Here is a 57,671-nt window from a genome sequence, read left to right on the forward strand (position 1 = left end):
TGTCAATGACGCTGGAAGCCTACACTGTACCCTCAGGTCAGTGTAGGTAGTTCACGATTATTCTCTAGCTAAGTCAAGTCAAGAAGATAACTTTAAAATTTTTCTTTTTTAATTTTTAATTTGTATAAGGCTCATCCCAGTCGCTGGAATACGTTTTATTCATGACAGAAACTCTGTTTCATGCCTATGCGCCCCTGATTCTCTGGACGAGTCTGGGGCTATTCATATTTAAATTCCTACCTCAGTGGTTTCCACGAATTTTAGGTCGTGGTCTTTACTGGTTCGGAGTGCCACTAGAGCTTTTGGCGTTAGCAAGACAAGGTCAATTAGAGGAATTTGGGGGCGGAGCCAGTTTACCTTTACTAGCACCAATAATCACTTTGGGAGCGCTGATAGTTGGTTTGGTAATGGCGTCACTCATTTTGTGGGGATGGAAACTGTTACTATCCCACAAGTTAAAGCCATACTGGGCTAAATTACTTCCCCCTAATTTGGTTGATTCTTCGTTTGGTGGTAGTTTTGTGCTTTCTGCTGTTTTGGGTAACACAGGTTTCGTCGGGTTGGCGATCGCCCCTGCTTTAATTCACTCAGATGCTCTCAACTGGGCTGTCCTTTACAGTATTACCCACAATGTTATCGGCACCTATGGCTTTGGAGTTGTGATTGCCAGCTACTTCAATCATTCGCAATCCGAAAATCGCTGGTGGATACAAGTGCGCGATGTTCTGAGTGTACCTCCTCTGTGGGCATTTCTCTTCGGCTATCTCACTCGTTCTGTACAACTACCATCCATGATTGAATCAGGACTCCAAGGTTCTGTAAACATCGTCATCGCTTGCGCCTTTTTACTGACTGGTATTCGCTTAGCACAGCTTCAAGGCTGGAAGAGTTTGAAACTTGCCTTCGTCCCCGCTTTCCTGAGGGTTTTTATTACACCCCTACTCGTTGGGATAGCAACAACTTTATTTTTTGGATTATCAGGTTCACCACGTTTAGCAATGGTCTTAATGTCTGGTGTACCCACGGCTTTTGCTGGTCTGATTTTGGCAGAAGAGTACAACCTCGACCGCGATTTAATCGCCAGCAGTATTATCATATCCACACTCTTGTTACTCCTCATACTTCCTTTGTGGATTTTGATTTTCGGATCATGAGTCATTCGGGAGTAAGGGAAATTTGTTATTCACAATTTTTCCCTTACACCCATAAGAGAAGCAATTGCGCCCCTAGATCCCCACGAGCCGCTATTTGTCAAGATATCTTGACAATCTCATGAGAGCGCAGATGCTGGGCTGGCTTGTAAGGAGCTACAATGTCAGAGAATCATCACTTTGTGATCCCCAAAGGGCTAATAAATTCGTGAAAAGCTGAAAAAAGCGTCTCTTGACCCCTTGATCCCAGTGGAGGGTTAGTGCTTAATATTTATTAACAAAAGGCTCCTGCGCTCCCCTATCAAAAATGCTGATTTTGGCATTATGTGGGAATTGAAAGGGAGTCACCACAATTTAAAAAGACACTAAAAAACATAAACAACTGGGCAAAACCAGGAGTCAGGAATAAGAAGTTTATCTGGGCTTGATGGCTATATATCAGCCAGTTATTAACCAGGGGACATCACCAACCTTTCAAACTACTGGAGGCCAAATTCATGGCAAAAGAACGCCCACCGCTAGAAGAGATGACATTGCGGCAACTACGTAAAGTTGCTAGCGAATATAGCATCTCTCGTTATAGCCGAATGCGTAAATCACAACTGCTGGCATCTATTCAAGAAGCTCAGCGCAGCAAAGTTTCTCTCAGCCAATCTCGTTCATTGGAGGCACAGGAAACCGTGGAAGCAGCAAAATTTGAGTTGGGTCAAGTAGACCGTACTGGTGGAACTCTGGCTGATGTTGATGAAGGACTCGCAGATCTGCCAGCAGGGTATGGAGAAAGCCGTATTGTTCTGTTACCCCGCGATCCACAGTGGGCTTATACCTACTGGGATGTGTCCAACGAACACAAAGAAGAACTGCGGCGACAAGGGGGACAACAGCTGGCATTGCGTATTTATGATGTCACCGACATCAACTTGGAATACCAAAGCCCCCACAGCATTCAGGAATATCCGAGTGATGAACTCGCACGCGAATGGTATCTACCAGTTCCAGTGAGCGATCGCGATTATGTCATCGACATCGGTTACCGTTGCGCTGATGGTCGCTGGTTAGTACTGGCTCGTTCTGCACCCGTCCACGTTCCTCCTGTGTATCCTTCCGACTGGATTGAAGACGTCTTCATCACAGTGAACTTTGAAGAAGATTTGCAAGGCAAAACCTTCTATGAACTGGTTCCGCCCACCAAGAAGGTGGCATCGGCTGCTACAAGCAACGGCAACGGCAACGGCAACGGCAACGCCACCGGTAACGCGATTTATGATCAAATCTTTGGCTTGGCTGAGTCTGCCGAAGCACAAAGGGTTGCTGGTTCTCTGTTTGGTTCGATGCAACAGGTTCCTAGTTCTGTCACTCCAGAACAAGCCATCAGCTCCTACGTCTTCCCCTCTGGCGTTGGTATGTGGGCAGTTCCAACAATGTCTGGTTTAACCGCGTCCGGTGTCGGGATGTCCGGTGCTGGCTTCTCTGGCGACGTACCGATGCGTCCGCGTAAGTTCTGGTTAATTGCTGATGCTGAGTTGATTGTTTACGGTGCAACCGAACCCGATGCAACCGTAACAATTGGCGGTCGTCCCATTAAGCTGAATCCAGATGGTACCTTCCGCTTCCAGATGTCCTTCCAGGATGGTTTGATTGACTATCCGATTTTGGCTGTTGCTGCTGATGGTGAACAAACACGGTCAATTCACATGAAGTTTAATCGTGAGACACCATCTCGCAATACAAATACCAAAGAAGAAGCTGTTTTAGAATGGCTCTCTTAATTTTGGGTTTTTGATTAATTATAATCAGAATCAAAATTTATCCTCCGTTACAGCATAACCGTAGCGGAGGTTTTGTATTTGGGATAATTTTGTTTATGAATGTTGGGTAGCCAACCAGTTGATTAAATCAGTTTCGCTGGAGAAATCTAAAAGCGCTTCTCCCAAATCCTCCAACTGAGGAACTGATAAGCTGCGAATCTGCTCTTGCAACTGAGGGCTAACAGAACCAATGCGGCGTGGAAGCTGACGCAAAATGAGTGCTAGAGCCTCTTGCTTCTTTCCTCTTTGCTCGCCCTTTTGAAGGATATCTTGATAAATTACAGATTCCTGCATAATTTCCTCTCGAAACAATTGTCGAATCAAATTTTTGTTAAACCGCAAACCTGCCAGGATTTGGGTACAAGCCGAGATATTCTGTCGCTCATCGTTTTCCTCAATCATACCGACAGCAGCGGCGACTTGTTCTAATAATGAATTTGGTGAGTCGCTACGCGCCAAAGTTGCTAGTGGTAGGAGGGCGGGGTTAGCCAATAATGGTGTTGGGTCTTGCTCCCATATACGGATGACTCGATAGCGGTGTCTAGTGTTTGTATCCACGTACTCTTGCCTAAAGACAATTTCTGAAGTTGTTTGCTGTAAAAAAATGACAACTTGCTCAATCTGACAACCATATTCCCGCTTTAATCGCGTGTAGTAATCCAACATCCGAAAATCCATAGCAGGATTAGATGATGGTAGGGTTTGAAATTCTAAGTGCAGGATAGTATTAATAATTTGTAGAAAAGTGACAGAGTCAGCACGAATAGGTTCTAAACTGAGTTCTGTTTTGAGTATCTCAATGTCGGACGTCTCAGTTGAAAGTAACCATTTGATAAAATCAGCCGGATATTGTTCGGCGAGATATTTACAGGTGTTGTCGTAGCTCAAGTTAGATTTGTTGTTGAAATAAAGGTTGACACGAGTTAATTCTCATTGTCTCATTAAGTGTTTATACTTACTATTAGTGAAAATCTGAAAATTATCTAAATATGTCTAAAAATCAATTTATCTGTTTATTATCTACATTGGTTCTCATACTTGTTTGTTTTGCCTGTAAACAGACTTCTCAAAGTTTAGCTACAACACAAGTTACACAACAATGTTTGGGAAACAATACAAAGTTCAGTCTAGATTTTTTTAAAACTAACAACCAAGGTAAAAAAGATGGAAGAGGCATTAATCATGTCATTATCTTCAACCCCAAATCAGAAGAATTAGACTTCAAAGTCAATGTTGGTGTATCTCATCGACTTTATGCAAAAGACAATCAAGGTAAACTACGTCAAGAATATGTACCAAAATTATTTCATGAACTTATCACTGATGAAAACGCAAAATTAAACGGACAAACACCTATTGCAGCAATTAATGCTGATTACATAGATATAGATCATAAACCTCAAGGCTTAAATATTTCTCGGGGAATAGAATATTCAGGAGCTTTTAAGAATAAGCGTTCTTCCTTCGGTATATCAGCAGGTCAACCAAAGCAACGTCAGGCTAGCATCCAGGCAGGAAGAAGAAACGATAATATTCTTAACTATAACTTAGTAGGAGGTAATGGTAGGTTTTATCGCAACGGCAAGTTTAAAGATATCTGTCAAGATTTAGGAGAACTTGCCTGTAAACAAGCAACCAATCGCTCTATGGTAGCTATCACTGATAAAGGCTATGTCATTCTGCTAGTTAACGACGCTAAAGCTAATTCCGATATTGAATTATCTGAGTTGAATCAAGAGCTTTTGCCAGATATGTTTGATAATGTCCTTGAAGGAATTGCTCGCAATAATTGTTTGGGCAAGATTCAAGAGGGAATGTTATTTGATGGTGGTATGTCTCCTGGATTGTACTACAATAATAAGTTTTATCTAGAAAACCCAGGACCAATTGGTTCGGTATTTTTAATTTATAAGAAATAAAATAAATAGGTCGGCACAAATACAAATAAATAAAAGTTGCTGCGTGGGGAGTTCTTATAACGTGATTACTCTTTTAGAGTAATTACAATGACAGAGCCATGACTAACACGAGAGCAAACGGCAAAACTGGCTAGGAATGCTGGAAATTGCCAAATTCTTGCTAATCGATAAATAAATTAAAAAGTGCCTGATCAGAGTTTTTGAGTAGCAATACTCACTCAAGCAAGAGACAGAATTATGCCTGCAACTGTTAGATGACTTGGAGTTGTGCGTCTGTTACTTTAACAGAGAAAGGTAATTCATAGATCCTGTCAATTTCAAAAATTACAATAGTTTCGCCTTTTTCCCAAATGAGTCTACGAATAATAACATCTGCATGAGCAACCCAATTCTCATCTACTAGAGGAACAGGTACATCTACTGATACAATTCTGTAACCATTTTTAGATACTTGATGTTGGGATTTTATAATTAATTGTTTTGGATATCCTTGAGATGGATTCAATTTTAAAATATTATTAATTTCACAAGGCATTCCCATTTTTCTGAACCTTACCAATATTAATCACAAAACCAGACAATAATAATAGCATTAGTCGGAGAGTTCCTACTCAATATGCTGGTGAAATGTATAGATTTCATCAAGGCGTGTTGAAAAAATATTAAAGGCAATCCCGTTTTCCAGTCTCATCAACTGCACCTAGAGTGATCAGCGTGGATTTCTGAGCCTCGGTTAAACCTGTAACACCAGTAATATCCATGTCTTCATAGCGTCTGGGCGCTCTCAAGGTTGTCAGGCACTCACCCGTCTTAACATTCCAGAGCTTAATCGTTTGATCTTCGCTGCCACTAGCAATAATTTGACCATCAGGACTAAAAGTGACTGAATATACCTGATCAATATGTTCCTCTAAAGTTTTGACGCATTCACCAGTGTTAACATTCCACAACTTCACGGTATAGTCGCTACTGCAACTAGCAAGAGTGCTTTCGTTAGGACTAAACGCCACTGAACGTACCCAACTTTTGTGCCCCCGGCTTTACCCAGTTCTTGGGCAATTTGTTCAGGACTATACCCACAAAGCAACCCTCTCAAGTAACGCTTTTCAACTTTTGTCAGTACCTTTCTTTTGTGCCCTGCTGAGCATTTTTGCTTAGCAAAAGTCAAATCCGCATAAAGCTGTTCCAACTTCCAGTCATTTTCAGCTAGTGTAAACTTCGCTTCGTGTTGCCTTGAGGGCTCTGAATTAAATGTCACTGCGGTAAGTGGTTATTGTATAAACAAAATTCCTTATCTAAATCCTAATCAATTTCCTAAAACACCTTACTTTTGTCGAAAAGAAATTAGGATTTCCATCTGGAGACTAATATCTGTCATTTTCTTATGCTGGAGACATCTAAAAAGTAGCCGTCCAATTCAAGGACAAACAAAGGATAACTATGCAGTACGAAGATTCCCCAAAATCCGGCAAAACACCCAAGACTAAAAACCTAGGCTTCTTTCGTGAAGCCTCTCCCTTGGAAATTACGGTAGCATTAGTCACAATATTTAGCGGACTTGCCCAAGTCATTAACCTGGGTGTTCACATCGCTGAGTACATGAAGCAATCGGAGTCGCAATCTGTACAGGTAATCCAGAAAACCACCCAAAACGAAATTCGACAAAACAACCAACCCGCAGGTAATCCATGATTGCTCTCAAGCCAGAGGCGATCGCCTTGTAATAGGGGCGATCGCTTTTTTTAGAATTGGGATCGCAAGCCTAGCTCAAAGCGATACGCTAGAAACTGAAGCCACAAAAAAGACTATGACACCTTCAGAAATCGCGGACACGCTCAAAGAATTATTTGATGCAGCGTCTATCAATGCTGTTGCACCTGGTTCCTGGCAAATAGAAACTGCAAATTTTCGGCTGCTGGTGATGCTTTCGGACGATGAAAGTTGGTTGCGTGTTTTATTACCCATTATGCCAGCATCTGAGGCTCAACCCTTTATAGAACACTTCTTAGAAGCAAACTTTGACGATACTCAGGAAGTACGTTATGCCTTGCAGCAAGGGGTTGTGTGGGGGGTGTTTCAGCACAACTGCAATAGTTTAGTCGCAGAAGATTTTCGCGATGCGATCGCCCGACTTATTCTTCTCCATCGCACTGGCTTAGATAATGTCTTTAATCGACTGATTGAAAGACGCATTCGGCAAATTATACAGGCAGCAAAACAGCAAGGTCAATCCCTTCAAGCTACTATGCAAAATCTAGACCGCTTTTATGCAGAAGGATTGATGGGCGAAGTCAACCAAACTTCTCAGGCGCGTGAAGAAGTTCTCGCTGCATGGCGGTATCAGTTGGAGCGACTTTGGCCAGAAGTAGAACCCTAAAGACTAACCCAAGTTGTTAATGACAAAAATGCTCTCAAAACTGTCTTTTAGAAAATTTGTGACTATCAGCTTTTTTTCCAAACAATTGAAGTCAGTCATCTGTTGACTATTTTTTTGATAAGCTTTTTATGGTATCTTAACATTACAGTTTGCCAAAATGAAAATTTTCTATTTTCAGAAAATATTAATGGCTTTTAGCATAATGTCTGAGTCTATAATCAATTCCCAAAATGACAAAAAAATTATGATATAAAATTCTGAGAGAAAAAATTCTGAATGTTGCCCCTGCGACAGTGATACCCATCGCGTTAAGTTAGATAAAACAATATTGCTATATGGCGATTTGATTGAGTAATAAAATGTCTGCGCTTCTTGAGTAAATTTGTACGAATTAACAGAAAGCATCACAGGAAGTTCACCCATGACTCAATCTACAGAACAATCTACCAACAAGCGAGTACATCTTCACTACTTAGATGGCTTACGTGGACTTGCAGCATTATACGTGGTATTTTCCCACCTTTGGGAATTACAGGAAAATAATGTATCTAGTTTATGGCTTGTTGCTACCAAAATTTTCAGATATGGACTCTTCAGTGTCTCAGTCTTTATTGTTCTTTCTGGATACTGTTTGATGCTGCCGGTGGTTCGCTCTCAAACAGGTCAGATTTCAGGAAGTTTGCTCTCTTACTTGAAGAAGCGATCGCGAAGAATTCTGCCGCCTTATTATGCTGCTCTTTTTACATCCATTATTGTTGGTTTAGTAATAACAATATTGGTAAAATTCCAAATATTGCCTTGGAATGATAATTTGTGGGGTCATTTTTCTCGTAATTTCACATTTGGTGATGTCTTTTATCACCTGTTACTCATTCACAATTTGATGCCTGGAGATAAACTGTTTCATATCAACGGTCCATTGTGGAGCGTTGCCACAGAATGGCAAATATACTTCATTTTTCCTCTGGTATTACTGCCTGTATGGCGGCGTTTGGGTTTGTTTTCAGTTGTCATTATCGCCTTTATCTTGGGACTAACACCCCACTATTTACTACATGGGTCGATAGACTTAGCGCATCCTTGGTATGTAGGTTTGTTTGCCTTAGGAATGGCTGCCGCAGATATAGGATTTTCTCAGAAGCAGTCAAAGATGCGAATGAGAAATTTGTTACCGTGGGGTTGGCTTGCCACAGTATTTTTTGGCGTAGCATTGGTTGCTGAGTCGCCAAAATTTGGGATAGCAATAACGTGGGTTACTGAGAGTTTTGTTGGCTTGGCTACTGCCTGTTTGCTAATCTACTGTACTAATTGTGTGATTGATAGCAAAGCAACACCTTTCGTCTTGCGAGTGTTTCAATCTCCCTGGGCAGTTGCACTAGGGACATTCTCCTACAGTCTCTATCTGATTCACGTTGTGGTGATGACTCCAGTGAATCAGTATCTACACAGCTTACATCTTTCCCCTCTTCAGATAAATGTCATATTATATGTAGTAAGTCCCCTATCGTCTTTGCTAGTCGCATATTCATTTTACATAGTCTTTGAGCGACCATTCATGTCCAATTTTTTGCAAAAGCGAAAAGTTAAAGATGCAATCGTCTCAAGCGATCGCTAACTAATTATTATTGATAGGTAATGTGCAACTTTTATTAGATGACTACAGCAATCCTACTTCAATTTTGAACCTTGCTTGTAGTCTAGGCTTTGAGATAGTGCGGACTGAAAGCCCGGACTACGAATAAATGCCTTTTGGAAAGCAGCTTTCTATCTTTCTATCCTGCTTTAAAGGTAATCTCAAAATTAGGAAGTTATTAAATTAAGTTGCACGTTACCTATGGACATCATTCAAATTCTTCAACAGGACTATCAAAGATTTCCAGAGAATCAGACATATAGCATCTACGCTCAAGACGTTTATTTTCAAGACCCGCTGAACAAATTTCGTGGTGTTGAGCGGTACAAGCAGATGATTAAATTCATCAAGACTGTGTTTTTAAATACCAGAATGGACTTGCATGACATTAATCGTGTAGGAGACACAATCAAAACTGAGTGGACACTCAGCTGGAATACCCCCCTTCCTTGGAAACCACGTATTTCTATCTCTGGCTGGAGTGAATTGCGCCTCAACGCTCAAGGTTTGATTGTTTCCCACATAGATTATTGGCATTGTTCGCGCTTGGAAGTGCTCAAACAGCATTTATTCTCCTTAAAAAGTTCATAATGTAAATAAGTGTAAATAATTCTCAGCTAGGACAAAACCATCGATGCGCGTAATTTTAATGACAGGCAAAGGCGGTGTGGGAAAAACCTCCGTAGCCGCCGCCACTGGACTCCGTTGTGCAGAACTGGGTTATCGTACACTTGTTTTGAGTACAGATCCAGCTCACTCTCTAGCAGACAGTTTTGACCTAGAACTGGGACACGTACCTAAACAAATTCGCCCCAATTTGTGGGGTGCGGAACTGGATGCACTACTAGAACTAGAGGGAAACTGGGGTTCTGTAAAGCGCTACATCACCCAAGTTTTACAAGCACGCGGTTTAGACGGAGTGCAGGCGGAAGAATTGGCTATTTTACCAGGCATGGATGAGATTTTTGGCTTGGTAAGAATGAAACGCCATTACGATGAAGGGGAGTATGACGTTTTGATTATTGACTCAGCTCCTACCGGCACAGCACTACGCCTCTTGAGTTTACCAGAAGTCAGTGGCTGGTATATGCGCCGTTTTTACAAACCTTTTCAAAATATTTCTGTTGCACTACGACCTTTAGTTGAACCTTTTTTTAAACCAATTGCTGGGTTCTCTTTACCAGACAAAGAGGTGATGGACGCACCTTACGAATTTTATCAACAAATTGAAGCTCTGGAAAAAGTATTAACAGATAACACTCAAACCTCGGTGCGCCTCGTCACCAACCCGGAAAAAATGGTGATTAAAGAGTCTCTTCGCGCCCATGCATATCTAAGTTTGTATAACGTTGCAACGGATTTAGTCGTTGCAAATCGCATTATTCCTGAAGCTGTGCAAGACCCCTTTTTCCAGCGTTGGAAAGAGAATCAACAGCAGTATCGCCGGGAAATTCATGACAATTTTCATCCATTGCCTGTTAAGGAAGTTCCGCTTTTCTCTGAGGAAATGTGTGGTTTGGATGCCTTAGAACGTCTTAAAGACACGTTGTATAAGGATGAAGATCCAACTCAAGTTTATTACAAAGAAAACACAATTAGAGTCGTACAAGAGAAAAATCAATATAGCTTGGAATTGTACTTACCTGGAATTCCTAAAAATCAAATTCAATTAAGTAAAACCGGAGATGAGTTAAGCATCACAATTGGTAATCACCGCCGAAATTTAGTATTGCCACAAGCTTTGGCAGCACTCCAACCTGCTGGAGCAAAAATGGAAGAAGACTATCTCAAAATTCGTTTTGCTGCGGTGTGAAGATGAGTTAGAGTGTCAAGGTTGGAATGATGAATGATGAAAAATTCATCATTCATAACTATAAAGCATCAGCAAATCTTTCCAAGGTGCGAACCATTCTAAAGATAATCTTCAATGCCAAATCTAAATCGTGGCGGTCGCGATTTGCAAGAGCAACAAGCGTCATGCGATTTTCAACTAAACTCGGAAAATGGAAGGCGGCAACTGAGTATCCTGGTCCTGCGCCAGTATGTCCTCCTACTGTTCCGTAGGGTGAATCGATCCCCAGAAACAGCCCCAGCCCATATCCTATGGTATGAAACAACGGATGCTCATTTCCCAAGATATGAATCGGATGCAGCATTTGCTCAACAAGGGAAGCATTAAGAAGGCTTCCTGCAAATAGCGCATCGATAATTTTGGCTAGTTCTGGTGCTGTTGAGACGACAACACCGTGGGAAACCCAACCAGGATGATAGAAGCGGATAACATCTTGCAGTTCATCTCCACTAAAAAAGGTACTATATCCTGGCGTGAGTTCACGAACATCGTCGAGAGTTCCTGGAACAAAGGTTTTTTTCAAAGAAAGGGGGCTAAAAATAACGTTGTGCAGGTATTGATGTATGGGGAGATTCGTTACCGCCTCAAGGACAAACCTCAACAGCAAGTAACCAATATTTGAATACGCCCACCCTGTACCCGGTGTGAATTGTAGACCTTGTGTTTGGGCAAGATTAAGAAATGTTTGCGTAGACCAGGGAGAACTAGGTGTTGCTTGTAGGGCATCAAAATAGGCGCGTACTTCACCGTAATCGGGTAGTCCACTGGTATGACTCAACAATTGTCGTAGCGTTATTGGGGCATCTAAAGAGAAATTAGGCAGATAGGGCTGCACAGAAGCATCGAGGTCTAGTTGCCCCTCCTTAACGAGATTCAGTGCGGCGGTAGCTAGGAGACTTTTGGTGATGCTGTAGATGTAGAAGTTGGCATCGCTTGGCAGTGGTACTTGATGGTTGGGGTCTTGATCGCCAACACCCATTTCCAAGAATGGCTGACCATTGATATAGATAGCAATTGTAGCACCAGGGGTTTGAGACTCCTGAAGCGTCTGCTCAACGCGCAGTCTGAGTGAGTGTTGGAGATCTTGATTCATCGTTAAACGGCTAAAATCTCAAGGGGTGCAAGCTTCTCCTAGTTTTGATCAAATAAATTTTAGATGCGTTTACCCTAAACAAAATCTTTCTAATTCCTAAGTTGTACGGGCATAGCTAAATAAGTCATCTTCAAACCACCGAGTGGAGTGAAAATCACTGGAGTCAAGTTTCCATTTAGCTGCATTTTAATTTCAGTAGAGGGTAACTCTTTTAAGCCTTCCATTAAATACTTAATATTGAAGGCAATGTCTATATCTTCTCCCAATATCTGTGCTGGCATTAACTCTCTTCCATTACCAACATCTTGAGCTTCACAGGATATAGTAATTTCCTGTGCTTCGCTGTCTACACTAACCTTAACAACATTATTTTTTTGATCTGCGAACACACTAATCCGCTCTAGAGCGCTCAAAAATTGTTTCCTATCTAAAATCAATTCCCGTTGAAATTGTCGAGGGATAAGTTGATAGTAAGCAGGATACTGTCCTTCAAGAGTGCGGCTTGTCAAACGTTGATTTTGCCACTCAAAAACAACTTGACCTTGGTCAAAATACAACGCTACAGGTTCATCGGGTGAGTTATTATGAGCGAGCATCCGTGCAAGTTCCCTTAAAGCTCTGGCTGGTACTGTCACTTCTAACTGAGTTTCAGTGTTTGTATCTGGACTTTCGTTAGTCGTTTGCACAACTGCTAGGCGATGTCCGTCGGTTGCTGCAAACTCAAGTGTGTCTTGTTGAACTGTTAAATGCACTCCAGTGAGAACCTGTTTCGTTTCATCTGCACTGGTTGCAAAGAGTGAACCTCGCAAGCCCTCAATTAATGCACCAGCAGGAATATGTAGCGCTTGAACATTTTCGATGACAGGGAGTTCTGGAAACTCTTCTGCTCCCATTGCTCGTACTTGATAACGCCCACTCTTGGGTGTCAGTGTAACAATTGAGCCTTCCCCGCCTAAGGTGTCACCTGTAGCTGATTCGTCTTCTAGAGTGATTTCACCCTCTGGAAGACGAGCAGTAATATCATTAAGCAGTTTAGCAGGAATGGCAATTGTTCCAGGGTGCAACACTTCAGCGCTAAAACTGGTGCGGATACCCAAGCTGAGGTCAAACGCTGTTAGGCTGACCTGGTTATTTTCAGCATCCGCTTGTAACAGAACATTAGCAAGTACCGGATGCGTCGGGCGTGAAGGTACAGCACGGCTTGTGAGTGAGAGATTAGTACTAAGGTCGCTTTGGGTGCAAACTAATTTCATCTAAAAATCTCTGGGAGTGTGGAAACCTTGATCCTAAAGACCAAGGAGGAAACACGACAAGGGCTATTTATTAGCCGTTCAAATGCCTTTAAATACCATTACCGCCTTGGGGTTACTTGATACCCAGTACTCTTGCAATGTACTTTCGTTCGGGCAATTACGAACTGATATCTTTCACCCCAACGGGAGAGCCAGTTCCCTACGGCGGGAAACCCGCCGATGACTGACTGGACTCACCTGTACGCATAATGGGTTTGCTCTAACGAGCCTCCCTTGCGGGGTAATCGTAGCCACCGAAAGTTATTGGTCGGTACTATCCAAACAGCACTGTCTTACCCCTCGTAAAACTGTTTAACCATTTGGTTCTAGAGCTACAGACTGGCGTCACGTATCCGTAGGTAGGACTTTAACTCTTCCCAATAACGTAGTACGCAAAGTACGCGCATCGGGTCAACTAACTGAGGTTTAGGGCTTGACGCCCCATCACTTCAGTGCGGGGTGTTGACGGTCAAATTCGGCTTCTGTGTTGGATATGTTAGCACCGTTATTGCTTGCTATGTCGGCAGTCGAGCGGAAACTCAAAAGTCAAAAGTCAAAAGTCAAATAATGATTTAGTCGTCGCACCTGTGGAAATTGTGGAAAACTTAGATGCAAGTCTATTTGAAAGATGCTTTCGCAAGTCCTCAACTGTGGAAAACTTGTGGAAAAGCCAGGGGCATTTTCCACAGGGTATTTATACTTAAATAAAGTTTTCCACTGGATATCTCAAGTTTTCCACAGATTTTTTGCGAGTTTTCCACAAAAAATAAAAAATTTTCCCCGATGTAATCTTATCTTAAAGATTTTTTATAGTTGACTTAACAATTGAGATTATCTGTTCCTTGTGGAAAACTCAATATTTTGTTTCTCTATTCCCCTACAACCTGACACCTCTTTTTAAGGTCAATATGATTTTTTGGGACGGCTAGCCATGTTAATGCGATCGCTCAGTTGGCGCAGCGTTTGTGCCAAATTTTGATCTGTTTGTTGCAGTTGGGTAATTTTTTCACAGCTGTACATCACCGTTGTATGGTCTTTTCCCCCAAATTCTTCTCCTATTCTAGGCAAACTTAGATCCGTGTGTTTCCGCATAAGATACATTGCGATTTGACGCGCCCAGCTAATCTCTCGTCGGCGTGAATTTCCTTTGAGGTCTTCTATTGGTACATCAAAAGCCTCAGCTATCACTGTTAAAATTCCTTCTGGTGTGGCTTCTCCCTTCTGTGTTGGAGGTTCTAAAATGGGTGCAAGATTTTCCACCGTCATAGGTAGACCCCAAATAGAAATATACGCTAGCGCTCGAATCAATGCTCCTTCCAACTCTCGAATATTAGAAGTGTAGTGAGAAGCAATATACTCAACGACATCCCTGGGGAGACGAATATTTTCATACTCAGCTTTTTTTTGTAAAATCGCCATTCTCGTTTCTAAATCTGGCGCTTGAATATCAGCAATTAACCCCATAGAAAATCGAGAACACAGACGTTCTTGCAACTGGGGAATTTGGTTGGGAGGACGGTCAGACGCTAAGACGACTTGCTTGCCTGCTTCATGTAAAGTATTAAAAGTATGGAAAAATTCTTCTTGGGTATATTCCTTACCCTCAATAAACTGAATATCATCCACTAAAAGGACATCAGCAGCACGGTAATGCTCCCGGAAACTTTGCATACTGTCCTTACGGATAGCGGTAATTAAATCATTCGTAAATTGCTCAGTAGAGACGTAAAATATTCTTGAATCGGGACAAATTTCCAATCGATAGTGACCGATCGCCTGCATGAGGTGAGTTTTCCCTAAACCCACGCCACCACACAAGAATAAGGGATTAAACTCTCTTCCAGGATATTCAGCAACTGCTAATGAAGCAGCGTGAGCCATACGATTGTTAGCACCGACTACGAATCGCGAGAAAACATACTTGGGGTTTAATTCTGGAGTTTTGAGTCGGTTTTGAGGAAGCATTTCTGGAATATTAGTTTGATCCGGGAACCCCCAAGAAACTTCTTCTTCATTGACACGAGATTCATCACTGGTAACAGTTATATAAATATCTACTGGATAGCCAAGAATATCTTGTACGACATTAGCAATCGTTTTTATGTAATATTTCTGTAACCAATTGCGAGCAAACGGGTTGGGAGCGCAAATCACCAAGCAATTATTTTCCAATTGCTCTGCATTCGCAGTTTTAATCCAAGTTTCAAAGGTGGGACGGGATAGCTCTAATTGTAAGCGCTCTAGTACCTGACTCCACAGACTTTCTATGGGCATTTCCATGATTTACCACCAATGCTCAGCTATCGTCACCAAAATCAAAGGGCGGAAGCCCCGTCTTTTTAACAGTTACCAGTTATCAGTTATCAGTTATCAGTTTCATCCTCCGGGGGAAACACCACACTCCTGTGCACCGTTCGTCAAGAGACGTGCCGTAGGCATAAGCGTTGGTGGTGAGCCACTGCGGTCTTGGGGTTTCCCCAAGTAGAGCAAGTGGCGTTCGCGTTCGCGGAGCGTGCGCTTTGCGCTCAGCGTCTCCGTTCGGCCTCAAGCCGTGCCCGAAGGGCTCAGGAGATACCCGGAGGGCTCTTTTAAATCCCCCACCAGGAAGCAGGCGTCACTGCGTAGGTAGCTGTTGACTGTTTTAAGACGGAGGAGGAAGCCCAACGGGAAATAAATTTCCCGTTAAACTTATCCAAGCGCCCCCGTTTCCGGGAAACCCTTTCGGGTAAAGTTTGCCTCGTTAATGTTCAGGGTCGGTAACTTTCCAGATTGCACTGCCTAAACTTCATCGGACGTTTAACAATCTGGTTCTAGGATCGCGGAACTGGCAAGCATTCCGGAGTAGGAACTTAAACACTTGCCCTGAACGTAGTCCGAAGACCGGACTAAAACTGGTCAACTAGAGTTAACTACAGCAGCCCTGCCTTTTAGGCATGGGGATTGTACTCAACTAGAAGTCGTTGACAATAATTGAAGATATAGCCAAGCACCAATTTAGCAAACTATCCTCAAAGCACCACCGAACAACTTTTTGAGTTGTCATCATTCTTGGACTTCCCCCGGTAGCCAAGATTCTAACACCCACTGATTCATACGGAGAAGCAAAGACACATGAAAACAAAAGACCATGGTTTTCAGCCTAAAAATATTGTTGCAGGGCGTTTGCCCCATCTGGTCATACTCCTAAGTAGTGTAGCAGTGATATCTATTGGGGGTTGTTCCATACCTGCTGGTACCCTGGATGCCGGAAAATCAGATGCTCAGCTTCAAACACCCGTCAAAAGGACAATTGATACCACCTCCACAAATGTGTCCATTGTCCCATCGTCCAGTAATCCTAACTTCGTTGTTGGAGTTGTCCAAAAAGTCGGTCCAGCAGTTGTTCGCATTGATGCTTCTAGAACAGTAGTTTCTCGGGTACCCGAAGATTTTGACGATCCATTTTTCCAGCGGTTTTTTGGCTCGCAACCTAGAGAAAGAGTTGAACAAGGTAGCGGTTCTGGGTTCATTATTAACTCCGGTGGTCAAATTTTGACGAATTCCCATGTCGTTAACGGTGCTGAAATTGTAAAGGTGAAACTCAAAGATGGTCGCTCTTTTGACGGACGTGTCATGGGTGAAGACCCGCTGACGGATGTTGCTGTGATTAAAATAGAAGCAAATAACTTGCCAACTGTTTCTTTGGGTAACTCTGAGGTCTTGCAACCAGGAGAAGCGGTGATTGCCATTGGTAATCCTCTTGGTTTGGATTATACTGTGACATCTGGTATTATCAGCGCTATAGGTCGTTCTAGCAGTGACATCGGTGTTACTGACAAGCGTGTTGATTTCATTCAAACCGATGCTGCTATTAATCCTGGTAACTCTGGGGGACCACTGCTGAATGCTCGTGGAGATGTCATCGCTATGAATACTGCAATCATTCGCGGCGCTCAAGGCTTGGGATTTGCTATTCCTATTAGTACGGCACAGAAGATTGCTCAGGAATTAATAGCAAAAGGTAGAGTTGAACATCCTTATTTAGGTATTCAAATGGTAACTTTGAATCCAGAAGTTAAGGAAAAAGTTAAGTCTAGATTAGGGATTAATTTGGCAACAGATAAGGGAGTTTTATTAGTTGATGTTGTGCCGCGTTCTCCAGCAGCCTCCGCTGGACTCAAAGAAGGTGATGTGATTCAAAGCATTGAAAACCAGTCAGTCTCTAAAATAGAAGAAGTACAAAAAATACTCGAAAATAGTAAAATTGGTTTTCCTGTAAAATTACAAGTATTACGCAATGGACAAACAACACAAATAGCAGTTAGACCTGCACCTTTACCTATTAGGGGTGGAAGCTAAATTATACAGCAGAAGTCAGGAGTCAGGAGGAGGCAGTGCGGTGGACGGGTTCCCCGGCATAAAGCAACTGCCGTTCAGAAGTCAGAAGTAAAATTTCCTCAGTGTCTCGGCTTTTAAACAACAACGTTGTTGTACTTCATTTACTTGTAATGTGCTGTAAATTATGAAGTATGGATTATGAATTAAAAATATTCCTGATTCATCTTTTATATTTCATAAGTCTTTCATAAGTTTTATCTATAAGAGTTTTTATTTTTATGGGTGAATTGCTACCAATCATTCAATTAGGCGATCCAATACTGCGTCAAAAAGCTACACTGGTAGAAAATATCAATGACGATCGCATTCAGAAACTTATTGACGACTTAACGGCGACAGTTGCTCAGGCTAACGGTGTTGGTATTGCTGCACCTCAAGTTGCCGAATCCTGTCGTTTATTTATCGTTGCCTCTCGCCGTAATCCCAGGTATCCCAACGCTCCGTCCATGGAACCAACTGCAATGATTAATCCCAAAATCATTGCTTCTTCAACGGAGATAGTTAAAGGTTGGGAAGGTTGTTTGTGTATTCCTGGCATTAGAGGATTAGTTCCCAGATCCCAAGCAATTGAAGTAGAATATACAGACCGAAATGGTAAACTACAAAAGCAAGAATTGACTGATTTTGTAGCTCGTATATTTCAACACGAGTATGACCATCTCGACGGTATCGTCTTTTTAGATAGGCTAGAAAGTACTTTGGACATAATCACAGAGCAGGTATATCAGAAAACAGTTATTAACAACGCTTAAGTATTAATAATTCTAAAGAGTGATAAATTGCCTGGAATTTTCAGCTACATTTAACCTATTGTTAACCATCTGGCTTGACGCAGTTATCGGGTAAATGACCAAAACTCTCAGTAGTCGCGAGAGATTAAGTCCTCGGGAGCAAAAGCTTGTCGATTTAGTCTCAGATCAGCAACAAAGCGATGAATCAAGTGAAACTACCAGCAAATCTGTTGCAGAATCAACAGTGCAACCACCCGTAGGTGGATTGCAAATTGTTCATGCAACAACAGGGCGCGTCCGAATCCGTGCTACTGACGGTAGTCATAACTCGATACTTGAAACCATCTCTCAAAATTTAAGAAAGCAAGATGGGGTCAGGGAAGTCTCAGTTAATGATCAAACAGGCAGTTTAGTCGTTAACTTTGATGAAAATAAACTGTCCTTGCCCCAGATGTTGGAGAGACTCCAGCAATTTGACATACACCAATTGCCAGCTTCGCCTCAAGCAGAAAGCAAACAAGACCCGTTTGCTGCATGGAAATCTGCTGATTTTTGGAAAGAGCAGGGCATTTCGTTTATTCCGATGTTTACGGGATTAGCAGTCACTGGAGGACTGGGAATCAGCGGTTTGCCATCGATTCCGGTTTACATGATTACGGCAAATGCAACTCGTCGGGTGATTAACTCTCTTAAGCCTCAATTTGCAGCATCAGAAATCAAGAAAAATTCTCAAAAAGCTTCTGAAGTAAAACCGAATAAAACTGACCAACCTTCATCATCAAAAGTGCAGCAAACATTTCCCATCAAAACTGAAAAGTCAACAAATGTTGTTGATAAGGTTAACGACGTAGCAGCACAGCCTGGAAAGATTGCTCATAGCGTTGTTCATGCCATTCCAGGACGTATCAGGTTTAATGTGCCGCGAGTTGCGCGGGATCGCGCTTATGCGCGGAGACTTGAGAGGTTACTGAAAACCGATTCTAAAGTGACAAGCGTGCGTATGAATTGCGATGCAGCATCAATTGCGATCGCCCACAAAGCAGGTGAGATACCAGTGTCCTATTGGGTTGGTTTGATGGAGTTGGCTGACAAAACAATCCCTCAAACAACACCTGTAAACACAACACCTGTAAACACAACAGAGCAACCGCTTCCACCAAATCAGCTTGTAGAACCAGCAGGATCAACAACAGCAGAACAGCAGCCAATCGAAACAGCCAGTGTATGGTCTGATTTCAAGACTCCGGCTCTTTCTACGGCTCTATCGTTTCTGGCGAACTTTCCGTTAGACTCAGTTCCCGACTCAGGAACATTGGAGGATAAAAATGGCTGGTTCAACATCGCAATTAACACTGCACTCAAGTAAGAAGCCTCAGGAAATAGTAGAGGAAGAGACTCATTCTCCAATAGCAAAGCCACACTCTGCGGTATATTACAGCATTACCCATGCACTTCCAACCAGAGTAGGATTTTGCATTCCTCGGATATCCGAAGATCGAGAATATGTGCAGCGCTTGCAGAATTTGCTCGCTTGTGAGCCTTGGATAATCACTCAGCAAATCAATTACATGGCAGGGTCTATTGTCATTACTTACAAATCTGGTATTATGTCAGATTCTGAGATTCGTCTGTATTTGGCTAATCTGATTCAATCTGCCAGTAACCCAGAAGAGACAATGCCAGCAACCGAAAAGCCAGTGATTTCATCCTCTGTATCTCAAAGAGCCACTCGTAAGAGCGTTGTACAAGAAAAAGAGAATGGTTATGAAACTGTGAGTGCGGGCGTCTCGTCTGATCCCCGATCAGTTGGGATGGGAGTATCCTTGCAATCCAAATCACAGACGGCGGGAGTATCCCCAGGATTGGAATTAAAAGGGGCGGGCAAGATGCCCACCCCACAAAACCAGTCCAATCATGATCCTAAAAAGATTCATCAACCCACACAACCAGCAACAGTGGCGTATAGCATTGCTCATGCAATTCCAGGGCGAGTGCGTTTTCGCGTGCCTCGAATAGCTAAAGACTCAAAATACGTCCAACGGTTGGAGGCGTTACTCAAAGCAGATCCTGTCATCACTGGCGAGCACCCCTTCGGGGCGAGCGCTTTGCGCTATCGCGTTAATAATGCGGCAGCCTCAATTGTGATTACCTACAAGTCTGGAGCAATGCTCAATTCCCAAAAGGGTTCTTTGAGCCTTTTGGAACAAGCCATATCATATCTATCCAGTCTGATTCAATCTGCTGCTGGGGATAGTGTTGTTGCCATAAATTAGCCAGAAGATAGGCAAGCCCTCGCTTGAAAGTAGGATGTATGGGTGTCAGGAAATAGGGTAGCTTTAACAGTTATCAGTTATCAGTTATCAGTTATCAGTATTTTCAGTTATCAGTGACCAGTTATCAGTGACCAATTTCTCTTCACTGTTCACTGGTAACTGTTCACTGTTTACTGATTCGTCCCCCACCCCCTTAATGCACCCTATCTGTGTCTTGCACAGCAGGCTTTGAAAATTCAATTTGAACAATTTTTGTATGAGAGAGAACAAGAAGAAATGGCAGAACTTAGTGTGCAAATACCGCCCTCCCGAGGTCATGTTTCCGAAGTCCCTGTAGCGGCAAAAAATGGGAAGGGTTCTTTAGTTGAGAGGAATGGACACTCTCAGGTTCAGTCTTCCAAAGTTCCATGCAGCCTTGTGCATACGACCCCCGGAAGGATGAGGTTGCGAGTACCTCGCCTGCGTTCTGATGCGGACTATGCACAACGCCTGCAAGTGTTGTTGGAAGCTGACTCCCTTGTCACAAGTGTTCGGATCAAGCCTGCGGCGGCGTCACTGACAGTCACTTATCAACCCAACAAAGTTTCAGATGCTAAGATACGTTCGCATCTGAGCTATTTGATCCAAGCGGCTAGTGAAGTTATTGTTCTCAAACAATCCAAGCCACAACCTGCGTCTGATGCAGAAGAAAAATCTTGGCCTGGGATGCAACTTTCGGCTATAGCTGCGGCTTTAGCTGTGTTGGGTGGACCGCTGGGATTGACTATTCCGCCTCTGATGGTAGCGGGAAGTATAGCCCTTGCCACATTGCCGGTTGTGAAACGAGCTTGGGAGGGGATCTGGGTTGACCGCAAACTGAATATTGACTTTCTGGATTTTATGGCGATCGCCATTACCACAGTCCAAGGTCAATTTCTCACCCCTGCACTGATGCTGAGTTTAATTGAAGTTGGGGAAAACATACGCGATCGCACGGCTCGTTCTTCAGCTAAGCAAACTCTGGATCTGCTCAGTTCTCTCGGACAGTTCGTCTGGGTTGAGCGTGACGGTGAAAAGGTGCAAATTCCCATTCAAGATGTCCAGCGAGGGGATACGGTGATTGTTTACCCTGGCGAACAAGTGCCGGTGGATGGAACGATCCTGCGGGGTAAAGCGCTGTTGGATGAGCAGAAACTCACCGGTGAGTCGATGCCCGTCTTGAAGAAAAAGGGACAAACCGTTTATGCTTCAACCCTCATGCGGGAGGGACGAATTTATATCGTGGCGGAACGGATCGGTAACGACACCTGTGCTGGACAGAGCATTAAGTTAATGCAAGAAGCTCCCGTCCACGATACCCGCATGGAAAACTATGCCTTGAACATTGCTCAAAAAGCTGTCGTGCCAACATTGCTACTTGGAGGGGCAGTATTTGCCGTAACTCGCAACCCAGCACGGGCAGCCAGTGTCCTGACCCTAGATTTTGCCACTGGAATCCGTGTATCAGTTCCGACAACGGTTTTAGCAGCGCTGAGTTATGCAGCACGGCGCGGCGTTCTCATTCGTAGCGGACGCGCGTTAGAAAAACTGGCAGAAGTTGACACCATTGTGTTTGATAAGACAGGCACACTCACGAAAGGTGAAGTGGATGTTGTTGGTGTCGAAAGTCTGAATCCGGCAACGTCAACAACACGAGTCCTGGAACTGGCTGCTGCTGCTGAACAGCGTTTAACTCACCCAGTGGCAGAAGCAATTGTCCGCTATGCCCAAACCCAGGGAATCGAAGTTTTGCCTCGTAGCAAGTGGGATTATCAACTTGGTTTGGGCGTGAAAGCAGAAATTGACGGCGAGACTGTTTATGTAGGGAGCGAGCGCTTTCTGCGTACTGAAGGCGTGGAGATGAATCTCAATGGTCACCAAAAACAGGCAAAATCACTGATTTATGTCGCTAGTAATGGTCAACTTCAAGGTAGAATAGAGTACAGTGACATACTTCGTCCCGAAAGTCGAGAAGTAATCACATCGCTGTTGACAGTCGAAGGTGTGGAAGTCCACATGCTCACTGGAGACAACAAGCGGACTGCTAGCGCTGTTGCTGCTCAATTAGGAATTCATCCAACGCATACCCACGCAGAAGCTTTTCCTGAGCAGAAAGCCACGGTTGTCCGCGAGCTGCACGAACAAGGCAAGACAGTTGCATTTGTTGGCGATGGCATCAATGATTCGCCAGCTTTAGCCTATGCTGATGTTTCCGTTTCCTTCGCCAACGGCTCTGAAATTGCCCGCGAAACTGCAGATGTCGTACTCATGCAGAATGATTTGCATGGTTTGTTGGAGGCAATTGAAATTGCCCGCAAAGCCAGACAGTTGATTCGGCAAAACACCGGTCTGATCGCCATCCCCAACATAGGGGCATTGTTGATAGCAGTTTTGTTTGGTCTTAACCCCCTAGCAGCAACAGTCGTTAACAATGGCTCGACAGTTGTTGCAGGAGTCAATGGTTTGCGCCCAATTCTCAAAAGCCGCAAGCAAAAAAGTCTACCATCAGTAGGATGAGATAGCTGTCCTAACGATAGTACGATTGTAGACTTTCTAAAATTTTTCAATTCATCAGGAGGAAAATGGTCATGGGATTTAAAATTACTGACTTTGTTGAAGACGCTGGCGCACCCGGTATTATAGCCGGTATTGGAGCAGTACTCCTAGCACCTGTGGTGATTCCGGTGGTGGCTGGCGTTGGTAAACCAATAACCAAGTCACTGATTAAAGGCGGACTTGCCCTGTATGAAAAAAGCAAGGGAGCCGTTGCAGAACTTGGCGAAAGTTGGGAGGACATAGTAGCCGAAGCCAGAGCAGAACTGGCTGAAGGAAGACAGCTACCAGCAGTTGATGTTGCAAGTACGTCTGCTGACAATGTTTCTGATAACGGTGTGTAATTTCCAGTCATTTCTTGTTCCCTGGTTTAGCCAGGGAACACCCAACAAAATTCGTAATTCGTCATGATTTTTCTACTCAATGACGAATTACGAATTCCTAAATTAGGAGGGTAGTTAAGTGTTAAAAAATGGTTATATGAATCTCACTCAAATGCCAAAAATTATTGATGAAAACTCTATAAAAACTGCACTTAAACCTATATCTACGCGGGTTGTCAGTTCTACCCCAGGACGCTTGCGTTTGAGAGTTGCACCGTCGCATCGTCAATCTGGGGAAATGCAACGAATTGCTAATGCACTACAAGCAAATGCACATATTAATCAGGTGCGGACTAACATCCAGAATGGCAGCATTGTTATAAATCACGATGGTGAAAATGGCAGTCTTGACAATGTTTTCGCCTCGCTGCGGGATTTAGGCATTATTTTCGGTGATATCGCATTAGGAAAGTCCCAAGCAGCAGTAGGAGTCTCCAATGCAGTTGTTGATTTGAACAAGCAAGTCCAACAAGCGACAAGTAATGTTGTTGATTTGCGCGTTCTTTTTCCTTTAGGACTGGGTATCTTTTCTATTCGGCAGTTACTTGTTAGGGGATTGCAATTGGAAACGATTCCTTGGTATGTGTTGGCTTGGTATGCCTTTGATAGTTTTATTAAGCTGCACGGCACGAGTCAAACACAATCAAATAGCAAGTCATAGTGAAAATTGGGAAGTGAACATCCAATTTTCATCATGCTTCTGAAATCCGCTATATAGCGGTTTGGAACCCGGAGTAAGGTATAGAAAGAAATAATGAACCACAGATGGACACAGATGGACACAGATAAATAATTACTGCATTCAATTAAGTTGCGCTAGTAAATATTAAGTAGGGTGCGTTACGGCTACTGCCTAACGCACCATCTTATGACGGTTTGGAACCCGGAGTAAGGTATAGAAAGAAATAATGAACCACAGATGAACACAGATGGACACAGATAAATAATTACTTCATTCAATTGAGTTGCGCTAGTAAATATTACAGCAGTTTTCACATATTTCAACCACACTGTAAGGGCACAGCAAAGCTTCGTGCCCCTACGGCAAATGTGGTCTATTTACCTGAAAATAGCTGTAAGTAGGGTGCGTTACGGCTACTGCCTAACGCACGATGTTATGGTGGTTTGGAACCCGGAGTAAGGTATAGAAAGAAATAATGAACCACAGATGGACACAGATGGACACAGATAAATAATTACTTCATTCAATTGAGTTGTGCTATATATGGCGGTGCGTTAGGCGCTTTGCTCATGTTTTTTGTTACAAATCATATCGAGCATGGTGCGCCTAACACACCCTACAAGAATTTTATTTTTACTTTACAAATGACCTTTAACGTGAGGTTGCCCTAGCGTGTCTGAGTCTTTGGTAACGTGGTTGTCTGTTTTGCGACATCGGAGCCGCCATCAGTAAAACCTTTTCCAGTAGCCAAGGAGCGATGCGGTTGCACCAGACGGCTAAATGACTTTGCCATCCTATTAAGATTTCTGGTGAATCCCTTGCTAGTCCGGTAACAAGTGCCTGAGCCACTTTCTGGGCAGTCACGGGTACTACCCACCGAAACCACTGTAACTCTCGCACCATATCAGTGTCGGTCAGGGATGGCAGCAAAGCTATGACTCGGATATTCTGTGCAGCTAGTTCGCCGCGCAGGGCTTGAGTGAACCCGACAATTGCAAACTTGGTGGCGCTATAAGTTGCCATTGTCGGCGCTGCTACCTTGCCCATCAAGCTGGAAACATTCACGATAGTCCCTGAGCCTTGTACCACCATGCGTCGGGCAACGAGACGAGTCATGGTGTACATTCCGATTAAATTAACGGATATCTCTGCCTCGACATTTGACAGTCGAGAGTTTAAAAAAGGCGCTTGGTGTGCAACTCCAGCGCAGTTAACGAGCAAATCAATTGGTCCGTGATCTCGCCAAGCTTGGGCGATCGCAATATTCACTTCTACAACCTCAGACAAATCCAAAGCCAAGGTGATGACTTCCACACCAAGCATCTGTATTTCCGTAGCGACTTCAGCTAACCGAATACTATCCCGTGCCACCAACAACAGCCGTTTGACTCCTTGTCTTGCTAATTCAATGGCGATCGCTCTTCCAATACCACGTGAGGCTCCAGTAACAAGAGCCGTTTTTCCTTGAATATCCATAGTTAAAACCTCCAGAGTTGATGTCTCATCGTGTCAGCCCACCAGTGCCCAGTTGAAGGATTTTGCAACAAAACCTGCATCCTGGGCGTGGAGTGAGACGAAAGAGACTCGTGATTGGGGTATGAATTGAACTAAACCGTTCGTAGTCAGAAATTTCTGAGAAATCTTGCTTGTCTTACCGCATTTTTGTAGACAAACTTTGGGTATGTATTTAGTCAGACTTCAGGAAGATTTGAGTTGGACTGGCAGTAGGTAAGAATGAAGTCAGTAAGCAACCGTCTAAACTCATCCTCAGCGTAGAAGGAGCAATAAAGATATTTCAACCGTCTTGCCGGAAAATTGGTGTAAAGCAGTCGGAAAAATATCTTTGCTAACAATTCAAAGAATCAGTGAATTCAGTGAAAAGCCTAGATTTACGTAGAGCATGGATAACACCTCTTTTAGATACAAGTATCTACCAGAACCAACTGTACTTTGCATACCCTAGCAAGGGGATCAACTACCTGCAATATTTATTAACAATATTTCTTAAGTTTTACTTAACTTTACACATCTCTCAGAAACAAGAAAGCAGCAAGGTGCTTTATCCTTGGTTTTAGGAACCTCTGAATAAAAAGTGACTTGACTATGAAAAAACTTATTAATAAATCAGAAGACTTTATTCACGAAAGTTTGCAAGGTATGGCAGCCGCTCATACGGATTTAATCAAAGTCCACTATGACCCTGCTTTTGTCTATCGAGCCGATGCACCCGTACAAGGAAAAGTAGCAATTGTTTCTGGTGGTGGTAGCGGTCACGAACCGATGCATGCAGGGTTTGTAGGGATGGGAATGCTAGATGCTGCATGTCCAGGAGAGGTTTTCACTTCTCCCACCCCTGACCAAATGCTGGAAGCTACAAAGAGAGTTGATGGGGGCGCTGGTATCCTTTATATCGTCAAGAATTACAGTGGCGATATCATGAACTTTGAGATGGCAACGGAGTTAGCCCGTAGTGAGGGTATCCGGGTGCTAAGTATCTTAATTGATGACGATGTGGCGGTAAAGGACAGCTTGTATACACAAGGACGCCGAGGTGTGGGAACAACAGTGCTAGCAGAAAAAATCTGTGGTGCTGCGGCACAGCAGGGGTATGATTTGCAGCGAATAGCAGATTTGTGCCGTCGGGTGAATTTGAATGGACGTAGCTTGGGGATCGCACTGACTTCCTGTACAGTACCCGCCAAAGGAACGCCTACCTTTGAACTGGGAGATCAGGAAATAGAAATGGGGATCGGTATCCACGGTGAACCAGGACGCGATCGCATGACTCTCAAATCAGCAGACGAGATCACTGAGACGCTGGCGCTATCGATTATTGAAGATGCACCCTACAGTCGTACAGTGCGGGAGTGGGATGAAGAAAAAGGGGAATGGGTGGATGTCGAATTAATTGATCCCGCTTTTGAAAAGGGGGATAAGCTGCTGGCTTTCGTCAACAGCATGGGTGGGACTCCGATTTCTGAACTTTATATTGTTTACCGCAAACTGGCTGAAATTTGCGAAAAGAAGGGATTGCAAATTGTGCGAAACTTAATTGGTCCTTACATCACTTCTTTGGATATGCAAGGTTGTTCAATTACCCTGTTGAAGTTGGATGATGAGATGATTCGGTTATGGGATGCGCCTGTAAAGACACCAAGTCTGCGGTGGGGAGTTTGATGTATGGTGACAAAACAGCAGATATTGCAATGGTTGCAAACATTTGCAGTTGAGATAGAGCAGAATAAAGACTATTTGACAGAATTAGATGCGGCAATTGGGGATGCTGACCACGGGATCAACATGGATCGCGGCTTTAAAAAGGTAATCGCTCAGTTACCAACTGTTGCAGATAAAGACATCGGCAGCATTTTGAAAGCAGTCAGTATGACTTTGATTTCCTCAATAGGCGGTGCGAGTGGTCCTCTTTATGGCACTTTGTTTCTGCGAGCAAGTACAGCCGTGGCTGATAAGCAAGAACTCACTGACGAGGATATGCTTGGGATGTTGCAAGCAGGGTTAGATGGTGTACTTGGGCGTGGCAAAGCGCAGTTAGGTGATAAAACGATGGTAGATGTTCTTTCTCCCGCAGTGATAGCTTTTCAACAAGCTGTGGGTGACGAAAACAGTATATTGCAAGCGATGCAACGAGCTGTAGCAGCAGCAGAACAAGGGATGAAGGACACTACGCCAATGATTGCCAAAAAAGGACGCGCTAGCTACTTGGGAGAACGCAGCGTGGGGCATCAAGATCCAGGGGCGACTTCTTCTTATTTAATGTTGAAGAGTTTGTTGACAGTGTTGGAAAATTTTAGTTGAACCAAAAGACTTCAGCCTGACTTCTATTTCTCCTCAACCTAGAGTGATAAAAGATAGTTATTGACATAGATAAAAAGCTGTGGGATATTTCTACTAAAATACGGTAAATCAATAAAGCTACCGTAATAATAAATAAAGTTCCTTAGTTAAAGGCTTTCAGAAACTGAGAAGCTAATTTACCCAAAATGTGGAGAAGTTTAAAACTCCGCTTGTTGCAACAGGCGCGAAGCTGTACATGTTTGAGGCTGTGCGGCGGGTTTTGTTGTGCTTAGCAATCTGTCTGATTCAGTCAAGCAAGTTTATTTTCGGTGTCTATTTAAGGTGAAATGCTCTTGAAAACTATCTTTGCAAACGCGATCGCGTACTCGAAGGGAGGGCTAAGCGCGATCGCAACAACAGCTGCCTTTGTATCAATAGCTTCCCTAGTGACCACACTGCCTGCTATGGCAGCATCATTCACTCAGTTTTCGTTTAAAACTAATGTCACGGCTAGTCCGATTAACGATCCTACAGGTAATCTGTTAAATGACCCCACAAGAGATATCCGCCTGGACTCAGTGGTGTTTAATGGAAACACGATTAGCAACTTTGAGGTTGTCAAACAGGCAAAGATTCTCCAAAACGATACCTACACCCTGGACGATGGAAGTGTCCTGGGCGTACTCCATTCAGGACGAGGTCCCAATACCCCCCGCGACAACCTGCTTGGAGAAGGTCCCTCAAAACCCAACCCAACTGATCAAGACATTATTAACAGTTTGGGCAACCTAAATCTGAATAGTATTCTGGTCACGCGTGAAAATGCAAATACAGCAAGTATCGAGGTCTCTTTCGAGAATCCCGTGAATACCTTCTTGTTCTGGGAGCGTGGTGGAACACCGGGTGGAGCAGTTGCAGGCGATAGCGATTTATTAGTTGAAGCGTTGGACGATAATAATGCAGTTGTAGCAAGTTACAAAATATTGAGGCAAAACTACACGAAAGCTGACTACAACATTAGTACTGAGGTCATTCCAGTTCTTAACAATGGACCTTTCAATATTGGGTCACAAGGCATTAGGCTGGATGGAATTACCACGAAAACACTGCGATTAACTAGCTCTAACAATAATGGACTACTTAGTGGTGTTCCTAATGACAACGGACCTGATTTCAAGATTGTGGCAGCAAAAACAGTGGGCGAACCCACGACTATTGTGGGCACGCTGGTAGTCGGCAGTTTGGGAGCCGTGCTAAAGCGTAAGAGAACAGTTGCAGGCTGCAAATCGCAAGCAACGCCTGATCTGTGAGGGGTCCATGTATCCCGGCACTAATGCTGTCGCATATAGTGCGGGACTTATAGCCCCTCAAACTCCCCGTGAGTTAAAAATCGCTGTACATTGGTATCAGCAGCGTAAGACTAAGAATAACTAACGTAGCAATTCCAATGCCCACAGCCAACCAGGTTTGGGAAGCTTGCATTCCCTGGTTTGCGGCTGCGACACCAACGTTAGTTGGCGTGAAAGAGGCGGAAGCCATCCCAATATAGTGCATCGCGGAGATTGCACCTCCCATAACAAACGCACTCAAAATCTTGAGATATTGTCCGGTTTTACTGGTTTGTGTCCGCAGTTCAAACGCCATCCATAGCGCTACAATCGATGCGCCAATGGCACTCGCAACAGACACCGTCAACAGCAACGGGTCATACTGGGTGCTTGCTTGCGTCCGCATCGCCGCCATGCCAATGTAGTGCATGGACGCGATACCAATGCCCATCAACACACCTCCAATCACTAATTCCTGAATGTTTAAAACACGACGACTGGTCAGGAAAAGTGCGCCTCCAGAAGCGATAATCGCAGGCAGTGTCGAGAACACTACAGTCCACACATCGTAGGCGATCGCCATCGGCAAACTAAAAGCCAGCATGGCGACAAAGTGCATCGACCAGATACCAATTCCCATAGTCATTGCGCCACCAATCAACCAAGCAAGCCTGACCCTTCCGTAGGCTATAGTCACTCGTTCGGTAAGAGTTAGGGCAGTGTAGGAGGCGACTACCGCAATTAAGATAGACAGTGTTACTAAATTCGAGTTATAGGTGCTACTTATAGCCAGATCTGCTTGGTACATCGTTATCTACAAATTTCGTGTTTGTGTCGAGAGCGGCAATCACTGCTGGCAGTGGATACCATTTGACGAATTGTGGAGCTGGTAGACTTGTTGGGCTACCATGCGCCGCCCATGCCCATACGCTCAAGCACTGCTGCAGCTACTATGCAAACAAGCGGACAGATAGCCGCACTATTTAGGCGGATCTGGGACAAAAAAATATTTAACACACGGTAAGATGCACACCGTTGTCACCCAATTGATTTAGGTCAGTGTAGTCAAAAAGCTTGATTTATAGGCTGATATTATATCACGTTTAAATTTAGTTGAAATTTAAAAAAATTAGTAATACCTAAGCGTAGTTTCTTTCCACTCGCCCTCCTCGTACCCTCTACCAACTCACCACCAACCGTCACCAACGCTTTAGGAAAGCTTGGAGGGGTTTTAGTTTCTCATTCATGCGCTGCCTGTGATGGCAATACGGTTGGCTTAAGCGTTAAGCGCTATTGAAGTTCTAGATAGTGCCGAAGGTGACACCCTGTTGTTTAAGCCATTTACGATAAGCCACAGAGTAGCGATCGCTCGGCAAATGGACTTCTGCTTGCAAGTCCAAGGGGAGGCGTCGTGGTCGTTGTGATTCTACAATGGAAATGTCTTGACTCATAATCTGGTCTTCCAAAGCTTGAAAAGCTGAATCAGGTATTTCATGCAGAAAGTTGTCAAGGAGCCAGTAGCAGAGAATGCACTCTTCCTCATCGACAGGCGTCACCATGAAAAATAAACTCACGCAGTTATCATCTTCTCCGCGTTGTTGGAAGTATCCAGTCAAGGGATGACAGACGCGGTACTGGTAAGTGTTGAATAACATGGGTGCCGAGGAATCTGCCGATTTTAGATCCAGTTCCCAAATACCAAATTTAAAAGTAATACCATCTGGATGCGACTCTAAGTCATAATGCGTTAACTCGGGACGCCTGGAGTCAGCGAACATTCCTTTATGCACAAAGGGAAAGTGGGCTGGATCGATGAGGTTTTCAACGACACGTAGAGGACTAGATTTGAAGTGGTAGGGACCGCACAAAATTTTGCGGAACGAGGAGTCTTCCCAGTTTGGAAATGTAGGTATGTCATATTGTGGTGTTCCTAGACAGACCCACAGCAGACCGTAGCGCTCTTGAATGTGGTAAGTTCGGATACAAGCTCTTGCGGGGGGCGGCTGGTCTGGGCTAGCTGGAACTAGGACACATTTCCCTTCAGTGTTATAGGCTAAACCGTGGTAAGGGCAAACAAGATTATCTTTCTCCACCCATCCCAGAGACAGGCGAGCTCCTCGGTGAGGGCAAAAGTCCTGCCAAGCTAGGGCTTTGTCGCCATTGTGCCAAAGGACTATGTCTTCACCTAGTAAACGCTTTTGTAGAACGGTTCCGGGTTGCAGGTCTTGCGAGTGTGCTATGACATGCCAATTATCTAGCAAAAACTGGTCTTGCACCATGAGGATTGCACCCATCAGGTTAGAGGTTATGATTATTATCTTATTCAGTTAGTATCTAATCTTCATTTTGCCCAGGTAAATCTAATGCTATCAACAACGCCTGAGCCAATTTTGTCATTGTATCATCAGAAAGCGCCCCTCGTAAACGCAACAAGCGTGTTTTGGACAACACCCGCACCTGATCTGCCATTGCTATAGAGTCTTGAGTGAGTCCGCCATCTGGTGCTTGAATTAAGACTTGAGTTGGGTAAACACGCTTTCCCGATTGATAAGTCGTACAGGGAACTGCTAGCACAACCGGACTAGATGCATTAATCACATCACGACTGACAATAATCACAGGACGAGTTCCTCCCTGTTCAGAACCCTCAGTTGGCTCTAGACGTGCATCATAAATTTCACCCCGTTTCATTCTGGAGATTCACCTAACTGCAAAGCCTCCCATTGAGCCGAGGCAAACTCAGCTTCCATCTTTAACACTTCTGCCTGATAGTCAGGATCGTTTGCCATTTCTGCCAAAGCAGCATCAATTTCTGCTCGTTTCAGTGCTGCTAGTTCTCGACGCAACGCCTGCGCTACAAGCTCATTACGACTCTTGGCTTTCCCTTCCCGCACTGCCTTGTCAGTTGCTTCTAACAGTTCGCTTGGCAGTGTTAATGTCGTGCGAACAGTTTGGTTTTTCATTTTTTGATGATTATTTTGATGTTATAATTGATGTTATTAATGATATCATAACACTCATAATACAAAAGTTTGCAAGAAAAGTACTTGCAAAGGTGAACTGTCGTCGTCTTAGGGACTTCCAAATAAAAAAATATCCCAAATTTTCTTGTGGGATGGAGAGAAGTCCGAGCGGAGGTTTCCTCCGTTAGCGTTAGCTCCTCGCGGAGCGAGGCTCGGAACTTCGGAGTGTCCCCACCCGTCCCAATATTCAGGGCGGGCAGGATGCCCACCCCACAAGATGGATAATTTATTTCTTGGAAATTCCTTAATGGTTTTAACAAGCACCCGTATGAGTGTTCAAATGCCTTTATAGTTGCTACCAACAGAACAAATCCAACTATAATTTCAGCAAAAATCGGAAATTACCAAGCGTTAACATAAGGGTAAGCAAGATAAAAATTTCCCTTTTATACAAAAAGCGCCTGTGATACCGATTAATCTTGACTCGCTAATCAGCGCAATTACTGGTATTGCCAGCCCGATAATTAAAGAAAAGATTCAGCGCAATGAGACTGTCATCAAATTATTAAAGCAATTTCACCTTGATCCTGAGCATCCGCCAGCAGATTTCAGCGGTGTTTACGCCTACGCCTTGGTAGAATACGGTGTAGGTAAGCCCAAGCCATTTCTCGAACTTTTCCGGCGAGAAGAAATAAAACAAGCTTTCCGCAAGGCTTTAGATCACAACAACCCCTCAATTCTTCTTTCTGAGGTTGATGCTTTTCTCAATGGCTATGCATTGGGCGATGACATTAGAAATTTGGGAATTGACATTAGGCGAGAAGTTGCGGCATTTGCCACCGTCTTTATCGAAGTTGCCAAGCGCAGCCGGACACCTGCTGATGTTTTAATGAACCAGCACATAGGCTCGCTACATAAAAGGATAGCAGGTATCCAAGAACAACTCGAAAGGCTGCCGACACTGGAAGGAATGAGAACAGAGATGGCGCGGTTGGCAGCACAGAGTGTAGAGACGAGAGGTGGCGCGTCTCTACAGGAAAAGAAATGTAGAGCGATCGCTCTTGCTCAACAGATGCGAGGCTGGTTTGAAACATTGGGCTACCGCTTTGAGAAGTATGAAGTTTGGGAAGACAACTATTTTGAGTGGATTCTCAACATCCCGGTACGACGTAATCGATATGACCGCATTCTTGTGCGTGGAATTGAGGGTGAGGCGGGACTCGCTGATGTGATGGCTTTGCGACAGTCGGTGGAAGCGCAAAGAACAGATGAAGGCTGGTTAGTCACAGCAAGGCGCATTTCACGGGCGGCGCGTGATGAAGTGGAGAAAGAAGAAAATCGCCATCTTGACTGTTATACTTTTGACGAACTGATAGATCAGGATGCTGACTTCACCGGGTATCTTGACTGGCTAGAGGCTGAGGTGAAACGCCGGGAAATCGACAAAAAGTATGTGTCGCTAGCTTGCACCAAAGAAGAATTTGACCCAGTTACCAAACGCCGAATAGGAGTCAGCCGTTACGATGAACGCGACGGCTGGATTGACGGTTATCTGGATGTGTGGTTAGATGACCCTGCTAAGGAGCATATCTCTATTTTAGGAGAGTTTGGCACTGGTAAAACTTGGTTTGCTTTTCACTATGCTTGGACTGCACTGCAACGGTATCGGGATGCCCAAAAACGCGGCGTTGAACGTCCCCGTCTTCCTTTGATAATTACGCTGCGCGACTATGCTAAAGCACTGAATGTTGAGAATGTTCTGGCAGGTTTCTTTTTTACTCAACATAATATTCGCTTAAACAGCGAGGTGTTTGACCAGCTTAACAGCATGGGTAAGCTGCTGCTGATTTTCGATGGCTTTGACGAAATGGCAGCGAAGTGCGATCGCCAACAAATGATAAACAACTTTTGGGAGTTGGCGAAAGTCGTCGTTCCTGGTGCTAAAGTTATCTTGACTTGTCGCACCGAACATTTTCCAGAAGCGAAAGAAGGACGTGCTTTGCTCAATGCCGAATTGCAAGCGTCTACCGCCAAGCTGACAGGGGAAACGCCCCAGTTTGAAGTGCTGGAACTGGAGAAATTCAACGACGAGCAAATCCGGCAGGTGTTGTCACTCCAAGCTGAATCTACCACAGTTGAGCAGGTGATGAACAATCCGCATCTGTTGGACTTGGCACGTCGTCCCGTGATGACGGAGTTAATTTTAGAAGCATTGCCAGATATTGAAGCAGGTAAGCTAGTGGATATGTCGCGGGTTTACCTGTATGCGGTGCGGCGTAAGATGGAACGAGACATCAAAGCGGAGCGTACTTTTACTTCCTTGGCAGATAAGCTCTACTTTTTGTGTGAACTTTCCTGGGAGATGTTGTCTACTGACCAGATGAGTTTAAATTATCGCCTTTTTCCCGATAGAATTCGTCGCTTATTCGGTGATGTTGTTCAGGAGGAGAAGGATTTAGACCACTGGCATTATGACATGATGGGGCAAACGATGCTCATCCGCAATGCCGATGGTGACTATACTCCGGCGCATCGTTCGCTGTTAGAGTTTTTTGTCGCGTACAAGTTTGCGGCTGAGTTGGGGGCGTTGGCTGATGATTTTATTGAATTGGCGCAGGCGCGATCGCATATAAATAATCATGCTGCGCCAGTTGATTACACTTGGTCGTCTTATTTTCGTCGGCAGGTGGATAAAGCGGGGGAGATTTTGTCAAGTGCCCCATTGAAGAGATTTGCAAGTGAGTCATTGGAAAAGCTGAGGGAAACTTTTGGGCGATCGCCTCTAACAAAGGCGGTGATGGATTTACTTATACCAATGCTTACACCAATCTCACGTAGGGGCACGGCATTGCCGTGCCCCTACCCATTGTTGCAGATTCTTGAACAGACACGTGGCAAAACCGAAGCAGAGGTTGGATATGTCGGGGGGAATGCAGCGACGGTGCTAGTCAAAGTTGACAACACAGGACTGGAAGGTAAAGACCTCTCTCGTGCTGTGATTAAAGGCGCAGATCTTACTAAAGCTAGCCTGCGCCGTGTCAATTTTGCTGAGGCTAATCTGGTTAAATCTGTTTTTCCCAAAGTCTTCGGTGCGGTTTTTTGTGTGGCGTTTAGTCCAGATGGCAAGTTGTTTGCTACAGGTGATGCTAATTGTGAGATTAGCTTGTGGCAAATTATTGATAACAAACAAATTTTAAGACTTCAAGGGCATAGCGACTGGGTACGCTCAGTAGTTTTCAGTCCTGATGGTAATACTATAGTTAGTGCTAGTTATGACCAAACAGTTAAGCTCTGGGATACTCGCACAGGAGAATGTCTGAAAACTTTGTATGGGCATACCAGTAGGATAAATTCAGCGGCGATGCATTCCAATGGTCAAACTATAGCTAGTAGCAGTGATGACAAAACCGTGAAGCTATGGAATATTCATACAGGAGAATGCCTAAAAACTTTACAGGGACATACCAGTAAAGTTCATTCAGTACTGTTCACTCCTAACGGTGTCACTTTAGTCAGTAGTAGTGGTGACAAAACAGTGAAGTTATGGAATATTCATACAGGAGAATGCCTGAAAACCTTAGAAGGACATATAAATTCAGTAGGATGTGTGGTTATTAGTCCTGATGGTATGACCCTTGCTAGTTGCAGCAGCAAGGACAAAACAGTGAACCTATGGGACATCTCCACAGGAGAATGTCTGAAAACTTTTCAGGAGCATACCGATTGGGTACGCTCATTAGCAATGAGTCCTGATGGTATAACCCTTGCCAGTTGCAGCAGGGACAAAACAGTGAAGTTATGGAATATTCGTACAGGAGAATGCCTGAAAACTTTACAGGGACATACCGACTGGGTAAGATCTGCGGCTTTTAGTCCTGACGGTACCATTTTAATAAGTGGGAGTGATGACCAAACGGTTAGGCAATGGGATATCCTGAGTGGAAAATGTGTAAATATTTTGCAGGGTTATATTAGTGTCGTACAGTCAGTGGCAATCAGTGCTGATGGCGCAATCTTTGCTAGTAGTGGCGAAGATCAAACAGTGAAGCTATGGGATATCCATAGTGGTGAATGCCTGAAAATCTTGGAGGGGCATATCGGCAGGGTCAATTCAATAGCAATTAGCCCTAATAGTACAATTCTAGCCAGTTGTAGTTATGACCAAACACTGAAGCTATGGGATGTTCCTACTGGAAAATGCTTCAAAACGTTGCATGGGCATAAGGCTGGTGTCAATTCAGTAGTAATCAGTCCTGATGGTAAAACCCTAGCTAGTGGCAGTGGAGACAGAACAATAAAGCTATGGGATATCCATACTGGAGAATGTCTGAAAACTTTGCAAGGACATACCGACTGGTTATGGTCAGTGGCATTTAGTCCTAACGGTAAACTTTTAGCTAGTGGAAGTTATGACAAAACAGTGAAACTATGGGACATCGGCACAGGAGAATGTCTGAAAACTTTACAAGGATATACCGGTAGGAATAATTCTGTGGCAATCAGCCTTGATGGTAAGATCCTAGCCAGTGCTGGTGAAGACCAAACGATAAAGCTATGCGATATGCACAGTGGTGAATGCCTAATTACCTTGCAAGGACATACCAGTTGGGTATCCTCCGTTGTCTTTAGTCCTGATGGTAAGACTTTTGCCAGTGCAAGTAACGATAAAACAGTCAGGCTATGGGACATTCACAGTGGAAAATGCCTGAAAATTTTGCAGGGACACACTCATTGGGTAAATTCAGTTATCTTCAGCACGGACGGTCAAACTCTTGTTAGTGGGAGTTGGGATGAAACAATAAAGCTTTGGGATCTTAACACAGGTGAGTGCTTAAAAACTTTGATAGATAGACCTTATGAGCATATGAATATCACAGGTGTTACAGGTTTAACGGCAGCTGATATAGCCACCCTTAAAGCACTAGGCGCAGTGGAAGAAGGGGAAATGTAAAATTAAAAATACCAGATAAGCAAACCTTCCCACACATGGAAATAACAAAAGTATCAAACTCTGGACAAGTAATTATTCCCGAACAGTTACGAAAATCTCATGGCTGGGAAGCTGGTCAGGAGTTGATTGTAATTGATACAGGTGATGGAATTCTTCTTAAGCCTAAAAAACCTTTTGCAGAAACCACATTAAATGAAGTTGCAGGTTGCTTAAAATATCAAGGCACACCAAAATCGTTAGATGATATCGATGATGCTATCCGTCAAGGTGTAGAGGAATCATGGCATGGTGGCAGTTGATACTAACATAATTGTGCGTCTATTAACTCAAGATGACGAAGCTCAGTATCAAAAAAGTCTAGAAATTTTCCAGACACAAACAATTTTTATCCCAGATACTGTGATTTTAGAAACGGAATGGGTGCTGAGGTTTGCCTATAAGTTCAAACCAGTTGAAATATGTGCAGCCTTAAGAAAAGTTTTTGGTTTGCCAAATGTTAATGTGAATAATGCTAGCCTGGTTTCTCAAGCACTACAATGGCATGAAACTGGTTTAGATTTTGCCGATGCATTTCATCTAGCTCAAAGTCAAAACTATGCTGAGTTTTATACCTTTGATGAGAAGTTTGTGAAAAAAGCTAAGGGGATAACTAGCTGTGAAGTAAAACTACCTTGAGCATGGTAAGTAGGTGTGAGTTTATAGCTAATCGGTGCGATGGTACGAATCAACACATTAAAACAGGTGAGTGTTTAAAAACTTTGAGAAGCGATCGCCCTTATGAAAACATGAATATCACAGGCATTACAGGTTTAACAGAAGCCGAAATCACCACCCTTAAAGCATTAGGCGCAGTGGAAGAAGGGGAAATGTAAAATTAAAATCTTCACACAATATGAAAACGCAACTAGCCAAAAAATAATGACAACGAAAGAAAGTCTCAAACAAGAAATAGACAAGCTTAGTGAAGAACAATTTCAACTTGTAGCTGATTTTATTGAATTTATCAAATTCCGTACTTAAAAAATTGATACAAATTCCAAAAAAAGACTTAGCGAATTTTACCGTGCATTAAAAACAACTCAACCCTATCCAGGAAAGGAGGAAATTCGTAAAATAGTTGGCGAATCTTTGGCGCAAGAAATAATTAACAAACAATAATGACAGATTTGACAGAGAGTTTCAAATATGAATACTGCTAAATTATTGATGAACGGTGAAAATCAAACGGTGGTTTTACCCAAGGAATTTCAGTTCCAAGGTAATGAAGTTTATATCAAAAAGATAGGTAACGCCGTTGTCTTAATTTCCAAAGAAAATCCTTGGCAAACTTTGTTTGACGCGACTGAACTCTTTTCTGATGACTTTATGGAAACCCGAGAACAGCGTAATTTAGAGGTTAGAGAGGCTTTGGAATGAGATTTTTGCTGGATACCAATACGTGTATCTACGTGGAGTTGTAGAAATGTGGAAGCAAGAAAAGTAGCGGGAGAAAGCGCAAGGCGTCGCCTAAGGGACACAGGCATTGCCAATCGCCATTGCACAACAAGCTGTCGTTAGGAACGTACAAGTTGTCGTTAGATCACAACAAGCTGTCGTTAGGAATGTACAAGCTGTCGTTAGATCACAACAAGCTGTCGCTAGGAATGTACAAGTTGTCGTTAGATCACAACAAACTGTCGTAACGACACGATAAAAAGTTAAGAAAATATTAAAGGGTGTGTTATGGCGAAGCGCAACGCACCATTCATCTCAATACCGTTTAGATAACACCAGAATCCTTATCAGGAAAACAATGTAGAACTCTCGGATGGCACGTCTCTACACACATGATTTTTTACACATCAACCTTAACAGCAACCGTATTGATTCATAAAAGGGCGATCGCCTCTCCTTGACTGTTCCTCATTAACTCCTTACATTAAAGTAAGAAATTATTTTAAAAGTAAGGATATTATATGTCCATTGCCACAATTACCAGCAAAGGTCAAACAACTATCCCAAAAGAAATTCGGGAGAAACTTAACTTACATCCAGGCGATCGCATTAATTTCATCATTGAATCAGATGGCAAAGTCTACATTCCGCCGCTGAATATCCAAGTTGAGGAATTGTCTGGTATCCTCCATAAACCAGGAAGGAAAGCAGTCTCTATCGAGGAAATGAATCAAGCAATTGAACAATCTGGTGGTAGCTTGTTCATTAATCACAGTTACACTTAAAGTTACAACGTGACACTCTTGGTGCTTCTTTAATTATTTCCTTTCAAAGCTGCCACTAAAATTCGCATTACTTGCTCCAAATCTTCGGTAACCCGATAGCTATTAATCCCCTGTTCAAAATGCTTTGTGTTGCGGTCGAGCCTACCGAATTGCCATATTGTACCTGTAGAAACCACGCCAATTAAAATTGGCTGTTGGTCAAGTGTAGTCGAGCCTGACCACTGATCTAGTGCCACTAATTCGGCGACTAACTGCGTAAAACCTCGCGTAAAATCCTCGTATTTTGCCTCAATCACTAATAGTTGATTGACGGATTTTACTCGCAGTAAATAATCTAAATTACCCTGAAGCCAATTAGAAACCTTCAAATTATATTCAATTCGTAATTCTGCCTGTGTGTAATGAATTAACTCCGTCACTACCCGCGAGATGAGAATTTCTCGTCTTGCAAGTTCGTTAGTCAACGGTACAAATGGTAGTACCTCCTCAATGCGGTCGCGTAATTCTCCCAAGCGGTCAAGTTCATCAGGAAACTGAGGTAAATTCAGCGTTTTTCGAGTTAAACTATAGCCAAATTCTTGAGCGAGTTCACTAGCTTCAAAGCCAAGCTCAAAGTATCGGCTAAAAGTATAACTTTGATTGGAGTCAAGAATTGACATAGTTAAAGCTGCACATGACATTTTTCTTATATCACGGATAGATTAGCAGTGCTTTAGCTAATAACAGTGCGTTACACTTCGTTACGCATTCTACGCCTGTGCGTTACACTTCGTTAACGCACCCTACGCCTATGAGCAACTAACAGCATAAAGTAAGTGAGTGAGCAATCGCTTTTCAACAAAGTTGATGGTGTGGTCGTGGTCGGAATTGTCATTGTCTCTCACAGCAAAAAGCTTGCAGAAGGAGTCCGGGAACTAGCAGCACAGATGGTTCAGGGCAAAGTCCCCCTGGCTGTTGCTGCTGGAATTGACGATCCAGAAAACCCGCTGGGTACAGATGCTATGCAGGTTTATGAGGCGATCGCCTCTGTTTACAGTGATGAAGGTGTCATCGTCTTAATGGATCTTGGCAGCGCCCTCATGAGTGCGGAAATGGCGCTAGAGTTTCTTCCAGAAGAACTACGCGATAAAGTCCATCTGTGTGAAGCACCACTTGTTGAAGGTGCGATCGCAGCCGCTGTAGCCGCAGCTGCTGGTAGTCATATTCAACAGGTTATGGCTGAAGCACGGGGAGCATTGGTAGCAAAAGCGACTCAATTAGGTGTAGCCTATAACCTCACGCCGTTAGTGCCTGCCCCCCTCTCTGCTAGCCCAGAGGAGGTGAGGTCTTTGGAGGAACCGGAAACAAAAAAAATACATATAACCGTCCGTAATAAATTGGGATTACACGCCCGTCCTGCTGCGAAATTTGTGGCAACAGCAGCCCGTTTTCAATCCCAAATCAAAGTACAGAATATTACTAAAAGTACTGAATTAGTACGCGCTGATAGTATCAATCAAGTATCCACCTTGGGTGTGCGTCAAGGACACGAACTAGCTATTACTGCTACTGGTTCTGATGCAGATGAAGCACTGGCAGCATTGCAAGCATTGGTTGAAACCAACTTTGGCGAAGTTTTGCCGGATGTGGAGACACAAAGACGCCCAGACACGCAGATACACATCCCATCTTCGCATCACTTTCTCCAAGGCATTCCTGCTTCCAATGGAGTGGCGATCGCACCCGTTTTTCTGTATCGTCCTACTCCGATTGATATTCAGCAATACCACGTAGATGATGTTGAGGCAGAGTGGCAACGTTTACAGGTAGCCATTCAAATTGCTCACGAGGAAATTGAAGCTGTATTCTCACAAGCATCTATTCAAATTGGAGACGCTGAAGCTGCCATCTTTGATGCCCATCTGCTCTTTTTAGAAGATCCTGTGGTACTAGAGGCAGTTCAGCAACGCATCTTTGAACAACATTATAATGCTGAAGCGGCTTGGCAGGCGGTTGTCGATGAGTTGGCTAATAATTACCGTAGTATTGAAGATTCTTACTTACAAGAGAGAGTCGCTGATGTAGTAGACGTGGGACAGCGAGTATTACGACTACTGACTAGATTTCAATCCCACATCAGAATTTCAGATGATAGCCATATCAATTTTAATCTCTGTGAGCCAGCGATTTTGATTGCAACTGACCTAAGTCCTTCTGATACAGCTAGGCTAGATCCAGCAAAAGTCCTGGGAATTTGTACCACTTCTGGGAGTCCCATTTCTCATAGTGCTATTATCGCCCGGAGATTAGGTATTCCTGCGATTGTTGGCTTACCACCGGAAATATTGCAAGTAGCAGATAATACCCGATTAGCGCTTGATGGTGAGAGTGGCAGAGTCTGGATAGAACCAGAACCAGATATCCAAACAGCACTTGAGGCAAAGCGAAATGCACAGCAAGTTGCTTATCAGCAAGCACTCGCAACGGCCTTCAGTCCAGCAATGACGCGCGATCAAAAGCAAATCGGTGTATTCGCTAATATTGGAAGTATATTTGATACTCAAGCCGCCTTGAATTTAGGTGCAGAAGGTGTAGGATTGTTCCGCACTGAGTTCCTTTATCTGGAAAGAACAACACCGCCAACCGAAGAAGAGCAACTAGCAGTTTATCAAAGTATCGCCCAACTTCTTGATACCCGTCCGTTCATCATCCGCACTCTAGATGTGGGAGGCGATAAACCAATTCCCTATCTGAATTTTCCCCACGAAACTAACCCTTTTCTGGGTTGGCGCGGAATTCGTTTTTGTCTCGATCATCCTGATATCTTCAAAACCCAGTTGCGGGCAATTTTAAAAGCGAGTCTCGGACATCAAATTAAAATCATGTTTCCGATGATTGCGACTGTGCAAGAAATACAAGCAGCCAAAGCAATACTAAAAGAAGTACAAGCACAACTGAGTCAAGCTGGTATCCCTTTTGATGAAAATATGGAAGTGGGTATTATGGTAGAGACACCCTCGGCGGTTGTCCTTGCTGACAAGTTAGCGGCTGAGGTAGACTTTTTCAGTCTTGGTACTAATGACCTCAGCCAGTATGTCATGGCGGCAGATCGTACGCATCCACGAGTCGCAGCTTTAGTTGATGCATTGCATCCAGCTGTGTTACGGATGATTCAACAAACTGTCCAAGCTGCACATCAAGCAGGTATTTGGGTGGGGTTATGTGGGGAACTAGCAGCAGATCCTTTAGCAGCACCGATTTTATTGGGGTTAGGATTAGATGAGGTGAGTCTGAATCCGCAAGCTATTCCTGGATTTAAGCAGGCGATCGCCCAATTAACAATGGCACAAGCACAGACAATTGTTGCATCAGCTATGGATCAAGATTCTGCGGCTGATGTCAGAGAATTGATCCGAAAATTATCTCAACATTAGACTTCTTGCATTGATTCCAAAAAAAAGAATAATTAACCACAGATGGACACAGATGGACACAGATGGAACTCACATTCCGCAACAGGTGTATTAAGTTCCCATTTAAAACAGTGAACAGTGACCAGTGAGAAGATTGACTTGGGACATCTTGATAACTGGTAACTGATAACTGGTAACTGATAACTGGTAACTGATAACTGATAACTGGTAACTGTTAATAAACTGCTTCCCGAGTTAATTCAGTATCAATCGGCTTGATAAGGTAAAGCCGTAACAAATGCCCAACTATTGAAAGTATCAAGGGTAATTTTTGCAAGAACTTGACAATCTTTGGACTATTGCTGCTGTTAATCTCCACTAGCTTGAGATTAATATCGGAACACTCTTCGAGTCGCCGGAAAAACTCTGGGTGTTCTGTATCCAGTATCACAGGAAATGCCCGTGCTGCGGTTTCATTTGTGTTTTCAATGACTTGGATGTTGTACTCGTATGGATTGATGCCAACAGAGCGATAAAATGATACTCGTTCCAGCACTGTCAAAGTGTGGGTAGCAAACACAGACAGCAGGAAAAATCGCACCCACAAACGTGCTTTCCAGTTGTTCCACAGTTGAGGTTGCGATCGCAACAGCGCCTTAAAGAAATCTCCATGTCGATTCTCATCCTGACACCAACTCTCGAAATAGCGGAAGAGGGGATAGAATCGGTTTTCTGGATATGACTCTAGGTGACGGAACATGATGATGTAACGCCAGTAGCCAATTTTCTCAGATAGGTAAACTGTGTAGATAATCCACTCAGGCGGGAAGAAGGTATAAGTACGATTCTTTGTGAGATAACTCAAGTCCAGCGAGAGATTAAAGTCTGACATTGCTTTATTGAGAAATCCCGCATGGCGTGCTTCATCCCGTGCCATACAATGAAAAGCTTCTGCCAAAATCGGGTTTCGGTTCTTCAGTCTGCGCGATAACTCTTTGAACAGCAGAAACCCGGAAAACTCCGAAGTGCATGAACGCTCCAAAAAGTCAATAAAAGCGCGGCGCGTTTCCCCATCAATGTGTTCCCAACTCTGCTCAAACTCGGAATCACGCACAAAGTGATGGCGGTTATAATCAGCCCGCAACTCATCCACAATAGCCCGCAACTCTGGCTCATGCGCCGAAATATCCAACTGCGCTACAGCCTCAAAGTCAGTGGTGTAGAACCGGGGCGTTAACAATGTTTCCTGCACAGGCGCTTTCACACCTGGCTTAAGCAACTCAGGCTCTGAGGTTTGAAGAGACTTAGCCATGAGAATCGTTCAATCAATTTATCTTTTTAAAGCTATATAAGCATGAATCATCATTAAAATCTACTAAAAGTAAAATTATTTAAAATAATTTTCAAAACTGATTTGCGTTTGGATGGAGTGTCGGGAAAATATGAATAAATATGAATGGATTTATGGTTATACAACTATTTGATAGTTAAATAGTCTAAGTGGTCATCAACGTGGTTTGGAGAGACATTAGCAGTGGTAGTTGCTGGCTAAGTTCTGCTCTAAACCCAAAATTGCTATCTCCTCCTAACTCTGACGTTACCTGGAATCTACTCCCAGCAACCAGTGAATAAATGCTTATTCAGGTAGGAGGGAGTAGTCTATCAATTTTGATTTGAGGAGTTCGTAGTAAGCGCTTACTACAAAAGAGATACGCTGACAAGGGGAATCCTGCGAAAGTCCTAAAATTCGGTAACTCCAAACCTTATGGGTATTGGGTACGTATCTTACTTGGACGAGAACCGCTTTAACAATGAGTAGCAATCTAGCTGAAAAACTTCGCTGTGGAACGCAACAAGCTCATACAGCAATTGAAAACATGGGATTCATGAAATGCTTTGTCAAAGGAGTTGTTGATAGAAACTGCTTTGCAAAGTTTTTAGGTAACTTGTATTACATCTATAGCGAACTGGAAACAGCATTAGAGCATCATAAAGACCATTCTTTAATCAGTGCGGTATATTTCAGAGAACTCAATCGCAAAGCTCATTTGGAAAAAGACTTAGAGTTTTACTACTCTCACAACTGGAGAGGGCAAATCACACCAGCAAAAGCCACCTTGGCTTACGTCAGCCGCATCCGTGAACTGTCCGCAAAAGAACCACAGTTATTGATAGGTCATGCGTATACCCGTTACATGGGCGATTTGTCTGGTGGTCAGATGTTGCAAAAGGTTGCTCAGTCAGTCTTGAAGCTTTCTGAATATGAAGGCACATCTTTCTACAATTTTGAGCAAATTCCAGACAAAAAAGCATTTAAGGACAAATATCGTCAAGCATTAGATTCATTGCCAATAAATGATGCAACCGCAGACCGCATTGTTGCGGAAGCAAACCACGCATTTCGGCTGAATATGCAGATGGCGAAAGAATTGGAAGAAACCCTCATCAAACTCATCGGTCAAGTCATGTTCAATAGCCTGACTAACACTAATAACCCCGGTAACACCGAACTGAGTAAAGCTTAGAAATTTTATTGACAATCACCTCTACACGAGTGAGATAGCGTTTCTCAAGGTGCATCAGTAACGGATTTTGTAACTGGATATCGCGGATGATTTATAGCAGTTCTCAATTAGACTTCTTGCAAAAGTCTGATGAATAGATATTTAGAACCACAGATGCACATGAATTCACACTAGTTAATCATCTGTGTCCATCTGTGTCCATCTGTGGTTTTATTTTCTCCTTTGTTTGACTTTTGTACTCTTGTTTATTAAATACGAACGAGAAGCGCTACATCCGTTATATCCATTGCTACCTTCGTATTCTCCATACATTCATTTTATTGGAAGCAACCTCGATGGTTTTTCAAATTCCTGGTGTCAAGTTTGATTTCGATATCATCAAGAAGTACGATACTCCTGCACCCAGATACACGAGTTATCCACCCGCTACAGAGTTAACCGAAGCATTTACTCATACAGATTTTCAAGCTGCGATCGCCGCCTCGAATCAAAGGAAAACTCCTCTTTCTTTGTATTTCCATATACCCTTCTGCCAAAGTGCTTGCTATTTTTGCGGTTGTAATGTAGTCATTTCAAACAACAAGAATATTGCTATACCTTACCTGGACTATCTGGTTCGAGACATTAGGAAAACAGCAAGCTTAATTGATTCAGATAGGAACGTGGTTCAAATTCACTGGGGTGGTGGAACTCCTAATTATTTGAGCCGTGAACAAGTGGAACGTTTATGGAAAAATATCAATCAACACTTCACACTTAGCCCAACAGCAGAAATCTCTATTGAAATTAATCCCCGTTATGTCGATAAAAATTACATTTTCTTTCTGAGAGAGATTGGGTTTAACCGAATTAGTTTTGGTATTCAGGATTTTAATCGTGAAGTTCAAGTTGCAGTGAATCGCATTCAACCAGAAGAAATGCTGTTTGATGTGATGGGCTGGATTAAAGAAGCGAAGTTTGAAAGCGTGAATGTAGACCTGATTTACGGTCTACCCTATCAAACTGTCCAGACATTCCGGGAGACGGTGAAAAAGACCATTGAATTAGATCCAGACAGGATTGCTGTTTTTAACTTTGCCTATGTACCGTGGCTCAAGCCAGTGCAAAAAAATATACCACTAGAGGCACTACCCCCAGCGCAGGAAAAGTTAGAAATTTTGAAGATGACTGTTGAAGAGTTGACAACTCACCAATATTTATTCATAGGTATGGATCATTTTGCCAAATCCAATGATGAATTGGCAATTGCTCAAGGCGATCGCGCCCTAAAACGCAACTTCCAAGGCTACACAACTCAGCCGCAAGCAGAACTCTTTGGTTTTGGTGCCACATCCATCAGTATGCTAGAAGATACCTACGCCCAGAACCACAAGCAATTAAGCGATTACTATCAAGCAATCGATACAGATATCCTACCGATTAGTAAAGGTATCAAACTCACTTGGGATGATATTCTCAGGCGGGATGTCATCATGAGCATCATGTGTCACTTCCAACTGTATAAGCAAGACATTGAAGACAAGTACCATATCCGTTTTGATGACTATTTCTCTCAGGAATTAGAGGCGTTAAAGCGTTTAGAAGCAGATGGATTGGTAAGTCTATCAAAAAACCATATTAGCGTCACAGAAATCGGTAGATTACTCATAAGAAACATTGCCGTTATTTTTGATATGCATACAACAAAACAAGAGAAAAAATTCTCCCGCGCAATTTGAGTGCTTAATAGGAACTTCAGTTAATCGTTCGACTTTTTGCAAAAGTCATATAACGAGATTTCAAACCACAGATTAACACAGATAAATTATCCGTGTGCATCTGTGTGCATCTGTGGTTTCATTTTCATTCTTCTTAACTTTTGCCAGAGGCTTATTTATCATAAATACCCTCACTCCAAAGTTATCTCTCAATTCTTGAGAGATTTACCATAAGGTAGGATGGGGGTTTTTCTGTAGTTAATTCACCGGAATGAATACAACACATCTCCCTAGATATTACGGTTGCCATTTCTTGTTTAAGTCCTTATGGATAACAAGTCGGCAAGGACTACTTTCTCAATGACTCCTATATCAAACAAAATGTTCCCAACGAGGCTTTGGGTTTAAATAAGCCGTTGTTGATTGAGACTACGGCATCAGCAATTCAGTTATATGTTACTAAGGTCACTTGCGGCAACACAACTAAAATAGCAATAATTACAATCTCATGCAGTTTTTTTCCGGACAAGACTAGAAAAATCTGGAAGATTTGTGCAAGCAAATTCTACTATCGCTCACAAAAATCACACTGATGAGATTTAGCTTTCTGTTAGTTAGTGTCGCCAGTATTCTACTGTTATCTTCTCCAGTCAAAGCAGCTCGCTTGCAATCTTGGTATTTCGACCCCGTTCAAAATCAACTAGATATAACTACTGATTCTGGAGTACAACCAAAAGCTTTTTTAATTAATAACCCGACAAGACTTGTTATTGATCTACCAGGAACAACCAATCTAGACGACAACACAGTCCGTAAAACTCTTGGATCAGCAGTTCGGGAGATTCGTTTGGGACAGGTTGACTCCCAAACAACCAGATTGGTTGTTGAATTAGCACCTGGCTACACAGTATCCCCCGAAAAATTACTGATTCAAGGAGATTCTTCCTCACACTGGATCGTGAAATTCTCCTCAATTGAACGTGCAGCCTTGAGTGATTCGCAAGTCAAAGTTATAGACACCAAATCTGAAGAAGAACAAATTCCCGTGCAAATCGGCAATATTTCGACCTTTGCTGGGGTTGTCCCCTTGGGTAAGGAATTGTTGCAGCTAAACTCCCAACTAAAAACATTGATCGCTCGCTACAGCTTTCTCTCGCCTGGAATCTTTTTCCTAGATTTGGATACAGGCAACTATTTGGACTTCAATGGAGAGAAGGTATTTCCAGCTGCTAGCACCATTAAGTTTCCCATTTTGGTTGCCTTGTTTCAGGAAGTTGATGCTGGGAGAGTCAAGCTGAATGAAACCTTAGTGCTGCGGCGGGACTTGAAAGCTGAAGCTGAAGGTTCCGGAGTCTTGCAATACAAACCAGTGGGAACCCGACTGAGTGTTTTAGACACCATCACCAAGATGATTACTATCAGTGACAATACGGCTACGAATATGATTATTGACCGTTTAGGTGGTAAGGCTAAGTTAAATCAGCGGTTTCGTAGTTGGGGGCTGCAAAACACCGTGATTCGCAATTTGCTTGGTGACTTTAAGGGAACTAATACGACCAGCCCTAAAGACCTGGTAAGACTGTCAGCGTTGATTACTAATAATAAATTGCTGAGTGATAGAAGTCGTTCCCAGGCTTTGGGCATTATGCGTCGTGTTGAGAACAGAAGGTTGCTACCAGCCGGTCTTGGTAAAGGTGCGGTCATTGCTCATAAAACAGGAACTTTGGGAGTTCTCCTTGGGGATGCAGGTATCATCGAGTTACCATCAGGTAAGCGTTACTTAGCAGGCATTTTGGTGAAAAGACCTTTTGGTGACACCAGAGCAAGAGTTTTTATTAGTCAAGTTTCTAAGCTGGTTTATGGCTACCTAGACCAACCAAAAGTGACTAGTAGTGTGTCTCAATAAACGTTAAGGGTCTATTATTCTCCCTTACACCCTCCGAACACGGCAGACACGCACACCACCTCCCTTGACGGCACCTTGCATACCTTGAACAACAGCTCTTACGCGTTGTTCTGGTGTGCCATGATGGTGCTTATTGCCCCATTGGTAATCCCCAATTCGATGAGCTAGGGTTGCAATCTCTAAAATATCCCGCTTATCAAGAGCAATATTGGGAATCAACCCCAAATAAACTCCTGCCAAACAATCCGCTTGAAGTTCTGATATAGGTGTCACATTGGGTTGAAATCCATATGCAGTTTGCATAGCATGAGCATATTCATGCCCAACAATATAAGCTAAGGCAGCATCTCCGTACTGGTATGCCATCCTGATATCTCGTGTGGTGATGTAGACAGTGTGGTTGCGTTTGCAATATTGACTACTATAAAGAGGTCCGCAACCACCGCGAGAACCATGAGCAACACCCCAAATTAATCTTGGTGTCGCTTGATAACCGTGAATGTGCTGGATTCCAGTATATACTGCATTGATAACGGCTTGGGGTGCCAATTCTGCTTGAGCAGGTAAACTCGCCAGCACAGATCCAATACCGATAAAAGTCGTAGTCAGTGCCTTGAGTGCTTTCATTGTTACCTCACATAAATTAAAATCACCAATTTTTTGGTAACTTGAAGACAAAAAACCCCTCGTTGTTTCATATCTTCCAAAACAACCTACATTTGTGACAATGCGACTTCCGCAAATTTATATAAGTAAATTCCCTGAAATCTGTTTTTAATAATATTAAAAAATACATTAAAATCGACTAATGTTCTACCTGCTCCTTCGCTCGTTGGGGGCAACCCAGGCATGTGCAAGTTCCGACGTTGAGCCAAGAATCCCCCGGCTTATAGCCGTGGGGAGTGTCAATGATACCAATTTGCGTAGTAGGTTGGGTTGAGGCTACGAAACCCAACGTTGTTTGTTGCGTTTCCCCACGGGTTTGCCCAACCTACTATCACGAAAAGGTTCTTCTATGTCTCAATTTGAAACTGCCCTTGCCGCCTATCAAAGCTTCACCGACTTGTTCCAAAGTGTTGTTATCAGCACCGTGAGTGCAGATAACATTCCCAATGCGAGCTATGCTCCTTTTGTCATAGATGAAAGCAGAAATATTTACATCTATGTCAGTGGTCTTTCTACCCACACTCAAAATCTCTATGCAGTCCCCAAGGCAAGTGTGTTATTCATAGAAGAGGAATCTCAAACTAAGCAAATCTTTGCGCGTCGTCGTCTAACCTTTGACTGTACAGCGACGTTAGTCGAACGCGATACAGAGCTATGGAATCAAATTGTTGACAGCTTTGAAACGCGTTTCGGAGAAATTATTCAGCTATTGCGCGATTTACCAGACTTCCGCATTTTTAAACTTACGCCAAGCAAAGGTCGCTTTGTCATCGGCTTTGGTGCTGCCTATGAGGTAGACCCGAACGACCTAAGCACTTTAACCAATATCACAAGTGAGGGCAAAGGAAACAGCTAACGTATCTCCTAAACCTCCACTCCCCAACGAAAATAGAGGAACATGACCCACTTTGGTATCATCTGTCCGGGAGTTCCTGGCCATCTCAATCCCATGATGGCTTTAGCACAGGAACTCCAGCAACGGGGTCATCGCGTAACACTGATTAACGTTCTGGATGCTCAAGCTTCTGCACAAGCAGCTGGAATAGAATTTCGGGCGATCGCCCCTGATGAATTTCCTTTGGGAAAAACCCAAAAATTACAGGAAATAGATGGGGAATTGAGCGGTTTAGATGCCTTTAAATTCACTGTCACAACATTTACAGAATTAGTAGACATCAGGCTGCGAAATGCTCCGGCTGTCATCACAGAAGCTAACATCGATGCAATGCTAGTGGATCAAGCTTCCCCAGAAGGCGGTACTATTGCCGATTATCTAGGTATTCCCTTCGTCACAATCTGCAATGCTTTGATGATGAATCCAGAACCGAATGTGCCACCGTTTGTCACAACCTGGAGTCCTAAGCCTGTATGGTGGGCGCAGTGGCGTAACCAAATGACTTACACGCTGTTGAACCTGCTCTTGTCATCGGGTTTCAAAACCATCCAAACCTACCGCAAGCAGTGGAATTTGCCTCTCTATTCTCAACTCACTGATGTCTGGTCGAAAGAAGCGCAAATTAGCCAACAACCACCTGAGTTTGACTTTCCCCGACTCGCTTTGCCAAAGTGTTTTCACTACACTGGACCTTTCATCAACCCAAACGCACGCAAAAGAGTAGATTTTCCCTACGAGAAATTGAGCGGTCGCCCCCTGATCTATGCTTCAATGGGAACGCTGAAAAATCGTTTTGTAGAAGTCTTTCAGGGGATTGCCGCCGCCTGTGAGGATTTGGATGTACAACTGGTCATCTCTTTAGGTGGTGCTTTGAATCCTGAAGCTTTGGGCGAATTGCCCGGTTCAGCAATAGTTGTCAAGTACGCCCCGCAACTGGAACTGCTCAAACGTGCTAGTCTTTTTATCACCCATGCAGGCTTAAACTCAGTGTTGGAATCCCTCAGTGTAGGAGTGCCGATGGTGGCAATTCCGATTGGAGATGATCAGCCAGGAATTGCTGCTAGGGTAGCATGGGTAGGCGCAGGTGAGTTTATTTCCCTGAAGGATTTTAATGGCGATCGCTTAAAGATGGCGATCCAAAAAGTGTTAACGAATGATTCCTATCGTCACAACGCCCGCCGAATACAAACTGCTATCAGCAAAGTCAATGGGGTAAAACGTACCGCTGATATTATTGTTGATAAACTCTGCCCTGATAACCGTCCTTAGGGGAAGTCCCAACAAAGCTAAAATAGTACCCGGAAGAAGGATTATGCCCAAATTTGTAATTTTATGACTTCTGCTGCTTTAGTAAAAACTGAGTACGAGGCGATTATTGGTCTGGAAACCCATTGTCAACTCAGCACCAACACCAAGATTTTCTCTTCTAGCTCTACGGCATTTGGTGGTGACCCCAATACTAACATTGACCCGGTTTGCATGGGTTTGCCTGGTGTATTGCCCGTACTGAACGAAAAAGTTCTAGAATACGCCGTCAAAGCAGGTTTGGCGCTTAATTGCCAAATCGCAAAATATAGCAAGTTTGACCGCAAGCAGTATTTTTATCCTGACTTACCCAAAAATTACCAAATTTCTCAGTATGACCTGCCCATTGCTGAACATGGCTGGTTAGAAATTGAATTAGTCGATGCTGAGGGTAACCCCGTTCGCAAAAGGATTGGTATCACGCGTCTGCATATGGAGGAAGATGCGGGAAAATTGGTACATGCGGGAAGCGATCGCCTTTCCGGTTCCACCTACTCCCTGGTAGATTACAATCGGGCAGGTGTACCGTTGGTGGAAATTGTCTCGGAACCTGATTTGCGTTCTGGACAAGAAGCTGCGGAGTATGCTCAAGAGTTGCGCCGCATTCTACGCTACCTTGGCGTCAGCGATGGCAATATGCAAGAAGGTTCTCTCCGTTGCGATGTCAATATCTCCGTGCGTCCCGTTGGACAAAAGGAATTTGGCACAAAGGTAGAAATCAAAAACATGAATTCGTTCAACGCCATCCAACGGGCGATTGAATACGAAATTGAGCGGCAAATCGCAGCGGTAGAAGCTGGCGAACGTATTATACAAGAAACTCGCCTGTGGGAAGAAGGCTCTCAACGCACAATTAGTATGCGGGTTAAGGAAGGTTCTAGCGATTATCGCTACTTCCCCGAACCAGATTTAGCGCCAATTGAGGTTTCAAATGAACAATTAGAAGAGTGGCGCAGTCAACTTCCTGAACTACCGGCACAAAAACGCCATCATTATGAAAATGAGTTGGGGCTGACGCCTTATGATGCACGGGTGTTGACAGAAGAACGTTCCGTTGCTGAGTATTTTGAAGCAGTGATTGTGAGTGGTGCAAATCCCAAAGCTGCTGCTAACTGGATTACTCAGGATGTCGCCGCCTACCTCAACAAAAATAAACTCAACATCACCGAAATTGCCCTAACACCGACCAATCTAGCTGATGTGATCACTCGGATTGAAAACGGGAAAATCAGCAACGCCATAGCCAAAGAGAAGCTTCCAGAGTTGCTAGACGGTCGTTCTCCTGAGGAATTATTTAAAGGCAAGGAACTGATCACCGATCCCAGTGTACTGGAATCGATCATTGATGAAGTGATGGCAGCCAATCCCAAAGAACTAGAAAAGTACCGCAACGGTAACACCAACCTCAAAGGCTTCTTTGTCGGACAGGTTCTGAAAAAAACCAACAAACTTGCTGAACCCAAACTGACTAACCAATTGGTGGAAAAGAAGCTTAATAGCTAAATTCTGTGGAGACGTTGTTTGCTACGTCTCTACAGGTCAATACAGTTCAGTGAAGGATTTTTAGTAGAGACGCGCTGAATGAAAGCGTCTCTACATCTCTACATTGCTATGGTGATAACGATTTTGGTCTTATCACCAAGTGTATTGCTCTACAGGTTCCACTGTTTGTTTTGAAATTTCTTTACACTATCTTTAGGTAAACATCATAAAAAAGGGGTGACACCCCTCAGGGCGAAAATGATATATTATGTTAAGTAGATGCACCCTGATGATCTGGAGAGCTGCCCAAGTGGCTCTCCTTTTTTTTGTGTTTATTCCGATGCTGGTGAACGGATTTCCTGTCATACAGCGCTTTTCACATGATTAAATCGTAAAAAGTGGGGATGCGATGTTCCGCAGGAGCCGCCTTCTCCGATAGGACACGCTACGCGCGTGCCTCGCGGAGCGAGGAGCTTACGCGCTTGGCACAAGCCTCCTTTAGGACTTACGCCGATGGCGCAGAGCGCACTGCCTCCCTTGCGTTCGCGTAGCGTGCCCAAAGGGCATTGGCACTCTGTGCCCGCGCAAGGGAGCGATCGGGCTGGAAAGTACCTGTAGGTGTCGTGACCCTCAAAACGTAGTCATTTAAGACTTAGGCTGGCTATCTGTCCAGTGATAGAACTAGATGTCTAGCTTTGTCCACTGTTTGGTGAATAGCCTCCTAAACTCTCATCTTCTCCAAGTATTGACGAATTCCCTCGCACATTTGTAAAAAATTAGGTGTGACCTGCTTAGCCAGCGAGTCCTCAACAATGCGACTAATTGCTGCTGTCAACACTTGCGGTGTGCCTTTGATTTGGTGCGGGTCAATTTGGAGTTCCCCCCGGCTTTCAATGAGAGTGCCGCTACCGTCTTCCAAAAAGCGATTTTTGCCAACACAGTAAACTGCTTCTGTGAAAAAGTGGGTCTTGATACGCCACTGAGTCGTAAAATCAGATTCATTCCAGACTTGCTCCTCCGTCCACACGAGCAAGTCCTCGCTAAGAAAAGTACGCGCTACCTTAGGAATCTTTGCACCGCCATGCCACTCGTATACCAAATGCAGTAGTCCGTCTTCCTTTTTACTTGATATGAACTTAATTTGTTGCACGGAAGGCATGTAGGGTACCAAATCGATGAGCTTGTCTCGGTAAGCAGCATAGACTAGAGAACGCTTAAAGGGAAGATGAGCATCGACGTTTAGGAGCATGGGAAAAACCCGCCGTAGTTTGGTTATTGACATCCTCTCACCGTTGCCGGATTGAGCAAGTAGACGAGCGATGGAAACATAACAACGATTCGGGGCAGTAGCTCCCGCCAATTGCTAAAACTTCAAGATGTCGCCTACCATACAAATACGGCAGAATGAACTACGCACATCCGGCTACGCCTGAGATGTGCGTTTCTGACGCTTCATCTGAGCAACTTGCTTGAAGCGTAACGCACTCCTGTAGAGGTTAACTCCGAAGCATCTGTAGAGGCACGTTCCATACCTCTTGCATAATTTAGCATCACCATTGCTGCTGCTACATCCCTATCACATTGGTAGCCACACTCAGAGCAATGATGCACTCTTTGTGCTAATGTTTTCTTTTTCTGATGACCGCAATTCGGACAAGTTTGAGAAGGCTTAACTTTTTGTGTTGGAATCTCAACATAAAAACCGCCTGCCTCTGTAACTTTATACTTAATCAAGTCTTTGAGATTGCCAATCCCAACGTCAAGCAACGAACGGTTAAGTCCCGATTTTTGACGTTTTCTTTTGCCTTTAGACTTGCGAGTCATCCCTTTAATATTTAACTTTTCAGTCGCTACCAAGCTATTACAGCTAACTATTTGTGTAGAGACTTTATGTTGCCAGTCTTGCCTTTGTCTAGCAACCTTGGATTGTATTTTGGCTACTAATTTATTTGCTTTTCTCCAACGTCGTGAAGCTTTCACCCCTCTACTCGGAGGTCTTTTTCTACGACTAGTTTTAGCTATTTGATTAATTTTGGTTTGAGCAGCTTTTACAAATCTGGGATTCTCAATTACATTGCCATTAGAATCTGCAATAGCATGGTGAGTACCAAAATCTAAACCAACAGCACCTGTATCAGTTTGGGGGCGGGTGGGAACACAATCAACAGTGATTGAAGCATACCATTTCCCTTGTTTAAATATAATTGTACAAGTTTTAGCTTTGCCCCAGTCTCTAGCTTGACCACGCATTTTTAAGTTACCTAAATTAGATATCTTTAGATAACCGTTTTTGCCATTGGTACAAGCTTTCCATCCTGCTGAGCAAGGATAAGTCCATCCTTTGTAATGACGGCTTGACTTGAATTTTGGATACCCAGACTTGAGCTTAAAGAAGCGCTTAAACGCAAAATCTACACGTTTAACAGTGTCTTGCAATGCATGACTACCAAGTTCTTTATACTCTGACCAATACTCCTTGAACTCTGGTAAACAATTTTGTTGGTCGAAGTAATCAACCGATTTACCAAACTTCTTGTAAGAGGTTTTGCGATGCTCAACACAAGCATTGTATAAATCCTTGTGAAGCCGTCGCCAATAATGCATTTTACTGACTTGTACCTTTGATGGGTAAAGCCTAAAAGTAACTCGCGAAAGTAGCCATAACATATCGACTTGTCTGTTATCTTAAAACGGTAGCATCTTGAAAGCGGATTGACAACTATGAAGCAAGTGACAACGCGAATATCCGATAGGGAATTTGAACACCTGCAAAAATATTGCGAGATCTCAGAAAGAACTCAGTCAGAAGTAATTCGTAATTTAATACGAAAATTGTCAATCAAAGGGGCATTGAACCCCATTGATTGACCGCTATACGAACCCAGTCCGCTTCGCTGAGACTGGGGACTGCCGCGATGAGCGTTCAAAGGCTTTTGCAATCAAAACGAAACTTGGGATTTTCTCCCAAGTTTATCATTAAAAAAAACGTGCTTACTTATAGTTATGACATCTGCAAAAACTATTTGCGCAAAACCTGTTGAAGTTCCTTCTCCAAAATCCTCATCCTCCCCTGAACAAGCGAAGGATGAAGCGCAAGAACAAAAAGACGACTCCGTACCGTCTCAACCTACAGCAGAAGCTATTGAGCAGAAGACCGAACCAGAAGAGCCTGGTGCCCTCTTCCAAGCCGTTGGCGTGCTCAGTGGCAAGGTAAACTTCATACTAGAGGGCGAGAATGAAAGAAGTACCATTACCATTGGCAACAAAGAATACCCACTGTTTTACGCCCCTAGCAAAAAAAGAGCATACGAAGCCCTTAAGAAAGAGATAGAGGCGACTGGCGAATCTACCCAACGCTTGGTTGTTTATCCGAAATTTACCCACTTTCCCGGAAGGGATCAGCCGCCCAACGTTGGCTTCCAAGTCGTCGGCTTTGACAAAGGACGACAATCCCAGGTAATCTCAGAAGAACTTCAGGACATGGAGTTTAAACTTTGCGGGCTGTGGCAGTTTATTCCTGTGTGCCGCACACCGTGTATCTCTGTGTTTAAGAATTTTACTAAAGAACGGCTGAATCATGTTAAACAATCGGAACCAGCAAAAAAAGTAAAATACATGAAAGCCAGTCATTTACCTTTGTTCTGGAGAGACGCGCTGGTGCCGCCGTTTAGGTTTAATCCCAAAGCCCCAAAAGAAGAACAAGGTAAACCAGTATTCGTGCAGATTAAGGCAAGGTTTATGCCGCACCGGGACGCTTTTGAATTTGACTCGTTACTGGGATTGCCATTGGAGTTGCCACCAAAGTTCCTGAAGGCGAGCAAGGATGATAAAGCTACAGCGATCGCAGAAAAGAGAGCAGCATTGAAAGCATCTGGTAAGGATAGGGCTGCATCAACAGGAAAGCCACCGTTTAAAGCGAATAAAGGTGATTTTAAGGGGAACCCGAAGGGAACGTTAAAAGAAATGCCTAAGCCCAAGCCAAAGCCAAAGCCACAGCAGTAGTCACAAAGAAACTTCCTTGTATGCCGAGGGAGTTTCGCTTTAACACGCGCTAAAACCAGTCAAACGATAAATTCTGATTCTTTCGTTAGTCCATTAACCAAAGTTTGGCGTTGCTGCTGGGCGAGTATGAATTTTGTTATGCCTACGAACGTCGGCACGCTACGCGAACGCGCAAAGACGAGCCAGCGCCCTTTGGAGGGTTTCCCTCGTGCCGGCTCTGGCGTCGCAAAGACGCAAAGACAAAGGTTTTGAACATTAAGTTTTGAAATTTCATCCCTCAATTCAGCAACGCCCAAACTTTTTATCAAGACTAATTTAGATGCGTTTGCCCTAGAAGTAAAATTTGCTCTATATCTGGCTGTTGAGTTGAAAAGGTGTACCTCAGCAAACTGCTGTAATGCCT

49 protein-coding genes and 1 pseudogene (1 of these 50 running past the window's edge) are annotated in these 57,671 nt (G+C 43.6%); 33 read left to right on the forward strand and 17 right to left on the reverse strand.

Going from position 1 to position 57,671, the window contains the following annotated elements; genetic code table 11:
- The first annotated feature begins 161 nt into the window (after nt 1-161).
- Both AACT52_RS20040 and AACT52_RS20045 read left to right on the forward strand, forming a co-directional pair.
- On the forward strand, nt 162-1,154 hold the full coding sequence (locus AACT52_RS20040) for an AEC family transporter (protein ID WP_073633041.1): 993 nt from the start codon (nt 162-164) through the stop codon (nt 1,152-1,154).
- Nucleotides 1,155-1,648: 494 nt separating this feature from the next.
- Nucleotides 1,649-2,920, forward strand: a complete 1,272-nt coding sequence (locus AACT52_RS20045) for a DUF4912 domain-containing protein (protein WP_073633042.1) — start codon at nt 1,649-1,651, stop codon at nt 2,918-2,920.
- A gap of 93 nt (nt 2,921-3,013) precedes the next feature.
- Here AACT52_RS20045 and AACT52_RS20050 read toward each other — a convergent pair whose 3' ends face one another.
- Nucleotides 3,014-3,847, reverse strand: a complete 834-nt coding sequence (locus AACT52_RS20050) for a DUF4351 domain-containing protein (protein WP_073633043.1) — start codon at nt 3,845-3,847, stop codon at nt 3,014-3,016.
- A gap of 101 nt (nt 3,848-3,948) precedes the next feature.
- Here AACT52_RS20050 and AACT52_RS20055 point away from each other — a divergent pair, with 101 nt between their 5' ends.
- Nucleotides 3,949-4,878: a phosphodiester glycosidase family protein gene (locus AACT52_RS20055; RefSeq protein WP_073633044.1), complete on the forward strand. Its 930-nt coding sequence runs from the start codon at nt 3,949-3,951 to the stop codon at nt 4,876-4,878.
- A gap of 250 nt (nt 4,879-5,128) precedes the next feature.
- Here AACT52_RS20055 and AACT52_RS20060 read toward each other — a convergent pair whose 3' ends face one another.
- Nucleotides 5,129-5,419, reverse strand: coding sequence for a DUF2584 family protein (locus tag AACT52_RS20060; RefSeq protein WP_073633045.1), 291 nt, complete (start codon nt 5,417-5,419; stop codon nt 5,129-5,131).
- 121 nt (nt 5,420-5,540) lie between these two features.
- A pseudogene (locus tag AACT52_RS20065) lies at nt 5,541-5,897 on the reverse strand (WD40 repeat domain-containing protein); the annotation flags it as partial.
- A 421-nt stretch (nt 5,898-6,318) separates the two neighbouring features.
- Between AACT52_RS20065 and AACT52_RS20070 the strand changes: the two are divergent.
- From AACT52_RS20070 to AACT52_RS20090, 5 genes are all read left to right on the forward strand, one after another.
- On the forward strand, nt 6,319-6,570 hold the full coding sequence (locus AACT52_RS20070; RefSeq protein ID WP_073633047.1) for a hypothetical protein: 252 nt from the start codon (nt 6,319-6,321) through the stop codon (nt 6,568-6,570).
- A gap of 115 nt (nt 6,571-6,685) precedes the next feature.
- Complete coding sequence (locus tag AACT52_RS20075) at nt 6,686-7,255, forward strand: leucine zipper domain-containing protein (protein ID WP_073633048.1); 570 nt, start codon at nt 6,686-6,688, stop codon at nt 7,253-7,255.
- Nucleotides 7,256-7,676: 421 nt separating this feature from the next.
- Nucleotides 7,677-8,870 carry an acyltransferase family protein gene (locus tag AACT52_RS20080; RefSeq protein ID WP_073633050.1) on the forward strand — a complete coding sequence of 398 codons (1,194 nt, stop codon included), beginning with the start codon at nt 7,677-7,679 and terminating at the stop codon, nt 8,868-8,870.
- A 219-nt stretch (nt 8,871-9,089) separates the two neighbouring features.
- Nucleotides 9,090-9,479: a DUF2358 domain-containing protein gene (locus tag AACT52_RS20085; RefSeq protein ID WP_073633051.1), complete on the forward strand. Its 390-nt coding sequence runs from the start codon at nt 9,090-9,092 to the stop codon at nt 9,477-9,479.
- 43 nt (nt 9,480-9,522) lie between these two features.
- Nucleotides 9,523-10,701 carry a TRC40/GET3/ArsA family transport-energizing ATPase gene (locus tag AACT52_RS20090; protein WP_073633052.1) on the forward strand — a complete coding sequence of 393 codons (1,179 nt, stop codon included), beginning with the start codon at nt 9,523-9,525 and terminating at the stop codon, nt 10,699-10,701.
- Between the two features lie 58 nt (nt 10,702-10,759).
- Here AACT52_RS20090 and AACT52_RS20095 read toward each other — a convergent pair whose 3' ends face one another.
- The 3 genes from AACT52_RS20095 to dnaA all read right to left on the reverse strand — a co-directional run bounded on the left by AACT52_RS20095 (nt 10,760) and on the right by dnaA (nt 15,405).
- Nucleotides 10,760-11,833, reverse strand: coding sequence for a serine hydrolase domain-containing protein (locus tag AACT52_RS20095; RefSeq protein WP_073633053.1), 1,074 nt, complete (start codon nt 11,831-11,833; stop codon nt 10,760-10,762).
- A gap of 89 nt (nt 11,834-11,922) precedes the next feature.
- Nucleotides 11,923-13,086, reverse strand: a complete 1,164-nt coding sequence (gene dnaN, locus AACT52_RS20100) for a DNA polymerase III subunit beta (RefSeq protein ID WP_073633054.1) — start codon at nt 13,084-13,086, stop codon at nt 11,923-11,925.
- Between the two features lie 942 nt (nt 13,087-14,028).
- On the reverse strand, nt 14,029-15,405 hold the full coding sequence (gene dnaA / locus AACT52_RS20105; RefSeq protein ID WP_073633055.1) for a chromosomal replication initiator protein DnaA: 1,377 nt from the start codon (nt 15,403-15,405) through the stop codon (nt 14,029-14,031).
- 831 nt (nt 15,406-16,236) lie between these two features.
- On the opposite strand from dnaA, the gene AACT52_RS20110 reads away from it, so the two are divergent.
- The 7 genes from AACT52_RS20110 to AACT52_RS20140 all read left to right on the forward strand — a co-directional run bounded on the left by AACT52_RS20110 (nt 16,237) and on the right by AACT52_RS20140 (nt 24,121).
- Nucleotides 16,237-17,463 carry an HhoA/HhoB/HtrA family serine endopeptidase gene (locus AACT52_RS20110; protein ID WP_073633056.1) on the forward strand — a complete coding sequence of 409 codons (1,227 nt, stop codon included), beginning with the start codon at nt 16,237-16,239 and terminating at the stop codon, nt 17,461-17,463.
- A 257-nt stretch (nt 17,464-17,720) separates the two neighbouring features.
- Nucleotides 17,721-18,254 (forward strand): peptide deformylase, encoded by a 534-nt coding sequence (def, locus tag AACT52_RS20115; RefSeq protein WP_073633057.1) that lies wholly within the window; start codon nt 17,721-17,723, stop codon nt 18,252-18,254.
- 94 nt (nt 18,255-18,348) lie between these two features.
- Nucleotides 18,349-19,599, forward strand: coding sequence for an HMA2 domain-containing protein (locus AACT52_RS20120; RefSeq protein ID WP_233154011.1), 1,251 nt, complete (start codon nt 18,349-18,351; stop codon nt 19,597-19,599).
- On the forward strand, nt 19,559-20,506 hold the full coding sequence (locus AACT52_RS20125) for a hypothetical protein (RefSeq protein WP_073633058.1): 948 nt from the start codon (nt 19,559-19,561) through the stop codon (nt 20,504-20,506). The genes AACT52_RS20120 and AACT52_RS20125 overlap by 41 nt, the downstream gene beginning before the upstream one ends.
- Before the next feature lie 276 nt (nt 20,507-20,782).
- The gene (locus AACT52_RS20130; RefSeq protein ID WP_073633115.1) at nt 20,783-23,041 is read left to right on the forward strand and encodes a heavy metal translocating P-type ATPase; all 2,259 of its coding nucleotides are present in this window, start codon (nt 20,783-20,785) and stop codon (nt 23,039-23,041) included.
- 71 nt (nt 23,042-23,112) lie between these two features.
- The gene (locus tag AACT52_RS20135; RefSeq protein ID WP_073633059.1) at nt 23,113-23,421 is read left to right on the forward strand and encodes a DUF5132 domain-containing protein; all 309 of its coding nucleotides are present in this window, start codon (nt 23,113-23,115) and stop codon (nt 23,419-23,421) included.
- A gap of 118 nt (nt 23,422-23,539) precedes the next feature.
- On the forward strand, nt 23,540-24,121 hold the full coding sequence (locus AACT52_RS20140; RefSeq protein ID WP_073633060.1) for an HMA2 domain-containing protein: 582 nt from the start codon (nt 23,540-23,542) through the stop codon (nt 24,119-24,121).
- Nucleotides 24,122-24,793: 672 nt separating this feature from the next.
- Here the strand turns inward: AACT52_RS20140 and AACT52_RS20145 are convergent.
- Nucleotides 24,794-25,618, reverse strand: a complete 825-nt coding sequence (locus AACT52_RS20145) for an SDR family NAD(P)-dependent oxidoreductase (protein ID WP_073633061.1) — start codon at nt 25,616-25,618, stop codon at nt 24,794-24,796.
- A 627-nt stretch (nt 25,619-26,245) separates the two neighbouring features.
- On the opposite strand from AACT52_RS20145, the gene dhaK reads away from it, so the two are divergent.
- From dhaK to AACT52_RS20160, 3 genes are all read left to right on the forward strand, one after another.
- Nucleotides 26,246-27,319 carry a dihydroxyacetone kinase subunit DhaK gene (gene dhaK / locus AACT52_RS20150; RefSeq protein WP_073633062.1) on the forward strand — a complete coding sequence of 358 codons (1,074 nt, stop codon included), beginning with the start codon at nt 26,246-26,248 and terminating at the stop codon, nt 27,317-27,319.
- A 3-nt stretch (nt 27,320-27,322) separates the two neighbouring features.
- The gene (dhaL, locus tag AACT52_RS20155; protein WP_073633063.1) at nt 27,323-27,958 is read left to right on the forward strand and encodes a dihydroxyacetone kinase subunit DhaL; all 636 of its coding nucleotides are present in this window, start codon (nt 27,323-27,325) and stop codon (nt 27,956-27,958) included.
- A gap of 332 nt (nt 27,959-28,290) precedes the next feature.
- Nucleotides 28,291-29,247 carry an exosortase-dependent surface protein XDP2 gene (locus AACT52_RS20160; protein ID WP_233154012.1) on the forward strand — a complete coding sequence of 319 codons (957 nt, stop codon included), beginning with the start codon at nt 28,291-28,293 and terminating at the stop codon, nt 29,245-29,247.
- Nucleotides 29,248-29,320: 73 nt separating this feature from the next.
- On the opposite strand, the gene AACT52_RS20165 is transcribed toward AACT52_RS20160, so the two are convergent.
- The 4 genes from AACT52_RS20165 to AACT52_RS20180 all read right to left on the reverse strand — a co-directional run bounded on the left by AACT52_RS20165 (nt 29,321) and on the right by AACT52_RS20180 (nt 32,228).
- Nucleotides 29,321-30,073: an MHYT domain-containing protein gene (locus AACT52_RS20165; RefSeq protein WP_073633065.1), complete on the reverse strand. Its 753-nt coding sequence runs from the start codon at nt 30,071-30,073 to the stop codon at nt 29,321-29,323.
- Between the two features lie 493 nt (nt 30,074-30,566).
- Entirely contained in the window at nt 30,567-31,559 is a 993-nt protein-coding gene (locus AACT52_RS20170; RefSeq protein ID WP_083630434.1) for an aromatic ring-hydroxylating dioxygenase subunit alpha, read from the reverse strand.
- A gap of 40 nt (nt 31,560-31,599) precedes the next feature.
- Complete coding sequence (locus AACT52_RS20175; RefSeq protein WP_073633067.1) at nt 31,600-31,956, reverse strand: type II toxin-antitoxin system PemK/MazF family toxin; 357 nt, start codon at nt 31,954-31,956, stop codon at nt 31,600-31,602.
- Nucleotides 31,953-32,228 (reverse strand): ribbon-helix-helix domain-containing protein, encoded by a 276-nt coding sequence (locus AACT52_RS20180; RefSeq protein ID WP_073633068.1) that lies wholly within the window; start codon nt 32,226-32,228, stop codon nt 31,953-31,955. Before AACT52_RS20180 ends, AACT52_RS20175 begins: the two co-directional genes overlap by 4 nt.
- Nucleotides 32,229-32,691: 463 nt before the next feature.
- Here AACT52_RS20180 and AACT52_RS20185 point away from each other — a divergent pair, with 463 nt between their 5' ends.
- The 7 genes from AACT52_RS20185 (at nt 32,692) to AACT52_RS20215 (ending at nt 39,398) form a co-directional block, all read left to right on the forward strand.
- The gene (locus AACT52_RS20185) at nt 32,692-37,179 is read left to right on the forward strand and encodes an NACHT and WD40 repeat domain-containing protein (protein ID WP_073633070.1); all 4,488 of its coding nucleotides are present in this window, start codon (nt 32,692-32,694) and stop codon (nt 37,177-37,179) included.
- A 35-nt stretch (nt 37,180-37,214) separates the two neighbouring features.
- Nucleotides 37,215-37,478, forward strand: coding sequence for an AbrB/MazE/SpoVT family DNA-binding domain-containing protein (locus tag AACT52_RS20190; protein WP_073633071.1), 264 nt, complete (start codon nt 37,215-37,217; stop codon nt 37,476-37,478).
- The gene (locus AACT52_RS20195) at nt 37,465-37,854 is read left to right on the forward strand and encodes a type II toxin-antitoxin system VapC family toxin (RefSeq protein WP_073633072.1); all 390 of its coding nucleotides are present in this window, start codon (nt 37,465-37,467) and stop codon (nt 37,852-37,854) included. Before AACT52_RS20190 ends, AACT52_RS20195 begins: the two co-directional genes overlap by 14 nt.
- A 2-nt stretch (nt 37,855-37,856) precedes the next feature.
- Entirely contained in the window at nt 37,857-38,051 is a 195-nt protein-coding gene (locus AACT52_RS20200) for a hypothetical protein (protein ID WP_073633073.1), read from the forward strand.
- A 313-nt stretch (nt 38,052-38,364) separates the two neighbouring features.
- Nucleotides 38,365-38,595, forward strand: coding sequence for an antitoxin (locus tag AACT52_RS20205; protein WP_073633074.1), 231 nt, complete (start codon nt 38,365-38,367; stop codon nt 38,593-38,595).
- A 106-nt stretch (nt 38,596-38,701) separates the two neighbouring features.
- Nucleotides 38,702-38,872: a hypothetical protein gene (locus AACT52_RS20210; protein ID WP_158054704.1), complete on the forward strand. Its 171-nt coding sequence runs from the start codon at nt 38,702-38,704 to the stop codon at nt 38,870-38,872.
- A gap of 262 nt (nt 38,873-39,134) precedes the next feature.
- The gene (locus tag AACT52_RS20215) at nt 39,135-39,398 is read left to right on the forward strand and encodes an AbrB/MazE/SpoVT family DNA-binding domain-containing protein (RefSeq protein ID WP_073633075.1); all 264 of its coding nucleotides are present in this window, start codon (nt 39,135-39,137) and stop codon (nt 39,396-39,398) included.
- Between the two features lie 29 nt (nt 39,399-39,427).
- Here the strand turns inward: AACT52_RS20215 and AACT52_RS20220 are convergent, their stop codons facing one another.
- Nucleotides 39,428-40,057, reverse strand: coding sequence for a hypothetical protein (locus AACT52_RS20220; RefSeq protein WP_073633076.1), 630 nt, complete (start codon nt 40,055-40,057; stop codon nt 39,428-39,430).
- A 198-nt stretch (nt 40,058-40,255) separates the two neighbouring features.
- On the opposite strand from AACT52_RS20220, the gene ptsP reads away from it, so the two are divergent.
- Entirely contained in the window at nt 40,256-42,811 is a 2,556-nt protein-coding gene (gene ptsP, locus AACT52_RS20225) for a phosphoenolpyruvate--protein phosphotransferase (RefSeq protein WP_073633116.1), read from the forward strand.
- 214 nt (nt 42,812-43,025) lie between these two features.
- Here the strand turns inward: ptsP and acsF are convergent, their stop codons facing one another.
- The gene (acsF, locus tag AACT52_RS20230; protein WP_073633077.1) at nt 43,026-44,102 is read right to left on the reverse strand and encodes a magnesium-protoporphyrin IX monomethyl ester (oxidative) cyclase; all 1,077 of its coding nucleotides are present in this window, start codon (nt 44,100-44,102) and stop codon (nt 43,026-43,028) included.
- Between the two features lie 499 nt (nt 44,103-44,601).
- On the opposite strand from acsF, the gene AACT52_RS20235 reads away from it, so the two are divergent.
- From AACT52_RS20235 to AACT52_RS20245, 3 genes are all read left to right on the forward strand, one after another.
- Nucleotides 44,602-45,315, forward strand: a complete 714-nt coding sequence (locus AACT52_RS20235) for a biliverdin-producing heme oxygenase (protein ID WP_073633078.1) — start codon at nt 44,602-44,604, stop codon at nt 45,313-45,315.
- 335 nt (nt 45,316-45,650) lie between these two features.
- Nucleotides 45,651-47,033, forward strand: coding sequence for an oxygen-independent coproporphyrinogen III oxidase (gene hemN / locus AACT52_RS20240; protein WP_073633079.1), 1,383 nt, complete (start codon nt 45,651-45,653; stop codon nt 47,031-47,033).
- Between the two features lie 571 nt (nt 47,034-47,604).
- Nucleotides 47,605-48,918, forward strand: coding sequence for a serine hydrolase (locus AACT52_RS20245; protein ID WP_073633080.1), 1,314 nt, complete (start codon nt 47,605-47,607; stop codon nt 48,916-48,918).
- A gap of 24 nt (nt 48,919-48,942) precedes the next feature.
- Here AACT52_RS20245 and AACT52_RS20250 read toward each other — a convergent pair whose 3' ends face one another.
- A complete protein-coding gene (locus AACT52_RS20250) occupies nt 48,943-49,545 on the reverse strand; it encodes a neutral zinc metallopeptidase (protein WP_073633081.1) in 603 nt (200 codons plus the stop codon).
- A gap of 388 nt (nt 49,546-49,933) precedes the next feature.
- Here AACT52_RS20250 and AACT52_RS20255 point away from each other — a divergent pair, with 388 nt between their 5' ends.
- The 3 genes from AACT52_RS20255 (at nt 49,934) to gatB (ending at nt 53,287) form a co-directional block, all read left to right on the forward strand.
- Nucleotides 49,934-50,440: a HugZ family pyridoxamine 5'-phosphate oxidase gene (locus tag AACT52_RS20255; RefSeq protein WP_073633082.1), complete on the forward strand. Its 507-nt coding sequence runs from the start codon at nt 49,934-49,936 to the stop codon at nt 50,438-50,440.
- Between the two features lie 42 nt (nt 50,441-50,482).
- Nucleotides 50,483-51,748 (forward strand): glycosyltransferase, encoded by a 1,266-nt coding sequence (locus tag AACT52_RS20260; RefSeq protein WP_073633083.1) that lies wholly within the window; start codon nt 50,483-50,485, stop codon nt 51,746-51,748.
- Between the two features lie 63 nt (nt 51,749-51,811).
- Entirely contained in the window at nt 51,812-53,287 is a 1,476-nt protein-coding gene (gene gatB / locus AACT52_RS20265; RefSeq protein WP_073633084.1) for an Asp-tRNA(Asn)/Glu-tRNA(Gln) amidotransferase subunit GatB, read from the forward strand.
- A 700-nt stretch (nt 53,288-53,987) separates the two neighbouring features.
- Here the strand turns inward: gatB and AACT52_RS20270 are convergent.
- On the reverse strand, nt 53,988-54,626 hold the full coding sequence (locus AACT52_RS20270; protein WP_337251633.1) for a hypothetical protein: 639 nt from the start codon (nt 54,624-54,626) through the stop codon (nt 53,988-53,990).
- Nucleotides 54,627-54,718: 92 nt separating this feature from the next.
- On the reverse strand, nt 54,719-55,870 hold the full coding sequence (locus AACT52_RS20275) for an RNA-guided endonuclease InsQ/TnpB family protein (protein ID WP_233154014.1): 1,152 nt from the start codon (nt 55,868-55,870) through the stop codon (nt 54,719-54,721).
- Between the two features lie 399 nt (nt 55,871-56,269).
- Between AACT52_RS20275 and AACT52_RS20280 the strand changes: the two genes are divergently transcribed.
- On the forward strand, nt 56,270-57,268 hold the full coding sequence (locus tag AACT52_RS20280; RefSeq protein ID WP_073633086.1) for a hypothetical protein: 999 nt from the start codon (nt 56,270-56,272) through the stop codon (nt 57,266-57,268).
- Nucleotides 57,269-57,327: 59 nt separating this feature from the next.
- Here AACT52_RS20280 and AACT52_RS20285 read toward each other — a convergent pair whose 3' ends face one another.
- Nucleotides 57,328-57,671, reverse strand: the 3' portion of a protein-coding gene (locus tag AACT52_RS20285; RefSeq protein WP_073633087.1) for a hypothetical protein. The gene runs 7 nt beyond the window's last position; only the last 344 of its 351 coding nucleotides appear in the window; its start codon lies beyond the right edge, outside the window; the stop codon is at nt 57,328-57,330.

Origin of the sequence: Scytonema sp. HK-05 (genome assembly GCF_963872035.1) — a bacterium.
Lineage (GTDB): Bacteria > Cyanobacteriota > Cyanobacteriia > Cyanobacteriales > Nostocaceae > Kalymmatonema.

Bases quoted from the DNA above. Each gene is read 5' to 3' on its own strand.
- AACT52_RS20040 (WP_073633041.1), top strand. From the start codon at position 162: ATGACAGAAACTCTGTTTCATGCCTATGCGCCCCTGATTCTCTGGACG.
- AACT52_RS20045 (WP_073633042.1), top strand. From the start codon at position 1,649: ATGGCAAAAGAACGCCCACCGCTAGAAGAGATGACATTGCGGCAACTA.
- AACT52_RS20055 (WP_073633044.1), top strand. From the start codon at position 3,949: ATGTCTAAAAATCAATTTATCTGTTTATTATCTACATTGGTTCTCATA.
- AACT52_RS20060 (WP_073633045.1), bottom strand. From the start codon at position 5,419: ATGGGAATGCCTTGTGAAATTAATAATATTTTAAAATTGAATCCATCT.
- AACT52_RS20070 (WP_073633047.1), top strand. From the start codon at position 6,319: ATGCAGTACGAAGATTCCCCAAAATCCGGCAAAACACCCAAGACTAAA.
- AACT52_RS20075 (WP_073633048.1), top strand. From the start codon at position 6,686: ATGACACCTTCAGAAATCGCGGACACGCTCAAAGAATTATTTGATGCA.
- AACT52_RS20080 (WP_073633050.1), top strand. From the start codon at position 7,677: ATGACTCAATCTACAGAACAATCTACCAACAAGCGAGTACATCTTCAC.
- AACT52_RS20085 (WP_073633051.1), top strand. From the start codon at position 9,090: ATGGACATCATTCAAATTCTTCAACAGGACTATCAAAGATTTCCAGAG.
- AACT52_RS20090 (WP_073633052.1), top strand. From the start codon at position 9,523: ATGCGCGTAATTTTAATGACAGGCAAAGGCGGTGTGGGAAAAACCTCC.
- AACT52_RS20095 (WP_073633053.1), bottom strand. From the start codon at position 11,833: ATGAATCAAGATCTCCAACACTCACTCAGACTGCGCGTTGAGCAGACG.
- dnaN (WP_073633054.1), bottom strand. From the start codon at position 13,086: ATGAAATTAGTTTGCACCCAAAGCGACCTTAGTACTAATCTCTCACTC.
- dnaA (WP_073633055.1), bottom strand. From the start codon at position 15,405: ATGGAAATGCCCATAGAAAGTCTGTGGAGTCAGGTACTAGAGCGCTTA.
- AACT52_RS20110 (WP_073633056.1), top strand. From the start codon at position 16,237: ATGAAAACAAAAGACCATGGTTTTCAGCCTAAAAATATTGTTGCAGGG.
- def (WP_073633057.1), top strand. From the start codon at position 17,721: ATGGGTGAATTGCTACCAATCATTCAATTAGGCGATCCAATACTGCGT.
- AACT52_RS20120 (WP_233154011.1), top strand. From the start codon at position 18,349: ATGACCAAAACTCTCAGTAGTCGCGAGAGATTAAGTCCTCGGGAGCAA.
- AACT52_RS20125 (WP_073633058.1), top strand. From the start codon at position 19,559: ATGGCTGGTTCAACATCGCAATTAACACTGCACTCAAGTAAGAAGCCT.
- AACT52_RS20130 (WP_073633115.1), top strand. From the start codon at position 20,783: ATGGCAGAACTTAGTGTGCAAATACCGCCCTCCCGAGGTCATGTTTCC.
- AACT52_RS20135 (WP_073633059.1), top strand. From the start codon at position 23,113: ATGGGATTTAAAATTACTGACTTTGTTGAAGACGCTGGCGCACCCGGT.
- AACT52_RS20145 (WP_073633061.1), bottom strand. From the start codon at position 25,618: ATGGATATTCAAGGAAAAACGGCTCTTGTTACTGGAGCCTCACGTGGT.
- dhaK (WP_073633062.1), top strand. From the start codon at position 26,246: ATGAAAAAACTTATTAATAAATCAGAAGACTTTATTCACGAAAGTTTG.
- dhaL (WP_073633063.1), top strand. From the start codon at position 27,323: ATGGTGACAAAACAGCAGATATTGCAATGGTTGCAAACATTTGCAGTT.
- AACT52_RS20165 (WP_073633065.1), bottom strand. From the start codon at position 30,073: ATGTACCAAGCAGATCTGGCTATAAGTAGCACCTATAACTCGAATTTA.
- AACT52_RS20170 (WP_083630434.1), bottom strand. From the start codon at position 31,559: ATGGGTGCAATCCTCATGGTGCAAGACCAGTTTTTGCTAGATAATTGG.
- AACT52_RS20175 (WP_073633067.1), bottom strand. From the start codon at position 31,956: ATGAAACGGGGTGAAATTTATGATGCACGTCTAGAGCCAACTGAGGGT.
- AACT52_RS20180 (WP_073633068.1), bottom strand. From the start codon at position 32,228: ATGAAAAACCAAACTGTTCGCACGACATTAACACTGCCAAGCGAACTG.
- AACT52_RS20190 (WP_073633071.1), top strand. From the start codon at position 37,215: ATGGAAATAACAAAAGTATCAAACTCTGGACAAGTAATTATTCCCGAA.
- AACT52_RS20195 (WP_073633072.1), top strand. From the start codon at position 37,465: ATGGTGGCAGTTGATACTAACATAATTGTGCGTCTATTAACTCAAGAT.
- AACT52_RS20200 (WP_073633073.1), top strand. From the start codon at position 37,857: ATGGTAAGTAGGTGTGAGTTTATAGCTAATCGGTGCGATGGTACGAAT.
- AACT52_RS20205 (WP_073633074.1), top strand. From the start codon at position 38,365: ATGAATACTGCTAAATTATTGATGAACGGTGAAAATCAAACGGTGGTT.
- AACT52_RS20215 (WP_073633075.1), top strand. From the start codon at position 39,135: ATGTCCATTGCCACAATTACCAGCAAAGGTCAAACAACTATCCCAAAA.
- AACT52_RS20220 (WP_073633076.1), bottom strand. From the start codon at position 40,057: ATGTCAATTCTTGACTCCAATCAAAGTTATACTTTTAGCCGATACTTT.
- acsF (WP_073633077.1), bottom strand. From the start codon at position 44,102: ATGGCTAAGTCTCTTCAAACCTCAGAGCCTGAGTTGCTTAAGCCAGGT.
- AACT52_RS20235 (WP_073633078.1), top strand. From the start codon at position 44,602: ATGAGTAGCAATCTAGCTGAAAAACTTCGCTGTGGAACGCAACAAGCT.
- hemN (WP_073633079.1), top strand. From the start codon at position 45,651: ATGGTTTTTCAAATTCCTGGTGTCAAGTTTGATTTCGATATCATCAAG.
- AACT52_RS20245 (WP_073633080.1), top strand. From the start codon at position 47,605: ATGAGATTTAGCTTTCTGTTAGTTAGTGTCGCCAGTATTCTACTGTTA.
- AACT52_RS20250 (WP_073633081.1), bottom strand. From the start codon at position 49,545: ATGAAAGCACTCAAGGCACTGACTACGACTTTTATCGGTATTGGATCT.
- AACT52_RS20255 (WP_073633082.1), top strand. From the start codon at position 49,934: ATGTCTCAATTTGAAACTGCCCTTGCCGCCTATCAAAGCTTCACCGAC.
- AACT52_RS20260 (WP_073633083.1), top strand. From the start codon at position 50,483: ATGACCCACTTTGGTATCATCTGTCCGGGAGTTCCTGGCCATCTCAAT.
- gatB (WP_073633084.1), top strand. From the start codon at position 51,812: ATGACTTCTGCTGCTTTAGTAAAAACTGAGTACGAGGCGATTATTGGT.
- AACT52_RS20275 (WP_233154014.1), bottom strand. From the start codon at position 55,870: ATGCATTATTGGCGACGGCTTCACAAGGATTTATACAATGCTTGTGTT.
- AACT52_RS20280 (WP_073633086.1), top strand. From the start codon at position 56,270: ATGACATCTGCAAAAACTATTTGCGCAAAACCTGTTGAAGTTCCTTCT.